Source organism: Shewanella alkalitolerans (genome assembly GCF_019457575.1).
Lineage (GTDB): Bacteria > Pseudomonadota > Gammaproteobacteria > Enterobacterales > Shewanellaceae > Shewanella > Shewanella loihica.
On the sequence record NZ_CP080422.1, the window covers coordinates 4,432,866 to 4,490,536 of the forward strand.

Consider the following 57,671-nt stretch of genomic DNA (forward strand, 5'->3'; position numbering starts at 1 on the left):
GCCTGGGCGAGCCTGTGGGCCAGTGCCTTGACCTGACGGGAGCGGCGCATTAAGTCGCGGCTCAGGTAGAGGGTGGCGATCACGGTCAGCAGCACCAAGACACTCTCCTGGGCGATATGCCAGGCGGGGATCTCCAGTTGCACGTCGGCGACAATATCCACCAGCTTAAACAACATGATAAGCACCAAGAGGGTGATGATAACCAGATCCTTTTTCATGGATATTCCTACTCCTAACACGGGCCTGTCCACACTCAATTACGCGCCAGACAGCCAAAATCCACAGGCAAATCTACAGCCAAATTCCGATAATACAAAAAAGCGAAGCAACACAAAATCAATAAGTTAACTTATGGTACATATGTACCATAGGCCGCTTTATGATACATCTCCCTCAAGACAGGCGCGGCACAATCACTAGACTGACGGCACACTTTAATACCACAGAAATCGCTTATGTCCGTCGTTAAGTCTTGTATCAAGATATGTCTGTTGACCGCATTAAGTAGCAGTAGTTTCTTTGGCTATGCGGCCTCGACACATCAACTCCACCACCTGCTGAAGATCAGTAAGTCGCGGCTTCCCAATGCCAGCGCCCAGGCTCCCGTCGTCGAGGATGAACGCGCCCAGCAACTAAGCAGCTCAAGCTGGTTGATGGGGCTCCCCAGCATCAGCCTGAGCCATCTGGGTAGCCTGGACAATGGTAACAGCTACGAGCAGGAGGTGTCGCTCAATTTGCCATTAAAGTCCCCCGGCGCCTACGACAGCGACAGCCAGATCAAGCAGTTGTCCCAAGCCATCAATAGCCAGCAGCAGGCGCTGCAGAATCTCTACCTCTCCGGGCTGATCCGCCAAAGCATCTGGGACTATCGTCTTGCCAGCGTCAAGCTGGCCCAGCTGGAGCGCAAACGTAAGCTGCTGGATAAGCTGCATCAACAGCAGAAGCGCCTCACCGACGTGGGCGAGCTGCCTGTGGCCAACCTGCTGCTACTCGAGCGCGAACAGGTTGATATCGACCTGCAGCAGATCCAGCTTAAACAGCAACAGGCCGAGGCGGTCTCGCTGTTTTACCGTCTCACGGGCCAGCAACTGCCACCCGAATCCATCGATGATGAGCCAAGCGCCGAGCTGCGGCAGGTGTCCGAGTTCGACAACCAACTGGCCCAGCACCCCCTGTGGCAGCTGCAGCGACTACAGCAGCAACAGGCGCGTCTGCTGATCGAGCGTCAGCAGGCGGGCACACAAGATCCCTGGACCCTCTCACTCACCGCCAAGCGCACCGCCGACGACCAGCTCGACGACAATCAGCTGGGGTTGGGGATCACTGTCCCCCTGGGGGTCAGCTCTGCCCTGTCCCAGAGTGACCTCGCCAGCTGGCAACAGACCAATCAGGAGCAGATGCTGCAAAGCGATCGCACCTATCTACAACTCAAGACTCAGGCGGAGAAGCTAGCCAAGCAACAAGAGACCCTCAGCCAGCAGCAAGCACTTTTGAAACAGGGGCTCTCCCTGAGCCGCACCATCACCGAAGAGCTGGCCAAGGTGAAAGACCAGAACCAGGTGAGCTATGAGATCTGGCTGCGCCGCTACATGGATGCGCTGGATACCGAATCACGCCTGGCGCTAAATCGGGTCAGCCAACAACAACTCCATTCTCAGCAACTACAAGCCTTAGGAATCTCATTATGACGGCCAAGTATGGTGCCAGCCTCCTCTGTTTATCCGCATTTCTCTCCGCCAGCCTTATGCATCCCGCTCAGGCCGAGCCATTAAGCTTAGAGACCCTAGGCAAGCTTGCCTTAAGCTATGTGCAGCCGCAGAAGGTGGCCAGCTACGAGGGCAGCGCCCTGCCCGCCCAGGTCGCCCGCCTACCCGGCAACGATTACTGGGTCAGCACGCCGGAAAATATTCAGCAGGTCACCTTCCTGGTGGGCCAAGGCCAGCCCGTCACCCAAGGCCAGGCCATCGCCAGGCTGACCGGCCCAGAGGTATTCCACTTCCTGGCCCAAGTCGAGGCCGCCAGCAGCCTGTATCAACTGGCGAAGCAGCGTTACGATCGTAACCGCCCGCTGCTGAAGAACGGCAGCATAAGCGCCGACAAGTGGCGCGAGATCAGCCAGGACTATTTTGCCAGCCACCTCGAATATGAGCATATGCAGCATTTCATGGCCATGGTGCTCGCCAAGGATGAGGCCAGCGAATCGCTGACCATAGGCGCGCCCGTGGCCGGTATCGTCAAACTCAATCAGCTCGACACCCCCTACCACGCCGGCACACAGCTCTTCTCTCTGGTGCCCAGCGATGCCATTCGCGTCAGGGTCAATGTGCCCATGAGCCAGTCGGCCTCGCTGTCGGCAATCAACATCAATGCCTGTCACCTCACCATAGATGCCCAGTCGGCCATCGCCGACGGCGCCTTTATCAACGCCTGGTCGGAGCCGGTTCCTCAAGGCTGTAACTTGTTGCTGGGACAGCAGATAACTGTGATACCCGAGTATCAAAAGGCCGTCTACCTGCTGCCCAAGCACAGCGTCTTCAGCTGGGAGCAGGAGAGTCAGGTATTTACCCAGCAGGCGAGCCAGCTCGAGGCGGTCACCATAGAAATTTTGGGATCGACGCCTGAGCAGTACATAGTCGCCAGCGACCTGGATCTGAGCCAGATGCAGGTATTGTCGCAGTCTGTGGCGGCGGTAAAAGGGATCATGCTCGGCCTAGGGGGCGAATAAGATGCTGACCTCGGTAATACGCTTCTCCCTCACCCAGCGCCTGTTTGTGCTGATCGTCGCCGCCATTTTGATGGCCGCCGGCGGCAAGGCCTGGCTGGCGATCCCCTTAGATGCCTTTCCCGATATCTCGCCCACCCAGGTGAAGATCATCCTCAAGGCGCCGGGCATGACGCCCGAAGAGATAGAGGCGCAGATCACTGTGCCCATAGAGACAGAGCTGCTTGGGATCCCCAATCAGGCGATTCTGCGCTCGACCACCAAGTACGCCATCAGTGACATCACCCTGGATTTCGCCGAAGGCACAGACATCTACTGGGCGAGACAGCAGGTGAGCGAACGCCTGGCCGCCGTGTGGGACAGCTTCCCTGAAGGGGTCTCCGGCGGTGTTGCCCCCATGAGTACTCCCTTGAGCGAGATCTTCATGTTCTCCCTGGAAAACCCCAACCTGTCGCTGATGGAGCGCAGGCAGCTACTGGAGTGGGAGGTGCGTCCCTTGCTGCGCACTGTGCCCGGGGTGGCCGACGTTAACATTCTCGGCGGCTATGCCAAGAGCTTCAGCATCAATCCCAACCCGGCGGCCATGGCGGCGGCCGGCATAGGCTTTGCGGATCTGCAGCAAGCGATCAAGGACAACAACCACAACGAGGGCGCAGGTAAGCTCACCATAGGCACAGACACCATTATCGTGCGCGCCGAGGGCCGCATCGACGACATCGATGAGCTGGGACAACTCGTGGTGAAGGCCGACGATGCCAAGGTCTATCGTCTTAAGGATCTGGCCGAGATCCAGATAGGCCACCTGGCGCGCTACGGCGCCGTCACCAAGGATGGCGAGGAGACCGCCGAGGCACTGATCATCGCCCTGAAAGACACTAACACGGCGCAAGTTGTCGACGGCATTAAGCAGAAACTAGCGCAGATCCAGACCAGCCTGCCAGAGGGCAGCGTGATCAACACCTTCTACGATCGCGCCAACCTGATCAACACCGCCATAGACACCATCTCCAGCGCCCTGTTCGAGGCGGTGCTCTTAGTGATCGTGCTGCTGGCACTGTTTCTGGGCAATGTGCGCGCCGCCCTGGTGGTGTCCCTGTCGCTGCCGCTGGCGGCCCTGATGACCTTCCTGCTGATGGATCTGTTCGACCTGTCGGCCAACCTGATGAGCCTGGGCGGCCTGGTGATCGCCATAGGCATGTTGGTGGACTCCTCTGTGGTGGTGGTCGAAAACATGGTGAATCAGATCGCCTCCAAGCAGCGACTGCCGCGCCTGCACCTTATCTTCCGCGCCACCAAGGATGTGGCCATCCCTGTGGTCTCGGGCACCATCATAGTCATCATAGTCTTCTCGCCCCTGCTGAGCCTCACCGGCCTGGAGGGCAAGCTGTTTACCCCGGTTGCGGTCACCATAGTGTTTGCCATGCTCTCCTCCCTGGTGCTGGCGCTCACCGTCATCCCTGTGATCGCCTCCTATCTGGTGAACGAGAAGGCGGCCCAGGAGCCCAGGGCGATAGAGAAGCTCAAGGCCGCCTACCTTGGCAGCCTGAAGCGCACCTTCGAGGCGAAGAAAGGCTTTATGCTGACCGCCTTCAGCCTGCTGATCGTCAGCCTGGGGCTGTTTAGCCTGGTGGGCAAGACCTTCATGCCCACCCTGGATGAGGGCGATATCATTCTGCAGCTGGAGAAGTCGCCCTCTATCTCGCTGGAGGCCTCCATCGCCATCGACAAACAGATACAGCAGACCCTGCTGAGCAAGGTGCCGGAGATCAAACAGATGGTCGCCCGCACCGGCGCCGACGAGATAGGCCTGGATCCCATGGGGCTGAACGAGACGGACGTGTTTCTCGAGCTGGCCCCGCGCAGCGAGTGGCGCTTCGATACCAAGGCCGAACTGATCGAGGCGATTCGCGGCGAGCTGCTGCAATACGCCGGGGTTAACTTTAACTTCACCCAGCCGATCCAGATGCGGGTCTCCGAGATGTTGACCGGCAGCATAGGCGATGTGGCCATCAAGGTGTTCGGCACAGATATCGACACCCTGGGCACACTGACCGGCGAGATCCAGCAACTGGTGAGCGCCACAGTCGGCAGCGTGGATGTGAAGATGTCGCTTATTGAGGGCAGCCCCTTCATCAACCTTACCCTGGATAACGAGCTGGCTAGAGGCTTCGGCATGAGCACCATGGAGTTTGCCCGCTACCTTAAGAGCCAACTCGAAGGGGTGGCGGTGACCGAGGTGCTGCAGGGCAAGAAGCGCACCCCAGTGCTGATCGCCAGCGGCGAGGGTAAGCTTGGTAGCATCAATGAGCTTAAGCAACAGCTGCTGGTGATGCCGGATCACTCCCTCAGGCGCCTGACCGATGTGGCCAAGCTCAGCTATAAGGAGGGCCCGATACTGATCGAGCGGGAACAGGGGGATCGCTTCTCGGTGATCACCACCAACGTCGAGGGACGGGATATCGTCGGCTTCGTCGAGGAGCTTAACGCCAAGATAGGCGAGCAGATCAAGCTGCCTGCCGGTTACAGCGTCAGCTTCGGCGGCGAGTTTGAGAATCAGCAGCGAGCCACCAACAACCTGCTGCTGGTGATCCCTATCGCCATGGCGCTGATCACCCTGATCCTCTTCACCACCTTCGGCTCCCTCTCCAAGGCGGGGCTGATCCTGGCCAACGTGCCCTTCGCCATGATGGGCGGCATCGTCAGCCTCTACCTGTCGGGAGAATACCTGTCGGTCCCCGCGTCGGTGGGCTTCATCGCCCTCCTGGGGGTAGCCGTGCTCAACGGCGTGGTAATGGTCAGCTACTATGAGCAGACCCGCCACCTGTTTAGCGACCTGCTAACCCGGGTGGAACAGGGCGCCATGCGCCGCCTACGCCCCATCCTGATGACGGCCACCACCGCCATGTTTGGCCTGATGCCGCTGGTGTTTGCCACCGGCCCTGGTGCCGAGATCCAGAAACCCCTGGCCATAGTGGTGATAGGCGGCCTGCTGACCTCCACCATCACCACCCTCTACCTGTTGCCTATCCTCTACTACTGGCTGGAGAAACGCCGATGAGCAGTGAACAACTACTGGTGCTGATCGCCCAGAACGATATTAAAGACGACATAGTCGACACCCTAATCGAGCTGGATTTTCTCTCCGGCTTCAGCCTGGGCAATATCTGCGGCTTCAGCCGCGAGCACAGCCACTTCAACATCAAGGAACAGGTGGAGGGCTATCGGGAGTTCTGCAAGTTCGAGATCATGCACCCCGGCAGCCAGCAGCAGGCCCTGCTCGCCGAACTCGCCAGGGTGTGCCAACACAACCCCTGTCGCTACTGGATCATACCGATCCAGCAGACAGGCACCCTCTGCTAGCTTTGGATAACGCCTTAGGCCTGTACTCTTTCGCCTATGACTTAAGAGCCAAGGGCCTAAGGCTTACCATTGCCCTGTTTGAGCAGTAGCTCGGCCTTGGCGCCGAGAAACACATAGATCCCCAGCCCCACCAGCAGGCCGACGACGGCGAACATCATGCCGATGGCGGGCTGCACATACTTCATCTCTCCCAGAGAGGCCTTGAACATGGTCAGCAGGGCCTCGATGGAGATGGCGATCAAGATAGTGGAGATAAAGCGGGTGATGGTGCGCCGGGTTGAGCTGTGGCGGAAGATATCCTTGTGCATCAACACCTCCTCTTCGAGGATCGTCTTACCCAGATCGAACACCGCCAGAGCCAGGGTGATGAAGATGATGATGCTAAAGGGCTTGATGGAGCCACTGGGCACCAACCCTTCGGCGAGCAAGGCGGCGATATCCACGGTCGCCATGCTGATGAGCACCAGCACCATGATAAACAGCCCGACCACCAGCGCGGTATAGACCCCCTTGAACAGGGGCGTCGCCCGCCGTCTGGCCCGATCGCCCATCATAAACTCTATCAATTGAGTGAGATTAATATCCACCACGATAAAACCCCGGCCCGAGTCGTCTTCGATACGATAGGAGGCCGACAGGCAGAGCTGGCCGCTGGCATTGGAGAGGTAGGGAGTGGTGATCTTGAGCAACTGCGTCTCCTGCGCCTTGGAGAAGTAGGGCCTGTGGCTTCTACTCAGGTTGCGCCCCACTGGGATCGCCTGCACCACACGATTGACTATGGCCACGTTGTCGCTGATCTGCACCCCATCGCCGTCGAGCACATAGAGCAACTCGATAAAGGGATAGCTGTTGGCGATCTCGGCCATGGCCCGCACCCGAAAGCCAGGGTCGGACAACATCAGGGGATCGCTTATCCCCACCAGAATCGACTCCAGCAGCTCCTTCACCAGCTGCTCATGTTCATGGTACCGCTCGATCACGCTCAAGTAACTCATTGCCGCCATAGACTGCTCCCCTTAGATAACGGCTCTAAGCTTTGCAACTATGGCGCCAATCCCTCTCGCGGGCACAGAAACCCGGCTAAGACAGAGGAAAACGCCGCGCCACGGGGCGAAAACCCAGGCAGGAGGAGGCTGATAAGGAGATGAATCGCCGGAGCCTGGGCGTGCAATTCGCTCTGACTGCGCCGAAACACACTGGCATCTGCACCAAAAGAGGGCAGATGCCAGCCTATTTCAACACAGGTAAACGGCGAAGAGCCTTATGTAGAATCAATTAGTGCCGCTGCGCCTCTAGCGCCGCCAGGCTCTCACTGTATTTACGGGTCCAGAAGGGATGGTCTGTCTTGGCCAGCGCCTGCTTCTGCTGGGCAATGGCTAAGTCATACATCTTCAGCTCGCCGTAGGCCCTTGCCAGGGCATCGTGGGCGGTGTGGGAGTCGGGATTGGCCTCCACCGCCGCCTGATAAACAGCCAGCCCCTTGTCGCTATCCTTGGCAAACTCGGCGTCCGCCAGGGCGATCAGCGAATCGGTGGACGGCACGGGGAAGCCATACTTCTGCTGCGACAGGTAACTATAGTGGTCGAGAATCGCCTTCACGCCGCCCTTGGCGATCGCTGAGTCTGGCGAGAGCACCCTGTGGTAGTCGTCGAACAGCCACTCTATGCCGTAGGCGGTCGCCAGGATCGGCTGGGTCATATAGTAGGTGCCGTCGAAACGCTTCACCTTATAGTGCAGCGCCGGATGATTGGTCGTCTCGAGCAGCTCCTCTAAAGCCGCGAAATCCGCCAGCTGACGCTGCTCGAAATCGCTGTCGCTGGTAGTCAGCATCAGGTAGCGTGGCTTGCCCTTGAAGCGCTCCAGTTTGTCTGCGGCCGACTTGATCACATAGGCAAAATCGTCACTTAATACCGGGCTCGCCGCCAGGTAGGCGTTGAACAGCTCGGGGCGATTAAGCAAGGTGTAGAGCACCAGGCCGGCATTGCCGGTAAAGCCGTTCATGATACGAAAGCCATTGGTGCGATACTTGGCGTCGATCGCGGGCAGCAGCGACTGCTCCATGAAATCCAGCAGGGCGACGCTGCCTTCCTGCTCTATCGCCTGACTCTTCAACTTGCCCAGCGCCTGGTCGCCGTCGGGCGCGGTGACGATTATGGTCTCCAGCCAAGGCCAGTCGCCGTTGTGGCTCATCCAGTCATGCATCCCCTCGAGATAGCCGCGGCTGCGGGGATGGAAGTCGAACAGTAGCACATAGCGCTTATCTAGGTTCTCGCCATAACTGGCGGGCAGGGTGACCTTGAAGGCCATGGGCTTGTCGACGCCCGGCGCCTTAACCATCAGCGTTTCAAGGTTGGTCGGCGCCGCCTGAACCAGGTTCAAGCCACTGCCGAGCAGTAAGATAACACCAGCAATCCATTTATTTATCACGTGTATTCCTTATTATTGTTAAGTGATTGGGCGACCTGAGCCGTTACCAGGTGGACATGAGAAAGTGCGGATAAGCAACTAATAAATGGGGTATTTAAGAGTCATTCGCCCTTCCTTGTTTCCCTTTCCATGTTTTACGACCCAAGCGAATGAGTATGATATTTAAGCAAAAGCAAGTCAAACCTCCACCCGAAAACGCCAGACCTGTTTCCCCTTGTGATCCGCTGCGCCTTCGCTCGTCTTTGGGCGATAATTCACTAGCCAAAGGGGCGTTTTCAGCTTAGGATCTGGCCTGTCATTTAAGCGAATCATTTCTATTAATGCATAGTGGAGTAAGCCAACGTTATGGGTATTCGAGCCATAGTTGTAGATACAGCAGGTACAACAACCGATCTGAACTTTATTCAGGACACCCTTTTTCCCTATTCGTCTAAGGCACTCGCTGATTTTTTAGAAGATAATCAAACTAATGTATTGGTCGACAACTGCATCAGCGACGTGAAAGATATCGCGCTGGAACCGGACGCCTCACTGGAGCGCGTGGTAGAGATACTGCAACAGTGGATTGCCGAAGATCGCAAGGCCACTCCGCTTAAGACGCTGCAAGGCCTGATCTGGAAACAGGGCTACGCCAAGGGCGAATTTAAGGGTCACATCTACCCTGACTTCATCGACAGCGTGAAAGAGATTAAGGCGCAGAACGTGCGTCTCTATAGCTTCTCTTCTGGCTCTGTGGATGCCCAGAAGCTGCTGTTCAGCCACAGCGACGGCGGCGACCTGACCGAATACTTCGATGGCCATTTCGACACCCGCACCGGCAACAAGCTGTTTAAACAGGCCTACCTTAACATCATCAACACCATCAGCCTGGCGCCTAAGCAGGTGCTGTTTGTCTCGGATGTGCTCGAGGAGCTCAAAGCTGCCGAGCAGGCGGGCATGCGTGTGATGCAGATGGTGCGCGAGACTACCCAGCGTACCGGCGACTACCCGCAGATCACCAACTTTAAAGAGTTGAGCTTCTAATCTGTCGGTTAAAAAATAAAGGCACCCCAGGGTGCCTTTTTTGTTGCCCGCTCGCCGAACAAATCGAAGAACGCGAGAAAGCCTCATCCTGATTCATTAGCCACTCGAACGCCCTCAGGGATTGGTATTGTGTCGAGATACTGATATCTTAACCCAAAACTAAACGCTTGTTTGAAAATTGAAGGTTAAGATATGGAGCAGTTCGCTAGCCAATTTCCCTTTCACACCCGTATCCCGGTCGCCTGGGGCGAGATGGACGCCCTGAAGCACGTCAACAATGCGGTCTATTTCCGTTACTTCGAGACGGCGCGGATAGACTTCTTTAACCAGCTGTTTCCGCTGGATAAGCTCTATCAATACGGCATGGGCCCAGTGATCAGCGACAACCATGCACGCTACAAGCGTCCGGTCACCTTCCCCGACACCCTATTGATCGGCGTCAGTATCAGCGACATCCACAAGGACCGCTTCACCATGCACTATCAGGTGTTCAGCGAGCAGCAACAGGCGATTACTACCAAGGGCTCCTCGGTCGCCGTCATGTTCGACTTCAATAAACAAGCCAAGGCAAATCTGCCCGACGAGTTACTGGCCGTGCTCAAGGATCACTGCATCGACTAATCTCGATTGTGTCGGGCTCACATCTCCTCGTTAAACAGCAACACTATGCCGCCGCCACTCAGGCCGCTGTTGATGTTGAGTGTGATGCCTATCCCTATGTTGCGCAGCCAGGCAGACAGCGAGGGGGTCTGCACAACCCAGCCGGCGCCGAACTCGTAGTAGTGGCGCGTCCCCATGGGGTCTATCACATCGCCGCTGAGATCGATCCGTTTGGCCAGCAGGCGCATCTCGTTCTGACGATCGAAGAAGTCGGTCAGCCCGTAGTGAAACACCAGGGCGTTGCTCAGTCGCCCGACCTGAGGCGTCACCGCCTGCATGCCATCGTCGGTCAGCAGGCTACGACCTATGCCGTATCTGAGGGTGCTGATAAATTCCCACTTGTTCCCCATGAGGTCACCGGTATAGGTCAGCTCGGCATTGGGGTCGAACATGATGGCGCCATAGCTGGTGTTCACCAGCTTGTCATCGAGAATGCCACTGACGCTGCGCAGCACGGGATCGTTATAGGTTAGGCGGTTTTCCAACCAGATAAACTGCGCCCCCAGGCCAAAGACCGCCCGCCACTGCTCATTTATCTGATACTTCCAGCGATACTCGCCCGCCAGCAGGTAGCTGGTATCCTTGATCGGACTGCTGATGGTCTCATCCTCCAGCCCCTGTATGCTGTCGCTGGCGTGCACGTAGGAGAGGCGCACCTGGATGCTTTGGGACCACTCGGGCGAGAGCGGCACTGTGTCGCTCTCCCAGGGCAAGGTGTAGGAGGTCAGCTGACTGCGACGCTTGAGCGACTCTTCGTCACCGGCGTTGATATCGCCTATCTCGCTCAGGTCCACTATGGTGTTGGGGTTGAAGTCGACTATGCCTAAGGTGATCAGGTTGGCGTCGGTCAGCACCATGGCACTGGTGATATCCCCCTTCACCTTGGACTCGACCGCCCCACGAATGTCGATCTCCTGGGCCAAGACAGTGGTGCCGCTCCCTAACAGGAGCGTGAGTCCCAATGCCGCAAGTCCCTGGGCCGCAACGTGCTTTAAACGACTGAAAGATAGGCTTATCAAGCCGCTCCCCCTAAGCTAAATGTTGACCGAATCATCTTGTGACTTATCTCCTCACCCTGTGCTAACGTTAAGAGTCATCCAACCAAACGAGAAGCAGACTATGACCCAGGAGACGATATTACACCAGGCCGACCAGCAGCGATTTGTGTTGTCGATTGCAGGCCATGATGCGGTATTAGAATATCAGCGGCAAGGTGATAAGGTGGATTTTGTACGGACCTTCGTGCCGGATCCCCTCAGGGGTCAGGGCGTGGCCGGGCGCCTGGTACGCCATGGGTTGGAGTGGGCCAAGTCCCAGCAACTCGCCATCAACGCCAGTTGCTGGTACGTGCAGAAGTTTTTGTAACCCGTTTATTCGCCGGTCAGGGTCAGCAGGGCCTGCTTCACCTCTTCCCCTATGGGTCGGCTCTTGTCGATACTGTAGTCGTAATGCACTAAGGTGGTCTTGGCCTCGGCGGTCATCTTGCCGCCCTGCCAACTCTGCTGCGCCACCTCGAAGCTGGCGTTACCCACGCGGCTGATCCAGGTCTTGATCTCCACCGGCTGACCATACTGGGTCGGCGAGGTGTAGGCTATGGTGAAGCCCGCCACAATCAGGTTCCACTCGGCCAGGTTGAGCGAGGGATTGAAGATGGCGAAGATAGGCTCGCGCGCCGCCTCGAACCAGACGGGCATCACGGTATTGTTGATATGGCCCAGGCCATCGGTTTCATTGAATCTGGGTTGAATGGTTAAACTGAAAGAGCGTAACGGCACAGGCACCCCTTATTATTATCATTTTAAAACATAGACTTAAGTGTGGTTAACTAGTTTTTAAATATTTTCTCGAACATGGGTACGAGTAATTTATTGCCATATTCACTAAGGTGATTGCTATCAAAATATAAAGGTCGCCCTTCCAGGCTCCCCATACATCGCCCATCGTGACACAAATAAGGTAAGGGATCTAATATCTTGGCGCCACATGCCCCCACAGCCTTATCCTGAGCCCGCCATACAGCATCGTGACGTCTGTGATAATCAGATTCATCAATATAGATATCTTGCGCCGCTTGAGAAAACATCTGTTTCCGATAAAGCATCTGGGGAACATCTACCCCCATCTCAGGTATAGGGCGCATCAAGTAAACAGGGCGATATTGGCTCAATAGACACACGGTTTGAAGCTGGTCTTCCTCATAGGCCTTAAGTACCTGCTCGGTAGTCTGTGTTGCATCCTCACCAAAATAGAGAGTGGGTAGACTCTTAGACTCATGGCGCTCATTGTACCCAAATATCGCCCCAGTAATTCTGGCCACAAGAATTACTGGCACGTCACTCTTATGGGAAAGATATTTAATAACCTGTTCATTAAACTGGTGACAAGTCGAACCTGGCGACTTGAGTCTAGCCCCCTGTAGCGTTGGACATGCGTTATAACTCATCTCCTCTATGCTGGCATCACTTCCCGCCGCTGCGACAACACTGGACACCACGGCATTCGCATGGCTATCACCCACCACAACAGCCTTCAGCTCGCCCTCACCGTGTTTGCAAGGCGATTGCGTTATATCTCGACCTGCACTGAGTAAACACTCTTTCAACCTGGGGTTACGATTAAACGTCTCACGACTGGCCAACTCAACCGCTTCTGGCAACCGACCATCAACTTGTAAATGCCGAATTCCTACGGCAGATAACTCAGTGAGTAAAAGCACGCCAAATAGAATCTGCGCCGCCCGCTTTGTTCCCAATAAATTGAGTCGACGACGTGTGCTTGTCTCGATAACTCGATAAGATAATTCACTCAATAATAGAGTTAATAGCAGACCCCCTATTATCCAGGTTACATTATTGTATTGGTCTGAATAACCTAGAAAAACAACAATAGGCCAATGCCAGAGATAGAGCGAATATGAAATCAACCCCACTCGGGTCGCTACGGGATTGACCGTCAAAATCGATTTCTGCCTACTTGCCGCCAGTACCAGCATCGTCCCCAACACCGGTACTAGAGCATTTTCTCCCGGCCAAGGCATATTTGCATTGAAGCCTAAAATGGCCAGCAAAATCAGAGATAAGCCTAGTATTTCGATGACAATAGCCGCCCTGGGTTGCAACTGGCGATGTCGCATCAACCACCAGACAAGCCCCCCAGCAAGCATTTCCCAGGCTCTATAGGGCAGTAAATAAAAGGCCGCGCTCAGATCAACCCGTACCATATATATGGACAAACCCAACGAGACGATTAACAAAGAACTCAAGCCAAGCATGACTCCTCGAGCCCCGCAAATTCTCCAAGCCAATGCCAGCATCAGCGGTAAGAGTAGATAAAACTGCCACTCCACCGATAATGACCAGGTATGAAGCAGCCATTTCTCGTGGGACGCCACGTCAAAATAACCTGCTTCACTATTAAATTTGTGATTCGAAATAAAGAGCGCCGTGCCAACGATATGGGTGCCTAGTTTTTGATAATCTATGGTCGATAACCAGAACCAACCAAATATCACCAGCGCAATGCAAAGCACAGCTAAGGCAGGAAAAATACGCTTCGCCCGAGACAGGATAAAGTGTCTATATGAAAAGGTATTAGTTTCCAGTCCAGTTACTATAATTTGTGTCATAAGCAAACCGGAAATGACAAAGAATATGTCAACGCCAACATAGCCGCCACCAAAGCCCGGAATGCCAAAATGGTACAAAATAACGGCAATAACAGCCCAGGCCCTCAGGCCATTAATATCGAAACGAAACTGTTTAGGGACGGCTTTGGACATAAGCTAACTCGTACTTAACGACTTTCAAAAGTGGAAGGCCCAGATAAAGTTGGCAATTGTATCACTGTGCTTAGGTATTACTGAAGGCATATTCGTTGAATATGCCAGTGCCCCAGAAGTTAGACGCTGGGGCGAAGTGTTTAGCTATTTATAGGTGATAGCTATATTATCCTCATGAATACATAGCATTAATTTCTGTGGCGTACTTATGGTAGATCATCTTGCGCCTTAGCTTCATGGTCGGCGTCAGCAGGCCGGCCTCCATGGAAAACGCCTCGGGCAGCAGGGTGAACTTCTTGATCTTCTCGAAACCTGCCAGCTCCTGCTGCAGATGCTTGAGGCGCTGCTCGAAGTGCTCGATCACATGGCTGTGGCGCAGTAGCTCCATGGGCGACTCGTAATGTAGTCCCTTCTCCTCGGCCCAAGCCTCTAACGACTCGAACGCCGGTACGATGAGCGCGGTCACATAGTTTTTCGCATCGGCGATCACCGCCACCTGCTCGATGAAGGGGCAGCAACCTACCTTACCCTCGACCCGCTGCGGCGCTATGTACTTGCCGTTGGAGGTCTTCATCAACTCTTTAATTCTGTCTGTGATAAACAGGTTGCCCTGCTCGTCTATCTGACCTGCGTCGCCCGTCTTCAACCAGCCATCTTCGAAGCTGTCGGCGGTCTCTTGAGGGCGGTTGTAGTAGCCGCGCATCACGGTATCGCCGCGCACCAGGATCTCGTTGTCTTTACCCAGCTTGATCTCGACTTCTGGCAGCGTCTTACCGTTAGAGCCGGCGACACGGTTATCTAGGGTATTACAGGTCACGGTCGCCGTGGTCTCCGTCATGCCGTAACCGCAGAGCACGGGAATATCTATGCCATGGAAGAAGCTGGCGACGTTCTGATCCAGCGCCGCGCCGCCGCAAGGCATAAACTTAAGCCTGCCACCCAGCACCTGCTGCAGCTTGCTGTACACCAGCTTATGGGCCAGTTTCCACTGGGTCTTGAGCCACCAGGAAGCCTTAGCGCGCCCTTGACTCACCTCGAACTGACGCTCACCCACAGACATGGCCCAGGCGAACAGCTTCTTGCGAGTGTCGGGCGCCTTATTCACCTTGTCCTGCACCGCGCTGTAGACCTTCTCCAGGAAACGCGGCACCACACATAGGGTGTGGGGACGAATATCGACGATCGCCTCTTTCACCGTCATAGGATCTTTGAGGTAGACGTTATGACCGCCGCGGCATAACACATAGAAGCTCCAGCCGCGCTCGAACACATGGCTCAGCGGCAGGAAGGCCAGCGACACATCGCCAGGCGTGAAGGGCAAAATGGTATCGTGCTGGCGGATCACTGAGGCGATATTGCGATAATCCAGCATCACCCCTTTAGGGTCGCCCGTGGTGCCCGAGGTGTAGATAAGGGTCAGCAGATCGTCCAGGGCCAGGTTAGCCAAACGGCGAGCCAGTTCGGCCTCGACCTCGGGCGAATGGGTTTGCGTCAGCAGGCTATCGAAATGAACAGCCGTATCCTCTTGCTTAAGTGCCACCTCGGCATCGAATACCACGATCTGGGTCAGGCTAGGGCAGAGTGCAAGCAGTTCGCGGGCCATGCGGTACTGCTCGGCATCGCCGACAAAGATCAGCTTAGCCTGGGCGTCATCTATGATGTAGCGCGCCTGCTCCAGGGTACTGGTGGGATAGATAGGCACCACCACAGCCTTGGCCTTGAGGGCACCGACATCGGCACAGGTCCACTGGGGGCAGTTCTGCGACAGGATCGCCACCTTGTCTTGAGCCGCAAAACCAGAAGCGATCAGCGCCTTAGCGATCTGGTCACCAATCTCGTCGAATCGTCGCCAACTGATCTGTTGCCAAGGCGCCGATAAGCCATAGCCTTCCAATGCGATGGCATCGCCACGTTGCTGGCTCTGGGCCTGCATCAGGCTGATGGGATGATACTGTTGGAGCGACATAATTTTCTGACCCTTTTAGCGTACACTTGTACCTGTTTTGGCGCATTTTACTGCAATGGCGGCCAAAAAATAAGAGTTTTTGCTCCAATAATGTTAATTGGAGCACAAAAGTCAGGCGCTATCAGGATTAGGCCAGGGCGTCGCGCCACAACTTTCGCTTGCCCCACCAAAGCGTTAGCAGAGAAAAGGCCACCAGGCCGATATCCAGGGTCACATAGGTGGTGAGGTCTCTGCCCTCGCGCAGTGCCACCAGTGCGGTGGACAACCAGATGGCGTGACAGATCACCACTAACATACTCAGTGAGATATGCATGGCGCTGCGGGCGGCGCAGCCCAGGCCCAGCAAGAAGGCGCAGACGCAAAAGGTGCTGAGCACCAGATGGCTCCAGATGAGCAGGGTAAAGTCGGGCTTGAGTATCAGGGTGCAGGTGGCCAGCAGCGCCATGGTGCCGGTGAAATACCCCAGCAGACGATACTGGGCGCTGGCGAAGGCCTCGATCAGCCCCTGTTTACCGTCGAAGCCCGGCAAGATATAGAGGGTCTCAGTCGCCCGCCATCTCTGCACGCGGCTCCAGTGCACTAAGGTACAGGCGACGGCGCTGAACTGACCCATGATGAAGAGCACGGGCAGCTCGATGCTGACAAAATAATTCACCAGCCCCAGCAGCAGCGCCAGCGCAGGCAGTAACACCAGCATCATGGAGAGCATGGGGCCGACAAAGAAGTTTACCGGATGCAGCCACCTGTCCAGACGGTTCATCAGGCTGTTTGAGCCCAGATTAGGCAACCAGAACCAGCCCATCTCCAGGCCATTGAGGTAGACAGATCTCGCCTCCAGGTGCCAGACCTCAGCCCTGAGATCAGCACGTATCAGATAGATGAGCCCCACGACAGCCAGCGGCACCAGATAGAAGCTGAGACTAGGCAGGAACGCCGTCATCTCAGGTGTAAAGGGCAGCAGCAGAAACAGGGCGAAAGAAAAGTAAAACCCCTTGATGTGTCGGCGACAGAAATAGATGAAGGCGACCCCAGCCAGGCTCGCCAGCAGCACCTGCTGAACCGCCGCCTCGAGGGGCAATAATATCGCCGCACTCAGCGAGATCAGGGTAGCGATAATGCCCACGATGAGCGCCTGCCATTGAATGCTCTCGGCGTAGCCGGGCACCAGGCTGGCCCACTCGGTGGCCGACAGGCGATTGAGTTGCCAGGCGATCGCCGCGCAGGTAGAGACCTGCATCATCCCCAGCATGATAGGCATGGCGTCGTATTTTCCCGAGAACGCCAGCACCAGCATCATCACCAGCGCCAGCAGTCCGGTGCCGAGAAAACTGGCACTGCCCACATCGAACAGCCAGAAGCGCAGCATGCCGCGCAGCGCTTTAGGCATCATCTGTGCAGCTCCATGAAGAGTTGTTCCAGGTTCATTGGCGTCACCGAGGTGAAGCTTGGTGCCATGGCGGCCTCATAGTGATCCACCAGCAGCTTATCCTGCTGACGATTGAGCACAACAAGCCCCTCGGGCAGAGACTCGCCCGGCTTGAGACTCACCAGCTGCACGCTCTCCCTGAGGGCATCTATCTCCTTGAAGAGTACCAGCTTGCCCTTGCGCATCAGGGCCACATGGCTGGCGACCCGCTCGAGATCTGAGGTGATGTGTGAAGAGAAGAGCACCGCCGAGCCGGCATCCAGCGCCAGGTCGAACAGATCCGACATAAACTCACGCCGGGCGATAGGATCCAGGCTGGCAACCGGCTCATCGAGGATCAACAGCTTAGGGCGATAGGCCATGGCCATGATCAGCGCCAGCGACTGGCGTTGCCCCACAGACAGTCGCTGTACCTGCTGCGCCCCATCAAGCTGGAAGCGGCTCAGCCACTCCTGCTCCAGCGACCTGTCCCAGTTAGGATAGAAGCTGCGATGCAGGGCCAGGGCGCGCTCGACGGTGAAGCCCTCATACCCAAAGGGTTGCTGAGGCACATAGCCTATCAGCTCCTTCTGCGCCGAGCTGATGTTGTCGCTGGTGCCGCCCAGTATCTCTATCTGCCCCTCGGTAACCTCGAGGATCCCCAAGGCGCAACGCATCAGGGTCGACTTGCCCGCACCATTTTGCCCCAGCAGGCCTACCACCATGCCGGGATAGAGGGTCATCGACAAGTCATCTATGGCTAGCTGGCCGTCAAAGGCCTTAGTGAGCCCATGAAAGGCTAATATGGCTTGATTGCTCTCTTGCATCTGCATCTGTTCCTTTATTGCGCCTGTTGCCATGCCTTGGCGATGATGGCATTGAGTTCCTCCAGACTAACGCCTAACTGTTTAGCCTGGTTGATAAGTGAATTGACTTGTGGCGCCATCAGGTCGGCACTCGAGGTGCCTTGGCTGTCGCCACGCTGTGCCACCCGGGTGGGTTGGCCGCGGCGACGCTCGAGCCAGCCCTGCTCCACCAACTGCTGAATGGCGCGGGAGACCGTCATGGGATTGACCGCCAGGTGCTCGGCGATCTGCCGCACCGAAGGCAGCACCTCCTGGGGTTGCAGCTGGCCGCCGACGATCAGACGCACTATCTGATCGCTAAGCTGGCGGTAGATGGGGTCGCCATTACTGGGGTTGACATTGAGTAAATCTAGCATTAGCCTTTATTCACTGTATTAATACATTGATACACCGATACAGTACTAAATTAACATAGATACGGTAAATTTCAACTAAGGAATCGGTATCATGCTTCAAGGAAAGGTTAAATTGATGGCCAATAGATTCACCCGGCAGCAGCGGCTAGCCGCGCTACTCCTGCCCGCCTGCTTGGCGCTACTGCTGTTGTCTCAGCCCACCTGGGCAGACGCTCAACCAGCAGATCAGCAAGACAGCAAATCTGAGTCTTGCTATGTGGACGACCTGTCTGATCGTCTGCGCTGCGGCGCCATCACGGTACCGGAAAATTACGCTAAGCCCCAGGGCAAACAGATACAGATCCACTATCTGGTTCTGCCCGCCATCAAACCCAGTTTCGAGAAAGAGGCTCTGCTCGCCATTGCCGGTGGCCCAGGCCAATCGGCCATAGATAATGCCGCCAGCTTCGATAAGATCTTTACCAAGGTGCGCCAGCAGCGGGACATACTGCTGATCGACCAGCGCGGCACAGGTCTCTCTAACCAACTCGTCTGTGAAGGCGCCGGCTTCGAAGGCGGCCTGGCCTTCAACGACGATGAGCTGGATATCGCCGCCGAGACCAAGGCCTGCCTCGCCAAGATAGATGCCGACGTCAGCCAGTATGGCAGCGAAACTGCCCTTAAAGATTTTGAGGCTGTAAGGCAAGCCCTGGGATACCAGAAGCTGCACCTATATGGCATCTCCTACGGTACCCGCATGGCCCAGCTCTATATGCGTCACTACCCAGAGGCCCTGGCTACCGTGACGCTGGACGGCGTGGTGCCCATGCAGCAGAGTGTGCTCAATATCGGCGATGCCATCACCCGCGCCATCGACCTGCTGCTCCAAGATTGCCAGGGCAACGCCCTATGTCATCAAGAGTTCCCTAATCTCAAAGCTGAGCTAGAACAGGTCGAGGCGCAGCTCAGCCAGGGGCCGCAGATCAGTCAGACCCGCGATCCCCTCACCAATGCGTCGACCCAGCTCACCATGACTCGCGCCAAATTTATGGGCGCCATCCGCATGGCGCTCTATATGCCCAATGTCAGGGCGCTGCTGCCCCACGCCATCCACCAGGCGGCCGAGGGGAATTTTCAGGCCATCATGGGGCTATACGCCCTCACGATGAACAGCACTGGCATAGCCGCCGGCATGCACTCGGCCGTGGTTTGTGGCGAAGACTGGCACCGCTTCAGCGAGGCCGAGCGTCAGCAGATAGGCCAGAGTTACTTCGGTCGGGAGATGCTTGAGGCCTTCGATCTGAGCTGCCCTATCTGGCATATTCCGGCGGTAGGTGAGGATTTCTCCTCCCCCATAGCCAGCGCCCTGCCGACACTCGTGCTATCGGGACAGATAGACCCGGCCACGCCACCTAGCTGGGGCGAGCTGGCCATGGCCAAGCTGACCAATGCCAAGCATTTCGTCGCCCCCTATGCGACTCACGGGGTGGCCTATCAGTCTTGCGCCAACACACTGATCGCCGAGCTTATCAGCAGTGGCAGCGTCGACGGCCTGTCTCAGGAGTGCCTGAGCAAAGATATCAGCCGTAACTTCTACCTCAACGCCAACACGGTAGAGGCCATCCCACAAGGCACACTTAGCCATTCCACTCTCGGTGGCGACCAGCAGCAAGGAGCACGCCATGATTAAGGTATCGAATTTATCTAAACGGATCGGCGAGGTGCAGGCGCTGAACGACCTCAGTTTCGAGGCGCTGGACGGCCAGATCACCGGCCTACTGGGCCCTAACGGCGCGGGCAAGACCACCTGTCTGCGCACCGTCTTCGGCCTGCTCAAGCCAGACCAGGGCATCGCCGAGATCGACGGCATAGATGTCGCCAAACAGCCTGTGGCCGCCAAGCAGCAGCTGGGCCTGTTCCCAGACCCTTTCGGCCTGTATGAGCGCCTGACGCCGAGAGAATATATCCGCTACTTCGCCGAGCTTAGCGGTCTCTCCCGCGAGCAGGCCAAGGCCGCCTCGGCCAAGGTGCTGAGCAAGCTGCACATGGACGATATTGCCGATCGCCGCTGCAAGGGATTCTCCCAAGGGCAGAGAATGAAGACGGCGCTGGCCCAGGCGATAGTGCATGAGCCCACCAATATCATACTCGACGAGCCCACCCGCGGCCTGGACGTGATGAGCACCCGGGTGCTGCGCGACCTGCTCAGGGATCTCAAACAGGCGGGACACTGCGTACTCTTCTCCAGCCATGTGATGCAGGAGGTCGCCGCCCTGTGCGATCGCGTCATCGTCATGGCCGAGGGGCGCGTGGTCGCCGTCGGCAGCCCACAGGAACTCTGCCAACAGACGGGCCAGGCCTCACTGGAAGACGCCTTCATTCAGCTAATCGGTACCGACGAGGGAATCGCAGCATGATCAGTTCAATCATTACCATGGTCAGAAAAGAGCTGACCGATGCCGCCAGGGACAAGCGCTCCGTGATGGCGGGCCTCTACTACGCCATCGGCGCGCCGCTGATGATGTGCGGCATGTTTATGATCCTCATCGGCCAGATCACCAGCCCTGAGGCGCTTAACATCACCATCACCCACGGCGAGCGCGCACCGGATCTGGTGAAATACCTCGCCAGCAACGAGATAAGCCAGGGTGATGAGGCCGATCGCAAGGAGATAGAGCTTGTCATCAGCCCTGACTACGCCTCCAACATGGCCAAGAGTCAGGCCGCCGAGATAGTGCTGATCGCCGACAACTCCAACGAGAAGCTACAGTCTTCTATCCGTCGGCTGGAGAAGGCGCTGCAAGAGTACAGCGCCGAGATGGGCAGCCTGCGACTGATCGCCCGCGGCATAGACCCTAAGGTGATGCAGCCAATCAAGGTCAAGGTGGAAGATCAGGCCACCTCAGACTCCAAGGGCGGCATGATCTTAGGCGTCGCCATCTTCATGATGGTCTATGCGGTGTTCATCTCCGGCATGAACCTGGCCATAGACACCAGCGCCGGCGAGCGCGAACGCAACTCGCTGGCCCTACTGCTCAGCCATCCGGTATCGACCCGGGATATCGTACTAGCCAAGGTGGCGGCGGTGACCATCTTCGCCATGCTGGGGCTAATCCTCACCCTAGTGATCTCTAAGGTCGCCTATGGCTTCGTGCCTTGGCAGGAGCTGGGCTTCTCGGTCAACATCAATGTCGACTTCATCCTCTTGATGCTGGCGATCGGCCTGCCCATCGCCCTGATGGCGGCGGCGCTGCAGCTGTTCGTCTCCTTCATGGCCAAGTCGTTCAAGGAGGCGCAGTCCTACCTGACCATAGTGCTGATCGTGCCCATGATGCTGTCGATGGCGGCGAGCTACAACATAGCGCCAGATACCCTGCAGTGGCTGCCGATATCGGGGCAGATGCAGGCGCTGATCGCCTTCATCAAGGGCAAGGAGATCCCCATGACGCAGCTGGCGCTCTCCAGTGCCATCACCTTCGTCATCGCCCTGGCACTGGCCCTGGGCATGGAGCGCTCACTCAAGAGCGAGAAAATCGTCTTCGGACTCTAACCCCGACTTTGTCATCGACAAGGGCCGCCATCGGGTGGCCCTACAAGGAGCATGCTATGGATAAGCAACAAGTGGTTATGATCGTCATGTTGGTCTTGGTGGTCGCCACCAGCCTCAGCGAACTCTATAAATACCGCCTCAGGCAAGAGAGACGCCGCCCTACAAGGGGCGACACGGATGAGATGAGCCGCCTGAGACAGGAAAATAAGCGACTGGCCGAGCGCGTCAGCGTGCTGGAGCGTATCGTCACCGATAGCGACTATCAGCTGAAACGGGAGTTTGCCGAGCTCAATCGCAGTGCTTAGGCTTGGGTCTTGGCTTAACTTAGCCTCGTTTAGACCCAGCACTAGGCAAGGCGCCCAGCAATACCACAAGTTCTTTAGGTTTTTTCACTTGTGCCGCAGGCGGCAAATGGTTTTATAATGGCGGACTATGGCAAATCGCTGTAAAAATCTTATATTCGAGACGATATGACCATAATATCCGCCATCAAACACACTTTCGTTGGCCTGTTTGCCCTGGCCAGCCTTTCGGGTTGTGCCAGCGCATTGTGCGACGCCCAGACCGACCACGCCACCAATCCGCTGCAGCGGGAGAATAACCGCCTGGAATGCCAGCGTCAGGTGATGAACGCCATGGACGAGCATGAACGCAAGAAGAGAAAAGAGAGTGACGCCCAGTTAAAGGCCTATCTGGACAAACACCTCAAAGACACCCACTAACTTAAGACGGGCGTCCTAAGCGCCCGCCTCTTGCTTCCGCTAACAGTCTTAATAAACAGCCATATACAAACGCCCGAAAGCGACTAATCTCAACAGCAGCTGTGGGTGTTAAATTTTTGCCGGTAGGCTCTTGGCGACAGGCTGGTCAACTGAATGAACAGCTTGCGAAAGGAGCTGACATCTTCATAGCCGACCCGCTCGACTATCTGCTCCAGCGCCAACTCTGTAGTCTCCAGCAGCCGCTTGGCCTCATCGACCCGCAGACGCTGCATGTAGCTGGCGGGCGTCTCGTTGAGGGCCTTCTTAAAGCGGCGGATCAGGGTGCGCTTACCCAGGGCAAACTTCTGCGCTATCTCATCGAGCAACCAGTTTTGATCTAGATTGGACTGCATCCACTGCTGAATCTTGCTCACCACCTCATCTTGATGCTGCTCAGGGGTGATCGCCATGGTCATAAAGGGCTGCTGGGAGATACGGTTAGGATCTATGAGCAGAATCTTGGCCATCTGCTGCGCCAGCGCCTCACCCACCAGCAAGCCCACCAGATGCAGGGCCAGACTCAGGTTAGAGGTGGTCGCCCCGGCGGTGTGAAACTGACCATCTGACACCACCAAAGAGTCCATACAGAGATTGACCCGGGCGAAGTTACGCTCAAACATCTGCGACAGCCACCAGACAGTGGTGGCCCGCCTGTTGTCCAGCAGCCCAGAGGCCGCCAGCATCAGGGTACCCGAGCAGTAGGCGGCGATGGGCTTGCCCGTCTCGGCATAAGCTTTTAACGGCCCAAGCAGGGGCGCAAAGTCCTGGGAGTATTCCTTAAACTCCGCCTTGTTAGTCACGAAGGCGGAGGCCAGCACCACGGCATCGGCCGCCTCTAGCTGCGCCGCATCGCTTAGCCCCATGGCCGCGAGCTGAAAGCCCTGGTTAGTGGTGATCGCCTTGCCGTCGCCAGAGACGATGTGGCAGTGAAACAGATCTTGGGTCGCCTCAGGGTGCAGCCTGCGATAGAGGGCATTGGTAAAGCTGAACACATCGATCAGCCCCACTATGCCGCCGGCCACCACATTGCCCGCCGCCAGTATCATGATTGTCTTCATCTCAGCCCCCTCATCAACACGCAACCTGTCACTTATCACCCTTATTTTGTCAATAATGACACTTTTTAGCCGTTTGTCGAGTTTTTATACTGACCCCATTGCAGATTTAACGACAAAGTGAAGGAGTAAGCAGATGAACACACGGACACTACACCTGATGCTGAGCCTAAGTTACCTGGGCGTGAGCTGGACCTTGCTGCTGTGGCTGCACTTTACCACCCAGCCCAATCTCTTCGCCCATTTCATCGCCATCCCCAGCCTGCTGCTGTTCAGCGCCTACAGCGCCCACCAGATCATCCGCAAGGGCGTCTGAAATTAAGGCCATGGACATAAAAAAGCCCGGCATAAGCCGGGCCTTTCCTTGAGTCGACGGGGCGAAACAGCTTATTTCGCCTTAGGTCTGAAGGGCTTGATCACCGCCTCGTCGCACTCGAGATAAGGCCCTTCCATCAAGTCGATGCAGTAAGGGATCGCCGGGAACACGGCATCCAAGCACTCGCGGATCGACTTAGGCTTACCCGGCAGGTTGACGATCAGGCTGTCGCCACGCAGGCCGGCGGTTTGACGAGACAGAATAGCGGTAGGCACAAACTTGAGCGACTCGGCGCGCATCAACTCACCGAAGCCCGGCATCATGCGATCGCACACCGCCTCGGTCGCCTCAGGGGTCACGTCACGCTTGGCCGGCCCTGTACCGCCCGTGGTGACGATGAGGCAACAATCTTGCTGATCGACCATCTTAATCAAGGTCTGCTCGATAATTGGCTGCTCATCGGGAATGACTTCGTAGACAGGTTCCCACTCCGAGGTGAGGTATTCGCCCAAGACCTCGATGATCGCCTTACCGGAAATATCTTCGTACACGCCGGCGCTGGCGCGATCACTGACTGTGACTATGCCTATCTTTGCTTTTGCCATTCCACTTTATCCTTTAGATGTTTGGGTCGAGCGCGGCGCCAAGCGCCCCGCCAGGGTTGCGCCCTAAAATAACATATTTTGCCGATCGCTAAAGTGGCCCCAAAGAGATAAAAGTGGGACAGAGGTCGAATATTAGCGACCTAAGGTGAGCCAAACGGGAAAACCGCGGCGCGGATCAGTGACAACAGGCCAGGGTATCCTCGAGCAGCTCGAGAAAGGCCTCACGACCGGCGAGCACCGCCTGCAGATCGCCGCGGCGGGCATCGGCCTCCAGCTGGCGGGCAAGCTCCACCAGCGCCGTCATGCTGAGATTACTGGCGGCGCCCTTGATGGCATGGACACTGGAGCGAATAGCAGTGCAATCGGCGGCCGCTATCCCCTCGATAAAGGCCTGTCTGTGATCCTGCATCTCCTCGACAAACACCTGCAACACCTCATCCAGTAGCGCCTCATCCCCAGACATGAGCGCCAGGGCGCTGTCGCGATCAAACAGCTGACTCTCGGCTTCGACCGGCGTGGGCAATGCTTCAACATCCGGGTCATGGCCCAGGGCCGCCTCATAATTTTGCTGACTCAGGGAGAACCAGCGATAGAGACACTCCTTCAGGACGCTAAGCACCAGCGGCTTAGTCAGGTAGTCGTCCATCCCCGCGCGCATGCAGTGCTCCCTGTCACCCTTCATGGCATTAGCCGTCAGGGCGATGATGGGCAGGGCACAGAACTGGCTGCCCCCCTGCCCCTCGCGAATCGCCGCCGTCGCCTGAAATCCATCCATCTCGGGCATCAGGCAATCCATCAGGATCAGCTGATAGGGATTCCCCTGCAGCGCCGACAGCAGCGCCAGCGCCTCACGGCCATTGCTGGCGACATCGGCCTGAACTCCCAGCTGGTGAAGCATGCCGAGGGCCACCATCTGGTTGACCTTGTTATCTTCCACCAGCAACACCTTGGGCTTGTCCGGCATGCTGGGTTCCACTATCGGCTCTATGACAGGCTCGATCATCTCCTCATCGGCCCGATCAGACAGGGCGCGGATCAGCTGGCGGATATTCAGGGGTCTGCCCAGGTGCGGCACCCTGGCATCCTGTTTCTCGAACTCTGTCTGCTGCCAATAGGAGAGCAGCGGCAGGACTCTGGTATTTGGGCGATCTGCCTGCTGCTCCACCAACTCGCGCCAGGCATTTAACTCCTCGACAAAGGCCTCCCGCCGAGGGGCGAAGCTGTAGATGATCACATCTGTCTCGGGGATGACATCTTCCTCTTCCAGGTAGTTCACCCTGGCGCCCCAGCTAGTGAGCAGCTCGCCCAGCATGCGCTCGAAGGCGCCCAACAGCCCCATGAGGGTCACCCGCTCGGGCGACAGACCAGCGCGCCAATCTATCATCTTGTCGCTGTCGGCCAGCTGCTGAGTCAGGGTAAAGCTGAAGATGCTGCCCACCTCCTGCTGACTCCTAACCTTGATCTCCCCCTGCATCAGCTCGCACAGGCGTTTGGCGATGGAGAGCCCCAGCCCGGTGCCGCCGAACATGCGAGTGGTAGAGCTGTCGACCTGAATGAAGGGGTTAAACAACATGGCCAGCTTCTCTTTTGCTATGCCTATGCCGGTATCTTCCACCTCGCAGGAGAGCAGCACCTCGCCCGACTCGCTCAGGCGGTTCGAGAGTCGCAGGGCGATCCAGCCCTCCTCGGTGAACTTGATGGCATTGCCCACCAGATTCACCAGGATCTGACGCAGGCGGCTGGGGTCGCCGACCACGTAGCGATACTGCAACTGGGTGATATCCACAAACAGCGGCAGGTGACGCTCCTCCAGCTTGAGGGACACGGACTGGACGAAGAGATCCAACAGCTCCACCAGGTCAAACTCAATCGCCTCTATCTCAAACTTGCCCGACTCTATCTTGGAGAAATCCAGAATATCGTTGAGCAGCGACAGCAGGGAATCGGCGCTGGCCGAGGCCACGTCTACATAGCGCTTCTGCATCGGTGACAGCTGGGTCTCCCCCAGCAGCCCCAGAATGCCTATGACACCGTTCATCGGGGTACGGATCTCATGGCTCATACAGGCGAGAAAATCCTCCTTGGTCTTAGCGGCAACCTCGGCCTTCTCCCGCGCCTCCGACAGCGCCCAGTTACTGAACTCCATCTCCTGGGCGTAGGTTTCTATCTTGCGCTCGTTGAGCTTCATCCGGGTCAGGTCTTCGACACAGATGAAATAGCCCTCCACCTGACCATCGTCATCCACGTCCGGCACATAGGTGATATGGAAGAATCTGGGGGCCTGATCCGCATCTATGGTCTCCGCCTCAAACACCTGCTTGTTGCCCGCCAGCACACCTTGCTGATAGGGCTTTATCAGCTGGTAGACATCCGCGGGCTGAACCGCCTCCACCGTCTGATCCAGCACCTCCTCTTCGGTCTTGCCGAGCCACTGCAGATAGTGTTGGTTGATGAAACGATAGCGACTCTGGGCATCCACATAGGCCAGCTGAATGGGGATCACATTGGTGATGTTGTCGATATAGCGCCGGGACTTTTGCAGCTCGAGCTGCTTCTGATTACGGGCGCTGACCGCCTCGTTGTAGCTGTTGACCAGCACACCGAACTCATCGTCGCTATCCAGGCGTATGGTCTTCTGGCCGCCGAAGGCCTCTATCTGACGCCGGATACGACGAATGGGGTCCAGCAGCACCCTGTGCTGCACATAGAGGTTAACCGTGAGCAGTATGGCAAAACCCAGCAGCAGGAAGCTCACATAGTGGATCAGCTCCTCGAGACTATAGGCCTCGATCTCCTTGGCATCGTATCTGACATAGAGCACATAGGCCCTAAGGCGCTGCAACTCGGGAGAGATCAGATACACCTGCTGCACCTGATGCACTATGCTGCCCTGGCGCCAGACTTCCTTGGAGCTCTGTTTATCGCTGACCAGCCTGACCATCTCCGCCAGTTCGGGGGCCAGGCTGGTCGACAGCGGATTGCCGAGATACTGCCCCAGGTTATCGGCCACTATCTGTTGCTCGCGGGGGTCGAACAGCACCAGACGCTTGATGCTCCCCTGAGCAGCCAGGCCGTTGACCACCCTGCGCATGTTGCTGAAGTCTGTGCTGGCCTCCAGGGCGAGTCGCAGCGACACAGAGACCTGGGCGATCTCATAATCGACCTGATACTGAGTGCGCTCGGTCATCTCTTCATAGTAATAGAGGGCGATAAAGCCTGAGATGATCAGGGCGCACACTAAGGTGGCCAGATTCAGCTTATAGACTATGCCCTGGGCAATCTTGTCCCGATAGTGACGCCACATAGGCTAAGGCGCCCGATAGAAAAGGTTGTCGACATGACGGCAATCGGACTCGATCGCCTCTATCTTGACCAGGGTCTCACAGACGCTGTAGCCCAGCTGAATCAGCTTGTCGTTCTGGGCAAACAGCTTGCGTTGATCCTCGCCACTCAGCAGCTTGAGATCCGCCAGCGCGCCCTTGAAGTCGGCTACCTGAAGCCCTTCACGCTTGGCCATGATGGCCATCGCCTCCTCGGGATCCTGCTGCATATAGTCCATTGCAAGCTGCCAGGCCTGGCGGATCTGCTCCACCAGTTGTGGATGCTCGGCCAGGACGCTGGAGGAGATAGACAGGGTATCTAACACCTCCTCGGGGATCTCCTTGGTGGAGAACAGCTGACGATAGGCGCCGCTGGATTGTATCTCCACCGAATAGGGCGGATAGGTCACCATGGCGGCAATCTTGCCTATGGCCAGGGCGCTCGCCGCCGCCCCCTGCTCCACATTGATCACCTTCACGTCGTCTATGTTCATCTTGTGCTGTCTGAGGGCCCGCTCCAGCACGAAGATCCCTAAGGAGCTGACCTCGCAGCCTATGGTCTCGCCCCTAAGCGCCTGCATATTCTCGAACGCGTCGGGCGCGATAATCACGTCGCCACCGTCTGAGTAATCCGCCAGCAAGACGATCTTAATCGGCTTGCCTCCCAGAGGCGCCACCTGAATCGCCTCTATCATGGTACTGGCAAAGCCATCCACATAGCCGGTTAAGTAGGCGCGCTGGGCATCGGAGAGGGTCGACACCTGCACCAGCTCGATATTGGCGCCCACCTGCTGAAAGAACCCCTTCTGCTTGGCCAGATAGAGGAGTTCGTAGCCGGGCCAGGGGTTCATGGCAATGGTAATAGGTTCTTCGACCTTCTTCGGCCCGCATCCGAGCAGAAATAGGGCGAGTAGCGACAGCAATAGCCCAGAAATGATTCCCTTAATCATTTGTTATTCTTCCTTAATCATGTTCTACCGTCAGATAGGCGCCATCCTGATAACAGACCACACAGTTACGCCCATCGGCCTTAGCCTTGTACACGGCCTCGTCGGCCAACACCAAGAGGTGAGAGAGCTCGGCGTTCTGGGGATTGGCAGTCACCACGCCGAAGCTGCCGGTCACCTCCAGGCCCATGGGGTTGAGGCGTGCCAGTTGCTGACGCACATCCTCTGTCTTCTCTCTGGCGATATCCAGACCACACTCCATCAGGATGACAAACTCCTCGCCCCCCATACGCGCCACCACATCTTCCTTGCGAAAGCAGTCCTGCAACAGCTTGGCCACCGCCTGCAGCACGAGATCGCCGATATGGTGGCCATTGAAGTCATTGATCTTCTTGAAGTGATCCAGATCCAGCATCACGATGGAGAGCTCCTGCTGGTGCCTCACCATGGCGGAGAGACTCTGGGCGGCGCGTTCGGCGAGAAAGTGACGGTTGTAGAGGCCGGTGAGCTGGTCGTGCAGCGCCATGAATTTAAGCTTGTCGCTATGTTGCTTGAGTTGGATATGAGTACTGACCCGGGCGCGCACAATCGCCGGGCGGATCGGCTTGGTGATATAGTCCACCGCACCTATCTCCAGCCCCTTTTGCTCGTCATCGTCCGAGTCTTTGGCGGTCACGAAGATGATGGGGATCTCGGCAGTCTCGGGGTCGGCCTTCAGCTGACGACACACCTGATAGCCGTCCATGCCGGGCATCAGCACATCCAGCAAGATGATGTCGGGTTTCTGCTTGGCGACCCTGAGGCACTCCTCGCCGCTATCGGCGGTCCAAACCTGAAACATCTCCTTCAGACACTGCCTCATGATCAGCACATTGGTCTTCACATCATCAACCACCAGCACTACAGATTGTTCTTCCATGCAATCCCCTAATCAGCCATGAGCAATTAGCCGCAATGTTTCAAATGGATAGAGATATTTTTAAGTGTAGCAGAAAGGATTTTTTCATCCGTAAATCCCATCACTAACATCACAGATGTCACGGCAGATGGCAAGCGATGGCTATTAGACGAATGCGAGGGACAACAGATGAAACAGGAGAAAAGAAAAAGGGCCAACAGGCCCCTTTTTTTAAAATCATGAATGCTTAGAAGCGGTAGGTTAAGCCGATAACCGACTTGGTTTCCCACTTAGTCGTGTCATTGGCATAAGGCACGGCCAGCTCGCCTGAATCTTCACGGCCCACCTTGACATAGGCAGCCAGGTTGTCGATGAACTCATAGCCGGCAACGGCGAACACGTTACGGGTATTTGAGTTAACACCTTCGAAACGATCACGTGTGTATGACGCCTCGACACCGGCGAATAAGCCGCTATCGAACTGGTAACCTGTACCCACCTCGGCGCGGTACTCTTTAACAGTCGAGTCAACTATTACTTCGGCACCATTACCTGTGATATCCATAGGCGTTGCACCATAGACCTTGATGCGGTCTTTACGCATCGCACGGCCTTCTGCATAGGCATAGAAGTTATCGAAATTAGTCTGTACACGCAGACCACCGCCGAATGAACCGTCGTTGAAACGCTTGTCTTCAAATTGGGTCTCAACTGACGCAAACGGGATCACAGACACGGCGCCGAAGTTGAAATCATAGCCAATTCTGGCTTCCAGGTTAGTCGACTTGTCTTGAGTGGTGTGCTCAGCCTCTACCTTACCGGTAAAGCCATTTAGCACGTCGGCGTTAGCCGCACCGGCAGATAACGCAAGTAATGTAGCAACAACAATAGCTGACTTTTTCATGTATATTCCCCATATCTATATTTTGATGAATGTCTCTCACGAGCATCAAACCTTAGCTCGTCAGATGGGGGCCATTTTCCTTGCGACTTTCGCAAATATTGAATTAGAAACTATTCGATATTCAAATACATGAAAGACAGTCTTACATGACGCCACACAAGCACCAACGGAAACTAACCAAATAATTTCAAGGTGTTATGCCAAACTGAAAATCTACGATGCAATTTTAAGCAGAGTTCAAAAACGGACGAACAACACTTTCTTAAGGAGGGATCTGTCAGCTTAGGTTCAGGAAACTCACGCCATTTCAGCTAAAACTTATCCTTCTGCGCCTCAAAAATCCCCGCCATCTCCCCCCATATTTCTATTAAACAGCGACTTAATGGCAGGCAAACTGCTCGTCATCTAACACTAAGCCGAACTTTTATGGCAGAAAATGAAGCGATTGGGGCGTTAAATTAATGAGCTTAATGAGAGAAATGAGAGAAATGAGCAAAGCCCTAACGACAGGCAGCCCTGGCTCCTAAAAAGCTTTCGGCAGATATAAACCAAGGCAGACATAAGCCAAGGTAAAACGGCTAAGGGGAGTGATTAGCAAAGATGGTCGGCGAAGAAGGTTAGCAGAGCCCAAGTTAATCTGAGACTAACTTAATCTGAGGCTAATTTAGTCTAAGCCAAAGTAAAAACATGATGAACGGAGATAGCGGCGCGACAAGCACGCAGAAACACAGGGAGGCAGAGGAAATGAATGCAGCAGGGTTAAGCACCTCAAAATGCGAGACGCTCACCCTGCCGCCAGGGGTTATCTTTCACACTCGTCGACGCGAGAATGGTAGGGATCGTCATCGGCAAGACAGAGTCTGTCGGCCTGAAGTTGACGCTGCTTCTGCTCCGCCTGCTCGGCCTTCTTCTGCGCCTCGAACTTAGCCAGGCGCTCGTCCAGCGCACGCTCGATAACATCGTGATTGAGCTCGATGCAGTCATAGTCGCCGGCGGCACATTCCCACTCGGCGCGCACGGGTTGGCTGGCAATAATCGACAGCATAAGCGCGACCATCAGGCTGCCCAGCACGCCCACCAGCTTTGAGCGACGCTGCTTGAGTAACGGCAACTCGGGCAATAGGAACTGCTCTACGCCGCCGACGGGTTCACACACTTTATTTAAATTGGCCATAGGAATTACCTCTTGTGCTAATCAAAAATGACTTACCAGGCCCCACCGACCTGTAAATACAGGGTCCATTCCTCTGGCCCCTTGGCGATATCCATCCCCGTGCGCAGCCCAAGCTGGCGCGCCATCAGGTAACGAAAGCCCACCCCCTGGGTCTTGAGCCAGGGGCTATCGGCAAAACGCTCGTCTGCCATCAACGCCTTACCGGCGCCGGCAAAGCCCAGCAGGGTCCAGCGATCGTCTAGGTCATAACTCACCTCGACCTCTCCCAGGGCGGTATCATCCCCCTGATAACGCATCGCCGGCATGCCGCGCATGTCCAGGTAAGGCAAGGCGTAGAAGGGGGCATCGCCCGAGAGCGACTTGGCATCCAGACTCATGTTGACGCCCCACTTGGCATTCAGCCTGTGATAGGCATGCAGGAAGGCGCTGTCGGTGCGATAGTCGAAGTCGCCGCCGAGTCGTTTGTCGTGCTGGATGCTCTTCAGCCGCGCCTTGATACCGCTGCGGGGCGAGAAATGGTTGTCCGTGCTGTCGTAGGTGAGCTTGACCCCCAGGGCGCCATCGCTATCGACCATGGCGCTCTCCTGGTTGAGCGGATGCTCGCCGCCCAGATCGAACTCGGCCTCGGAGCGGGTATAGCTGTATTCGCCGCCGAGGAAGAAGTTGCTCTCTCCCAGGCGTACATCGATATCCTGAAACAGGTGCCAGCCTTGCAGCGAGAAACCCATGGCCGGGGCGTCGATACCCGTGTAGGCCTTGAGCTTGAGATCGGCGGCGAAGATGCCGCCCAGATATCGCACCCTGTCTTCCAGCCAGTTACCCGAATGAAACAAGCCACCCAGCTTGGTACCGTTATTGGTGCCGGCGGCCACCACGCCCGTAACGCTCGGCGGGATCTCGGCCACGGCCAAGGGGTCTTCGAGCCGCTTCTGCCTTTGCGACTCGGACTCATGGAAGAACAGCAGGGCGGCGCCGCCGCCCACCCCTACCGCAGGCTCGGTGATCAGAATCGGCACAGGCATGAAGCCGTGGGCGTTATTGAGGATCCACTGACTGGCATCGACACGGCCATCGGTGGGATCCTTAAACTGATCGGTGAAGCCTGCCTGACTGGCACCGGCTAGAAGGCTCAGGCTGAGTACTAAAAGGCGGGGGTAGCTGGGGGTTGCCATAATCTTCTGCCTCGGAAGTTGGGATGACCTTAGCGAGAAACCCTTTCGTCGCTAAGGTCTATGCGGGAAGCGCATTCTGTTAATAACCGTTGATGATGGCGTCATCTATGATCGCATCTTCGATGTAAGCGTCTTCGATCTCTTGCTCTATGATGGCGTCTTCAATGTCTTCGAGGTCACGCTTGCAGCGCTCGCGTTTCACCTCGCCTTCCACCAGGCCGTCGATCGCACCTATGGCACCACCGATGGCCGCACCGCGCTTGGCACCTTCACCACCGTCGGCGATGGCACCCGCGGCGGTACCGATGAGGCCACCTTCGATGGCACCGGCCACCACATCGCCCAGGGTGTCGTCACAGTAATCGGCCATGGCGAAACCAGAAGCCGCACTCAGGGATAAAGCGAGTAACAAGGGTTTGAATTTCATCTTATGCTCCGAATCATGCTGTTAATGTCGAGGTCATGATAAGAGCAAAAAGCGAATAGCTTTAGTTAGCTATCATTCGATTTGGTAATAGGTTGGTGGGAATGCGCCAAGCGCGAGGCCTTAGCCCCGCGACGCGTAGAAAAATTTCTCGTAGAGGTAGGTGTAGCAGTAGTTGAAGACCAGATAGAAGACCACGAAGCCGATATCCAGCCAGAAGGCCTGCCATAGTGAGATGGACAGATAGGCCGCCATGATAGGCACAGAGATAAACAGCAGCCCCAACTCAAACAACAGGCTGTGCCAGACTCTGTCTGCCATGGATTTCACCATGGTCGACTTGAAGTAGAGCATGGCTCTGTCGAACAGCAGGTTATAGCCATAGTTCCAGGCCGCGGCAATCAGCGACATGCCAATGGCCAGGGCCAACAAGGCACGAGAATCGACCGAGGTCAGCCAGGCGCCCAGGGGCACGGCTAACACCATGGCCCCCAGCTCGAACCCTACTAGATACCTGATGCGATCGAATCTCGTCTTATGTTGCATGATAACCCCCTGCGCCAACTTGGCAGCAGAATAAAGTGTTCTCCAACCGGCAACGCCGTCAGCCAAAACATTGATACGCCGGCGGAGAACATAAACCTTAAACCGTCACTTCAGTCGCCTTGGGTGAGCGTCTGAGCTCACGCAGGCGTTGCAGTGCGATAAAACAGATAGGCACCAGGAGACAGCCGATCACTGTTGCAATCAACATGCCGCCGAAGCTGGCAATACCCAGGGCGTTACGGCTGGCTGAGCCCGCCCCCGAGGCGATAACCAGAGGCACTACCCCCAGGATGAAGGAGAAGGCCGTCATCAATACCGCTCGCAGACGCAGGGCAATCGCCTGCTTTGCCGCCTCCATGATAGAGAGCCCCTTCTCTTCACGCAGCACCTTGGCAAACTCGACAATCAGAATCGCGTTACGACTCGCCATACCGATAAGCAATACCAGGCCCACCTGGGTGTAGAGGTTGATACTGCCACCCGCCAGGGCGGTGAAGCCCAGGGCACCAAACAGCGCCGTCGGTACACAGAGGATAATCGCCAGTGGGATCATCCAGCTCTCGTACTGCGCCACCAGGAAGAGGTAGGTGAACAGCAGCGCCAGGGCGAACAGGATAGGCGCCGAATCGCCCGCCTGTAGCTCCTGATAGGTCATGCCGGTCCACTCGTAGGCGTAGCCCTGTGGCAGGCTGGTGTCGGCAATCTGCTCCATGGCGGCGATGGCCTCACCCGAGCTGTAACCGTCGGCCGGAATCGCAATCACCTGCGCCGTGTTGTACAGGTTGTAGCGGGCGGTGTTGTCCGAACCCACCAGCGGCTTGTAGGACGCAAAGCTCGACAGCTTCACCATCTCGCCAGACAGGGCGCGTACATAGATCTGCTCCAGGTCTTTCTCTTGCGAGCGATAAGATTGCTCCGCCTGTAGGTTCACCTGATAGTTCTTACCGAACTTAGTGAAATCATTGACATACATATTGCCCATCATGGCAGACAGCGTGCTGTTGACCTCGTTAAGATCGACCCCCAGCGCCATCGCCTTGGCTCTGTCCACATCCAGATAGAGCTGTGGCACGTTGGCACTATAGGTGGTGAAGGCCATGGCGATCTCGTCGGCATCGTTGAGCGCCGCCAGATAACCATCCAGCGCCGGCGCCATCTGCTCGACGCTGCGACCACTGAGATCTTCAACCTGCAGGGTCAGACCGCCGGCATTACCCAGGCCGGGAATGGCTGGCATAGAAAACGCCATGCCGGTGACATCTTTGTTCTGATCGATAATCGCCTGTACCTGGGCCACCAGCGCAAACTCTGAGGTTTCTGCCGTCTGACGCTCGCTCCAGTCGTCCAGCACCACGATCATCATGCCAGAGTTAGACGATGAGGCGCCCTTGAGCAGGCTATAACCCTTGGCGGCCACCACATGCTTGACCCCTTCGAGGGCACTTACCTCGCTGATCATCTCATCGACCATCTTGTCGGTTCTGTCCAGCGCCGAGGCTTCCGGTAGGTTCATGTCCACCATGAATGAGCCCTGATCTTCCGCCGGGATGAAGCCCTTAGGCATGTTGTCGCCCAGCAGCACAATGGCGCCCATCAGCAGGGCCAGCAGCGCCCCCGAAAGCATCAGACGCTTACCGAAGAAGCCTACCGACGAGACATAACCATTGGTCAGTCTGTTGATGAATTGGTTGAACCAGGCCAATGGGCCACGTGTCTTAGGCGCCTCGTGGCGCATCAGTGCGGCGCACAGGGCTGGTGTCAGGGTGAGGGCGACCACGGTCGAGATCACTGTCGATACCGAGATGGTCACACCAAACTGTTGATACATCTGGCCCACCAGGCCAGGGGCGAAGGAGACTGGACCGAATACCGCCAGCAGCACCAATGCCGAGGCGATAAGAGGGGCTGTCACCTCTTTCATCGCCTTGGAGGTCGCCGCCTTGCTGTCGAGATGCTCCTCGCTCATCAGGCGTTCGACGTTTTCAATCACCACGATGGCCGCATCCACCACCACACCGATAGCCAAGATCAGACCGAACATGGAGATGGTGTTGATATCTATCCCCATGGCCGCCATCACCACGAAGGTGCCGATGAGCGAGACGGGAATGGCGATCGAAGGGATTAGGGTCGCGCGCCAGCTCTGCAGGAAGAGGAAGGTCACGACAACTACCAGGCCGATGGCGATATAGAGGGTCTCGAACACCTCATCCATAGACACCTCGATAAAGGTGGTGGAGTCGTAGCTGATCACATGCTCCATATCGGCGGGGAAACGCTGACTGAGACGCTCCATCTCGGCGCGCACCCCTTCGGCAACCTCGAGGGCGTTGGCACCCGGCGCCTGATAGATGGCTAGGATGGGGCTCTCATTCTTGCCGTAGGTAGCCATGGCAGAGTATTGCTCCGCCGCCAGCTCGACACGAGCCACGTCTTTCAGTGTGATGAAACCGGCCTGGTTGTCGGCGCGCAGTATGATGTTTTCAAACTCCTCGACATCCACCAGGCGGCCCTTGGTCTGAATCGTGTATTGGAACACCTGATTACCGGATGAAGGACGTTCGCCCAGCTTACCGGCGGCAACCGTGGTGTTTTGTGCGCTGATGGCTGCGGCCACATCGTTGGCGGTGATCGCCTTGGCGGCCATCTTCTCTGGGTTGAGCCAGACGCGCATCGAGTAGTTCTGCTCACCGATCACCTGCACCTTGCCCACACCTTTCACCCTCAGCAGGGCATCTTTGATGTTGAGCGAGGCATAGTTAGACAGGTAGAGGTTGTCATGGCTGCCGTTGGGCGAATAGGTGTTGACCGTCATCAAGATGGAGTTAGCCACCTTCTCGACTGTCACCCCCTGACGCTTAACCTCTTCGGGTAACTTGGCCATCGCCTTGTTGACCCGGTTCTGCACCAGCACCTGGGCCTTGTCGGGATCTGTGCCAATGGCAAAGGTTACATAGGCCAGGTAGGTGTTATCGTTGTTCGACTTGGACTCGATATAGATCATGTCCTCGACGCCGTTGATCTCCTGTTCGATCACCGAGGCGACCGTGTTGCGTATGGTGTTATGGTCGGCACCTGGGAACACGGCAAACACCTCGATAGAGGGCGGCACTATGCTGGGAAATTGCGATACTGGCATTCTTGCCAGACTGAGTAAGCCGGCCAAGGTCAGCACAATCGAGAGTACGATGGCGAACTTGGGGCGATTAATGAAGAAATCGGCCATGAGTTGTTACCCCTTCTTAGCTAGGGCGACAGGCTGCTGCACGTCGACTTCGACGCCGGCACGCACCGACTGTAGACCGCTGAGTATCACGCGCTCACCGGCTTGCAGGCCATCCTGCACTATCCAGGTATTGGCCTGACGCAGACCCAGTTTGACGTAACGGGCCTCGACCACATTGTCCTGGTTGACGGTCAACACGTAGCGACCACCCTGATCTTCCTGCACCACGGCCTGAGGCACCACCAGCTGTTGCTGAGCCACCTGCTCGCGCGAGGACACGGAGACGAATTGGCCAGGCACCAGCAGGCCTTCTGGATTAGGGAAGGTCACGCGAAAACGGATAGAACCGCTGCGGCTGTCCACATGGTTGTCGATGAAGTCGACCTCACCCTTATGGTTGTACAGGGTGCCATTGGCCAGGGTCAGCGCCATCTCGGGAGACGCTATCTCCTCGCCTGCCTGCACACGCTTCTGCAGATCGTTGAGATACTGCTTCTCGTCCAGCTTGATGTCTACATGCATGGCGTCGCTGCTCACCAGAGTGGTGAGCGGCTCGGCATCTGGGCCAACCAGGGCGCCGACACTCACGCGGCTGTCGCTCATGATGCCGTTAAAAGGCGCGTAAATATGGGTGTTTTCCAGATCCAGCTGAGCATAGTTGAGCTCAGCCTTGGCGCTCTGCACCTCGGCCTTCATGCCGAGTAGCTCGGCCTCGATCTGCTCGACCTCCAGGCTGCTCAGAGCATCTTGCGTCAGCAGCGCCTGGGCCTTCTCATGTTTCTTCGCCTGTAGCATCATCTGCGCAGTCTTCTGCGCCAGGTTAGCCTCCAGGCGGGCGACCTCGGCCTGAAACGGCTTAGGGTCGATCTCGAACAGCAGATCCCCCTTCTTAACGTGGGCGCCATCGGTATAGACCTGGCTGATCAGGTAACCGGAGATCTTTGGCAAGATCTCCACCTGATCGACCGCCTGGGTCTTACCCATGAACTGTTCGGTGAGTTGGATCAGCTGAGGTTGCATAACCTGAACTGTGACCTTAGGTTGTTCGGTGAACTCCCCGTCGACTTCGGCTTGCTGCGAACAGGCAGCGAGTAGAATTGGAAGGGAAATCGCGATAATTTTGGCTGACGTACCCATAATGACCTCTTCTCAAGCATCGACACTCATGTGCCACAAACGATTAAATTGCGACCACTATACAGAGGAGTTTTTAATACTTTTAACTAGGTATTATTAGGTTATCGAATGGATATCAGACGGGTGTTTGGCGGAGATGAAAGCGCCAATCTATTCGAAATATAGATGGTTATTAATTAACCGCGGCAACATTGTTAATAGATAATGGCCTCACCAACAGCAACACGTTATATCGAGGTTATCATGTTTAGCAAAAATACCAGCCTGGGCAAGATGGATCAGTTCATGACAGTGATCACCGCCGGCGCCATCATCAGCTTATTTGTGGTTTACGAATCGTTATTCGGCCAGGACCTGGCCATTCAGCAAGTGGTGATCGAGCTGCTGAGACACTAATACCCTGTCTCAGCTGCCATGCCTCTGCCATTCGCGTGGATGATTAGCGCTTGAGTAGATCGATGAAGAAGCTCTTCGCCGGGCCCAGCTGCGCGGTCGACTTCCACAGCAGATCCACTGTGATCAGGCCGGTCTCCTTCTCGATGACAGGCTTAAAGGTTGAGAGCGTGCCTATGGCCGCCTTCTCTTCATACATGCTCAAGGGAATGATCCCCCAGCCGATACCCTGTTCCACCAGGCGTATCATGTCATCCAGATCTGACGCCTCCCAGGTTTCCTGAGACACGCGCCCAAGCTTGGCCAGATACTCGTTTTGCAACATGCTGGAGCAGACGATCTGCCGCTCGTTGATCAACATCTCGCTGTCTACCGCCTCCAGATCCGCAAACTTATAGTCTGGGCTACAGATACACACCCACTCGATACGTGCAATTCCGATAAAATCCAGATTCTCAGGCACCGCCTCGGACATGATGTTAAAGCCGACATCGACCTCATCGGCTTCGATCGCCCGATTGAGCTGGTTGCCTGTGAGCTTCACCAGTTTGACCCGGGTAAAGGGAAACTTCTCCGCCATCTTCTCCAGCGCCGAGTCGAACACTGACATGGGCACCAGAGGGTCGGCGCCGATAACCAGCTGATCTTCGACCGCCTCGATCACCCCCTTGGCATAACTCTCCATACGAGTCGCCTGGCGCATAAGCGCCTTGGCCTGATGATAGAGTCGTTCGCCCTGCTCGGTGAGCTGAGGATACTTGGTGCTGCGGTCAAACAGCTCGACCCCAAGATCCAGCTCGAGGTTATTCACCCCTATGCTGACTGAGCTCTGGCTCTTGCCTATGTGTCGGGCGGCGGCCGAAAAGGATCCTTTCTCTACGGCGGCAATAAATGCGTTGAGTTGTTCTAGATTTAACATTTGCGACCTATTCGATTACAAGATACTTACTAACTCTAGTGATTAAAGCTCATCGGAGATACTAACGCCAGTACATTTTACAACCAAGACTAGAGATCAAGACTATGAGCAAATTAATCGCAAAAACCTCAATCATAGCAGTCGCCACCAGTGCCCTGCTGTCACTAAACGCTATGGCCGCCGAGGCGCCAGCCGAAGAGAAGGTCAACTATGGTGACCCAACCGCCAGCTTCACCACTGTGGGCGTGTCCACCAGCAAAGATGTTGACCAGATCTCCGGCATGATGGGCGTTGGCAGCAACATCTATCAGTTAGATCTGAACCGCGACAAGAATACCGGCGACTTCAGCGGCCGTGGCCGTTACTTCCACGTCACCGACGGCCTGGGCTACTCTGTGGATGTGATTGGCGATGCCAACACCCAGACCATCTTGGGCGGCATGATCTACAAGTTCCAGCTTAACGACAACGTCTCTATCTTCCCAATGCTGAGTGTGGGTGGCACCCAGACCAAGCGTCCGCTGGAAAATGACAAGTATGACCGTAGCAGCCTGGTACAGGCGGGCGTCTACGCCATGTATGGTTTCGACGCGGGTCACTGGGTCTATGCCAACCCTAAGAGCACCTACCATGTGAAGAACGAATCCTTCATCAATCAGGTCGAAGTAGGTGGCGGCCTGATGGTAACCGACAACATCTCCATCGGCGCCAAGGTAGAGTACACGGCTCCCTTCGACACCCCACAGGGCCGCATGAAGGAAGACACAGTCACCTGGTTACAGGCCAACTACTACTTCTAAGTCGAAACGAAACAGCCACCTAATGAGGTGGCTGTTTCTTTAAGCGTTGGAAATCTTGCCAACTATTGCTGCTTGAGCCGACTGTTGTTGTAGATGGCGGGCATGATCAGCAGCAGGGTGATCAGTAGGAAGATCACCAGCTCGAACAGCACCCACTCCTTGAGCAGCACAGCCGGGGCCAGCGCGGCGCCGATAGACTGGGCCGCCACCGCCAGACGAATGGCATGCCCCTCGGGGTCCGCCTCAGAGATCACCCCCATGAAGAAGGGCAGCAGGAAGTTCCACATAAACATGAAACAGCTCACCGCCACGAAATAGACCAAGGGATCCCGGGTCGAGAACAAGAGCACGATAGCGATGCTTTGCCCCAGCACCCCGAAGGTGATCACCCGCTGACGATTGCCATATTTGGCCAACAGCGAGGCGCTCACGGCGCCGAGCAGGCTAAACAGGGTACCGGTCGCCAGTATCACCCCCTGATCGATCTCGCTGATACCGATACGGGTCGCCACCACACTCAGCATGGACCATGCCCCCACGTTGGCCAACATGATCATCAGGATGGCAAACAGCGCGGTATAGAGAAACACCTTACCCGTCTTCACTCCTTTGATAATCGGCATCTGCTGCGCCCGGGTATCCACTGGCAACAGCACCATCAGCAGACAGAAGCCCGCCACCAGCACCAGCAGGCCATCGAATCCCCCCTGTAGCCTTAGCTGAGGGTAGAGGAGGAACAGCAGACCACTGTAGAGCATCTGCATGGCGATCGCTCGGCCGAAGGCGGCATCGGGCAGCTTGTCGTGGGACAGGGTATCGAAGCAGCGCACGATCAAGATGCCGGCAAAGAAACCGGCGGCGAAACGCAAGACCACAAACCACTCCACCGCGCTGCAGAGCGCACTGCCAAGGTGTGCGAGTGCCAGGGCCAGAAAGACACCACGCTCCGAAATGAAGTTCATTCGCTGCCAGAAGAAGCAGCAGATAGAGGCCAGCGAGAAGCCAACCAGTTCTATGGTCACCACATAGGTGAGCGCCAGCACTGGCTCGGCGAACTGACGGGAAATCACATCGAAATAGATGGGCAATAACAGGAAGACGCTAGACGCCACCGACATCTTAACGCCGGCATACAGACTAAAGCCCCCTCTGGATGTAGACAATACCCGCTCTCCTCAGCCAAAACGACCATGACCTCTAGTTAAGTTTATTCATGATCTCGCGAAAAAACCTGTTAAACAGGTAAGTTACCGCCAGCGAGCGCAAAAGCCCAGCCATTATTCGCGTCAGAGGAGGAGAATGTGAGGACGCGCGCCGACTACACAGCCTGACCGACGGCGACACCCGATGCCCAGGCCCATTGGAAGTTGAAGCCGCCGAGCCAGCCGCTGACATCCATCACCTCACCGGCAAAATAGAGTCCGGGTACCTTCTTACTCTGCATATCCTTGGAAGAAAGTTCGTTGGTGTCCACACCACCTAAGGTCACCTCGGCGGTGCGATAGCCTTCGGTGCCATTCATCAGCAGCTGCCAGTTGTGGAGATTGTCCACTATCTGATCGCGCTGAGCATGCACCAGCTGATTGAGCGACATGTTGAGCAACGCCTCGTCGAATAACACCTCGACCAGACGTTTCGGCAGCCACTGCGACAGGGTATTGCGCAGGCTCTGCTTGGGATGCTGCTCCTGGGCCTCACTCAATGCCTGGGCGGCGTCGAGCTGGGGCAACAAGTTGATGGAAATACTCTCACCCGGCTGCCAGTAGTTGGAGATCTGCAGAATGGCTGGGCCAGACAGGCCTCTGTGGGTAAACAGGAGGGCCTCGCTAAACTGGGTGCCATCTTTAGCGGTAATGGTACTTGGCACAGCGATACCCGAAAGGGGCTCAAACTTCTGCTTCTGCTCACTGTGCCAGGTAAAGGGCACTAGGCCCGCGTGAGTCGGCAACACCTTGAGACCAAACTGCTCGGCGATCTGATAGCCGAAAGGCGAGGCCCCGAGCTTGGGCATGGAGAGCCCGCCGGTTGCCACCACCAGGGATTCACAGCTGTATTCGCCCTTGCTGGTCTCCAGCCTGAAAAGGCCGTCATCCTGCTTGCTGATAGTGAGAATATCGGTTCTCAGCTGCACCTGGGCACCCGCCCACTCGCATTCGGTCAGCAGCATGCTGACTATCTCTTTGGCCGAGTCGTTACAGAACAGCTGGCCATGATCTCGCTGGTGATACTCGATGCCGTGGCGCTCGACCAGCTCGATAAAATCTTGGGACGAATAGCGCGCCAGAGCCGACTTGACGAAGTGGGGATTGGCGCAGATAAAGTTAGCCGGCTCTACTTTTTGATTGGTGAAGTTACAGCGGCCACCGCCACTGATTAAGATCTTGCGCCCCGCCTGTTTGCCGTTATCTAACACCAGAACGTCTCGGCCACGATAGCCCGCCGTCGCCGCGCACATGAGGCCCGCCGCGCCCGCACCGATAATGATCACGTCATGATGTTTCACTTAAATACCGCCTCAAACAAATTAATAGCAACCAAACGCAGCCCCACAAAAAGGGGAAAAGCCAAAATATATGGAACAATTTTGGCCGTGTACAAATCCCCTTTTTGTCCTTCCTGGACACCGGGGATAAATACTCAAATTTACAAGTACAAATCCCCTCTTTCACCATCCATGGTGAGCGGGGATAAGTATGTCCATATACAAAAAAGGGCGCTATTTTAGCACCCTTTGTTATTTTTCGCATGAGTCGCCGATGGCCACTATTCGCTGTCAGTCGTCTCCGACTTTTTCTCTCTCGCCAACAAGGCCTTAGCCGCCTCGTGTGGCGTACCGCCCTGGTAGAGCACCTTATACACCTGCTCGGTGATCGGCATTTCGACACCCAGGCGCTTAGCCAGGGTATAGACCTCTTTGGTGTTACGGTAACCTTCGACCACCTGGCCAATCTCGGCCTGAGCGGTATCGACATCCTTACCCTGGCCCAGGGCCAAACCGAAACGACGGTTGCGGGACTGGTTATCGGTACAAGTCAACACCAGGTCGCCAAGACCCGCCATGCCCATAAAGGTAGAAGGTTGAGCGCCGATGGCCTCGCCAAGGCGAGACAGCTCCACCAAGCCACGGGTGATCAGTGCGGTGCGGGCGTTGGCACCAAAGCCTATGCCGTCAGACATGCCGGCGCTGATCGCGATAACGTTCTTCACCGCGCCACCAAGTTGCAGGCCGATAAAGTCGTCGTTGGCGTAGACACGCAGGCGTTTAGGGCTATGCAGCAACTCCACCAAGTCATTGGTGAAGGCTTCATCGGTACCGGCAACCGAGATGGCAGTGGGCAAGCCTGCCGCCAGCTCTTTGGCGAAGGTCGGACCCGACAATACCGCCAGCGGATACTCGTCACCTAAAATCTCGCGCGCCACTTCCTGTAACAGACGACCGGTTTCCGGCTCCAGCCCCTTGGTCGCCCAGACGATGCGGGCATCTTTGCGCAGCAGCGGTTTCGCCTGCTTTAGCACAAGACCAAATACATGGCTAGGCACCACGACCAACACATTGTTGGAGGCGGCTAATGCAGTTGCAAGGTCGGCTTCGGGGATTAAGAGATCCGGCAGCGGGATACCGGGCAGAAACGCCTCATTGGATCGATCCCTTTTCAGGTTCTCGATATGATCAGGCTCGTGGCCCCAAATCAGGGTTTTGTGTCCGTTACTGGCTAAAGAAATAGCAAGGGCGGTGCCATAAGAGCCCGCCCCCAGTACCGTTATATCGGCAGTGTTGTTCATGCGTAATTAAGCGTTCGCTTCTGCTGCTTCACCGGCAGCTTCTGCCTGCGCCTGACGCTGTTGCACGTATTGAGCGAACAGGGCGTCGAAGTTAACTGGCGCTAGGTTCAGTTGTGGGAAAGTACCACGGGCAACCAGGCTACCAACCGCTTCACGAGCGTATGGGAAAAGTACGTTCGGGCAGTATGCACCCAGTGAGTGAGCCAGCTGCTGATCAGTCAGACCAGAGATAGCGAAGATACCCGCTTGTTGAACTTCACATAGGAAAGCGGTTTCTTCACCGTTTTTAGCCGTAACAGTCAGTGACAGAACAACTTCATATACGTCGTCGGCCAGCTTAGCGCTGCGAGTGTCAAGGTCTAGCTTAACTTCTGGGTTCCACTCTTTCTGGAAAACAGCTGGGCTGTTTGGCGTTTCGAAAGAGATATCTTTAGTGTAAACACGTTGAATGTTGAACTGTGGACCCTGTTGTTCGTTATTTACTGCTTCAGCCATAATTTCCTACCTAATCAATTTTGTTCGATTCGTTCCGTATGGAGAATCATCTTCAGGGCCTTTGTTACTCGAGTCCTAATCTAGACCTCAGCCACCATCCCGATTTTAGTATTTCCTTAAATCCCACCAGATGGGCGATTTAAGCCATTTTTTATAAGAGATGACACTCTAATCAAAGATGCTTAATAAAAGCAAACTTTGTGTGGGTTATCTTTTGGTTTTGGCAACGGGTAAGTTATTTTGTTGCCATTCGCTCATCCCACCCTTGAGGTTATAGACAGTTTCGAAACCAGCTTTAACCATCAACTGAGCCGCTTGCGACGAGGTCATCCCTGCATTGCATACCATTATAATGGGACTGGCTTTAAACTTTTCAAGGGCAGATGTCTTATTATTTTTAATTTCTGCTAAAGGCATGTTAATCGCATCGACGATATGGCCTTTCTTAAACTCTTCCTTAGAGCGCACATCGACCACCTTGGCGTCTTGCTTGTTAATTAACAAGGTCGCCTGCTGATGATCTACAGTTTTCACTTTCGAGATACTAGACTTAAAAACGCTCACAATAAGCGCAGCAAACAAGCCCACCCAGGCGAGACTCAACATAGGGTTGGCTTTAAAAAATTCGATATATTCTTGCATAGTTTTCGGCCTACTTCTGTGGCTTGAGAGACTGTTCGGGCTGAGAGTATAACCGATTGTCCCGGCAGATTGCAGCATGTAGTTCACCTCTGGCAGAGCGCCGAGATTGAGAGATCCCTAAAATTGTGACGGGCTCGATGAGGGCTATCGGTGTAAATCACTTTTTGATCGCCCCTGTACGTAGTAATATTTATCCAATTTCAGAATTCTAGTTTTCTTTTTAACGTTAATAGGTACCACCATGACGACACGCAAACGCCCATTGGCACTGCTGATCCTCGATGGCTGGGGTTACCGTGAAAATACCCACATGAACGCGGTATATCACGCCAACACACCAGTACTCGATCGCCTCAACAAAGAATACCCCAACAGCCTGATCTCAGGCTCTGGTCTGGATGTCGGCCTGCCCGACGGCCAAATGGGTAACTCGGAAGTTGGCCACATCAACATCGGCTCTGGCCGCGTGGTCTACCAGGAGTTGACCCGCATCGGTAAGTCGATTGCAGACGGCGAGTTCGACACTAACCCAGCCTTTGTCGACGCGGTCGACAAGGCCATCGCTGCCGATGGTGCCGTACACATCATGGGTCTATTGTCACCCGGTGGCGTACACAGCCATGAAAGCCACATCCAGGCCATGTGTAAGATGGCAGTTGCGCGCGGCGCCAAGCAGGTCTATCTGCACGCCTTCCTCGATGGCCGAGACACGCCGCCGAGAAGCGCCAAGGGCAGCCTGCAGGCATTCAACGAGCTGTTCGCCGAGCTAGGCACAGGCCGCATCGCATCCCTCATTGGTCGCTACTACGCCATGGACAGAGACAACCGTTGGGATCGCGTCTCACAAGCCTATGAGCTGATCACCCAGGGCAAGGCACAGCACCAGTATCAAGACGCCGTTGAGGCGCTCGAAGCCGCCTATGGCCGCGATGAAAACGACGAGTTCGTTGCCAGCTCGGCCATCACAGACGCCGACGGTAAAGTTGCCACCCTCAACGATGACGACGCGCTGATCTTCATGAACTTCCGCGCCGACCGTGCCCGTCAGATCACCCGTAGCTTCGTCGATCCAGGGTTCGACGGCTTCGAGCGAGCGGTGACCCCTAAGATCAACTTCGTCATGCTGACCGAATACGCCGCCGACATTAAGGCGCCAGTCGCCTATCCATCGGTGGATCTGGTCAACACCCTAGGCGAAGTGCTGCAAAACAGCGGCAAGACGCAGCTGCGTATCTCGGAAACCGAGAAATACGCTCACGTCACCTTCTTCTTCAACGGCGGTAAAGAGGAGCCGTTCGAGGGCGAAGACAGGATCCTTATCCAGTCGCCTAAGGTCGCCACCTACGACCTGCAGCCAGAGATGAGCTCGACCGAGCTGACCGACAAACTGGTGGAAGCGATCGAGTCGACCCAATATGACGTGATCATCTGTAACTACCCTAACGGTGACATGGTGGGTCATACCGGCAACTTCGACGCCGCCGTCAAGGCCTGTGAGGCGGTCGATGCCTGTATCGGTCGAGTGGTTGAGGCGCTGGCCAAGGTAGACGGTGAGTGTTTGATCACCGCCGACCATGGTAACGCCGAGCAGATGACCGACGAGCAAACTGGCCAGGCGCATACCGCCCACACCAGCGAACTCGTGCCCCTCATCTATGTGGGACGCAAGGGTGAGATCTCACCGAACGGAAGATTAAGTGATTTAGCGCCAACCATGTTAACCTTGATGGGACAAACCGTGCCATCAGAGATGACAGGGCACTCAATCATTACCCTAAGCGAGTAACGACTCTTTGCTTAAATGTTCCGGTTTCTATAAAGCCAGCATACTTGCTGGCTTTATCATGCTCTCTTGTACTGCGCAGGCATCCGACCTGAAGCAGCGTCAATCCGAGCTTGAAGCCATTCAGAAACAGATAAGCAACCAGCAGTCGGCTCTCAAGGACACCAGTCGCCAACACGAGAAGCTGATTTCTCTGCTGAAAAAAGATGAACAGGCGATCGCCGCAGCGGCAAAAAAGGTGACCAATACCAGGGCGTCACTGGCACAAACCGACAAGAAACTGGCCGAGCTAGATGGCCGCAAGGCAGAGCTTGATACCCTCAAGCAGACGCAACAGAAGACACTGTCCAACCAGCTAGCCAGCGCCTATCTGGCGGGCAACCACGATTACACCAAGATGCTGCTCAATCAGCAGAGTCCGGCCACCATAGAGAGACTGCTCGCCTACTATCAGTTTCTCAACAAGGCGAGAATGGACGCCATCAAGCAGCTGCAACAGACGATGACCGAACTGACGGCCGTCGAGTCTGAGCAGAAGGCCCAACAGACTAAGCTCAACGAGCTGATCCTCAACCAGGAGCAACAGGCCAAGGCACTCACCCAAGAACAACATCAACGTCAACAGACCCTGAAACAGATAGAGCGCACCCTCAATTCACACGGCGCCAAGCTGGAACAACTACAGATAGAGGAAGCCAGCTTGAAGCGGGTGGTCGAACAGGCGCTAAGGGCCATGAAAGACAACCCCAGCATGGAAGGCCTCTCCAGCCGCCAGAAGCTTAGCTGGCCGACCAAGGGCCGTATCCGCGCTGGGTTTGGCAGCCTACGTTCGGGCGAAGTGAAATGGAAGGGTGTGATGATGGCCGCCCCAGAGGGGCAATCGATCAACGCCATCGCCTCGGGCAAGGTGATCTATGCCGACTGGCTCAGGGGCTTCGGTATGGTGATGGTGGTCGATCACGGCAAGGGCTACATGAGCCTCTATGGCCACGCCCAGACCCTACTTAAGGATGCCGGCGACAGCGTTAAGAAGGGAGAGACCATAGCCCTGGTCGGACGCTCGGGTGGACAGACAGAACCTGGCCTATACTTTGAGGTAAGGCATAAGGGGCAAGCGGTCGATCCTGCGAGATACTGTAGACGATAACGCGACAACGACCCCGAGTAATGGGGAGGTCGTCCATGTCTCAAATGATCCGCTATTTCACCTGTGTCGCCCTAGGGCTGACCCTAGGTCTCTCTATCACCTTGTTCGGCCATGAGAATGCCAAAGAGTATCAGCCCAAGGTCAATTACCCTCTCCTCATCGACATCATCAGCACGGTAGAGACCTACTACGTAGACAAGATCTCTCAGGAAGATCTGATCCAGGCCGCCATTGAGGGGGTATTCAGCAAGCTAGACCCCTATTCAAACTTCCTCGACAGCCAGGCTTTCTCCGACATCAAGGACGCCAACAAGGGCGAATACTTCGGTTTCGGCATAGAGATAGCCACTGAGCAGAACCAGGTCACCATCATCAGCCCCTTTCCCCATTCGCCTGCCGCCAACGCAGGCATTCAGCCCGGAGACCGCATCGTCAAAGTCAATAATGAGGCGGTAACCGCCAAGCAGCTTGAGAATGTGCTGGAGGAAATCAAGTTCCACAGCCAGCATAATCTGGCCATCAACCTGTCGTTAAGCCGCGCCAATTCGGAGGCCCTGTTCGATGTGACACTCACCCCTAGTCTTATCGACGTCAACTCGGTAGAGGGCGAGCTGCTCGACAATGGCATAGGCTACATCAAACTCTCCAGCTTTCAGGACGACTCTACCGAAGATCTCATTAAGCTGCTGACCCAATGGCAAAATGAGCCCATGACAGGCCTGATCCTGGATCTGCGTAACAACCCTGGCGGCTTGCTGGATCAGGCGATCAAGATTGCCGACATCTTCCTCGCCAAGGGGCGTATCGTATCTACCCGGGGCCGCTTCTTTGACGCTAACTCCGACTACTTCGCCTCACCACAGACCATGTTCTCCAAGCTGCCACTTACCGTGCTAATCAACAAGGGGTCGGCCTCGGCCTCAGAGGTGCTGGCGGCGGCGCTTCAGGAAAACAAGCGCGCCACACTGATCGGCGAAAAGAGCTTCGGTAAGGGCACGGTGCAGAGCCTGATCCCCACTCTTATCGAGGGCAATGCCATCAAGCTGACCATAGCCCACTACACCACACCCAAAGGCAGGGACATACACGCCATCGGCATAGAGCCAGATATAAATATCCCGGGCGAGACTATGACTGCCGGACAAAGTATGCCTATAATCGATGAGCAAACACCCCATGAGGGAGCCGCCCACGATAAGGTTATCGAATCGGCGATCTCATGGATAAAAACAAATAGTTAGTGAATAACCAAAACAGTGCGCTTATTACTCTTATTAGCTGTCTTATTTACCACACCACACTGCTTCGCCGCCCAGGTCTCCATCATCATTGACGACATAGGTTATCGTCAGACTGACGAGGCGGTGTTGGCATTGCCAAGCGACATCACCCTCTCAGTATTGCCCCATACCCCTCTGGGCGAAAGGCTTGCCGCCATCGCCCACGACAAGGGCCACGAGATCATGTTGCACCTGCCCATGCAGGCATTGAATGGCAAGGAGATGGGCCCTGGCGGACTGACCAATCAGATGAGCGAACAGGCTCTCAAGCGGGCGGTCGATGACGCCTTTAAGAGTGTCCCCTACGCCAAAGGTGTCAACAACCATATGGGGAGTCTGCTCACACAACTAGACGCGCCCATGACCTGGCTAATGGAGAGCCTGAAGCAGCAAGACAACTACTTTGTCGACAGCATGACCACCAGATACAGCAAGGCCAGCGACGCAGCCAACAGGCTGGGGATTCCGCTATTGAGAAGACAACTCTTTCTGGATAACGATGTATCGCCACAGGGGCTTGAGAGACAATTTAACCAGCTGATCCAGCTGGCGAACAAGGAGGGGCAACTCATAGTGATCGCACACCCCTATCCCGAGACCATCAGCTTCTTAAAGGCGAATCTGTCCAGACTCTCGGACGAAGGAATCGCATTAGTGAATACATCCAGGCTCTTGCCCTATCGCCTCGCACAGAAGGAACCCGCGACCAGCGACAAGGCGCATTTAAGATAGGCGAACTTAAGAAAGGCTAAGTTAAAGCTCTAAGACTGGGATGGTAAGATCCGGTAGCAAGGCTCTTAACTCGTCACGGTTACTGACGACATCGGCCAATGAGTATTTGTCTAGCACGGCAAGATAAGCGTCGACCGCCTCGGCGAGCACGCCCTTGAGCTGACAGGCTGGCGAGAAACGGCAATAGGGCTTGCTGCAATCGATAGGCGACAGCGAGTTTTCCAGCGTGCGCACCAGGACACCGATATTGATCTGATCCGCCGGCTTACCTAGCTTAAAACCACCTGCCTTACCACGAACCGTCTGCAGATAACCTTCTTTACCAAGATGATGCACTATCTTAGACACATGGTTAGCCGACAGATCGAACACCTCGGTGATCTCGGCGATTCTAAACAGGGTTTCTCTCTCTGGCGATAAGGCCAGGTACATTAACGTACGAATACCAAAATCTGTATAACGAGTTAACTGCATAACCTACCTTCTAAGACTGGGTCGCCGTTTCTAAAGATGTAATCAACCAAAGTGCCTCTTCTGCCGTCGAACCACAGACTTCAGGTTCGGCGATGAAACGATCACACAGCGCAGGGCGCTCTGGGTGACCGAATATCTTGCAAAGATTCCGCTCATCTAACTGGATGCAACGCACCCCGGCAGGCTTACCATTGGGCATGCCAGGGATAGGGCTGGTGATAGACGGCGCTATACAACAAGCACCACATCCTAGACGACAATTCATACGGCATTATACCTATATTTGCGTAGCTTGTTAGTCATTAAGATCACAGCATTATTCTGAGATTTCATAAAGCTTAGCTCTACCTAATAGTAAAAGAGATAAAAACACTAAGGTTCTATAGAGAACGCCATACAGATAATGACGTTATCCCTAGAAATAAGACAACAACTCAGTTGCTTCTATCTAGCGAACTTAAGTGTTTTAACTCATTCACCTTATGCCACAGCCTTGCTTTAAGGATTAGCTAAACGCTGCAGTTTATCTGCCCTCACCTGGGTGCTTTGTAGCGCGAAGCAGCTAGGCTACGAGTCGGGTACTCAGCTATACATAGAAAAAAGCGCCAGTCATGGCCAGCTCCAACCCAGACATCAACACTAACTCCCTCAATCTCACATGCGGGCGTAAGACATCCGCTTATCAAGCGCAGCTTGATGGATGACTGGAGCGCGAAGCAGCTAGGCTGCGAGCTGAGGGCCTGACCGCCATGGATGGCGGAAATGCAGTTAATGATTGGAGCACTTTAACTGCCACCCACGAAGTGGCTGTGGGCAGCGGGTGAAGTAGCACTTTCGCGCGACCTACATGGATGTAGGAAGTGCCATAAATTGCTGGGAGCTATTTAGGCGCCTGTCATGGCCAGCTCCGCTAAAGCTTCGCGCTCATAAGCACATCGCTATCGCGATATTCGCCCTACTTCACATGGAAACGTACCTCACTGCGTTCGGGCTCTTTATATTTCCCATGTTCGAGTAGATATTTCAAAGGCTGTTAAACGAAAAAATCCCCAACACTAGGTGCTGGGGATTTATCGTTTATTAGGCGCCTGGAAATGACCTACTCTCACATGGGGAGACCCCACACTACCATCGGCGCGATTGCGTTTCACTTCTGAGTTCGGGATGGGATCAGGTGGGACCACAATGCTATGGTTTCCAGACAAATTTGGAAATTCGGAAAGCTGTACTCTTATTTAAGAGTCAATTTGAGTTCGCACTTCAATCAAGTACTTTTGTATTCTTTTGATTACGTAAAACCATCTTACGAAACCCTTTTGGGTTGTATGGTTAAGCCTCACGAGTCATTAGTACAGGTTAGCTCAACGCCTCACAACGCTTACACACCCTGCCTATCAACGTCCTAGTCTCGGACGGCTCTTTAGAGACCTTAAAGGTCTAGGGATGACTCATCTTAGGGCTCGCTTCCCGCTTAGATGCTTTCAGCGGTTATCGATTCCGAACGTAGCTACCGGGCAATGCCATTGGCATGACAACCCGAACACCAGCGGTTCGTCCACTCCGGTCCTCTCGTACTAGGAGCAGCTCCCTTCAATCATCCAACGCCCACGGCAGATAGGGACCGAACTGTCTCACGACGTTCTGAACCCAGCTCGCGTACCACTTTAAATGGCGAACAGCCATACCCTTGGGACCGACTTCAGCCCCAGGATGTGATGAGCCGACATCGAGGTGCCAAACACCGCCGTCGATATGAACTCTTGGGCGGTATCAGCCTGTTATCCCCGGAGTACCTTTTATCCGTTGAGCGATGGCCCTTCCATTCAGAACCACCGGATCACTATGACCTGCTTTCGCACCTGCTCGACGTGTATGTCTCGCAGTTAAGCTGGCTTATGCCATTGCACTAACCGTACGATGTCCGACCGTACTTAGCCAACCTTCGTGCTCCTCCGTTACTCTTTGGGAGGAGACCGCCCCAGTCAAACTACCCACCAGGCACTGTCCTCAACCCCGATTCAGGGGCCAGAGTTAGAACATCAACACTACAAGGGTGGTATTTCAAGGATGACTCCACGAGAACTGGCGTTCCCGCTTCAAAGTCTCCCACCTATCCTACACATGTAGGGTCAATGTTCAGTGCCAAGCTATAGTAAAGGTTCACGGGGTCTTTCCGTCTAGCCGCGGGTATACGGCATCTTCACCGCAATTTCAACTTCACTGAGTCTCGGCTGGAGACAGCGTGGCCATCATTACGCCATTCGTGCAGGTCGGAACTTACCCGACAAGGAATTTCGCTACCTTAGGACCGTTATAGTTACGGCCGCCGTTTACCGGGGCTTCGATCATGAGCTTCTCCGAAGATAACCCAATCAATTAACCTTCCGGCACCGGGCAGGCGTCACACCGTATACGTCATCTTGCGATTTTGCACAGTGCTGTGTTTTTGATAAACAGTTGCAGCCACCTGGTATCTGCGACTCCCGTCAGCTTAGAGAGCAAGTCTCATCACCAACAGGAGCGTACCTTCTCCCGAAGTTACGGTACCATTTTGCCTAGTTCCTTCAGCCGAGTTCTCTCAAGCGCCTTGGTATTCTCTACCCGACCACCTGTGTCGGTTTGGGGTACGATTCCTGCTAACCTGAAGCTTAGAAGATTTTCCTGGAAGCATGGCATCAACTACTTCATCACCGTAGTGACTCGTCATCAACTCTCAGTATTAGGTGCCCGGATTTGCCTAAGCACCCTACCTACAGCCTTAAACGCGGACAACCAACGCCGCGCTAGCCTAGCCTTCTCCGTCTCTCCATCGCAGTTAGCAGAAGTACGGGAATATTAACCCGTTTCCCATCGACTACGCCTTTCGGCCTCGCCTTAGGGGTCGACTCACCCTGCCCCGATTAACGTTGGACAGGAACCCTTGGTCTTTCGGCGAGGAGGTTTTTCACCCCCTTTATCGTTACTCATGTCAGCATTCGCACTTCTGATACCTCCAGCGTGGGTTACCCCTTCACCTTCAACGGCTTACAGAACGCTCCTCTACCGCACCAGCGCAAGCGCTAGTACCCATAGCTTCGGTGTATTGCTTAGCCCCGTTATATCTTCCGCGCAGGCCGACTCGACTAGTGAGCTATTACGCTTTCTTTAAATGATGGCTGCTTCTAAGCCAACATCCTAGCTGTCTAAGCCTTCCCACATCGTTTCCCACTTAGCAATAACTTTGGGACCTTAGCTGATGGTCTGGGTTGTTTCCCTTTTCACGACGGACGTTAGCACCCGCCGTGTGTCTCCCGAGTAGTACTCATTGGTATTCGGAGTTTGCAAAGGGTTGGTAAGTCGGGATGACCCCCTAGCCTTAACAGTGCTCTACCCCCAATGGTATTCGCTCGAGGCGCTACCTAAATAGCTTTCGAGGAGAACCAGATATCTCCCGGTTTGATTGGCCTTTCACCCCCAGCCACAAGTCATCACCGCATTTTTCAACATACGTGTGTTCGGTCCTCCAGTTGATGTTACTCAACCTTCAACCTGCCCATGGCTAGATCACCGGGTTTCGGGTCTACACCTTGCAACTAAACGCGCAGTTAACACTCGGTTTCCCTACGGCTCCGCTATTCGCTTAACCTCGCTACAAAATGTAAGTCGCTGACCCATTATACAAAAGGTACGCAGTCACGGTCTCAAGAACCGCTCCCACTGCTTGTACGTATACGGTTTCAGGTTCTATTTCACTCCCCTCACAGGGGTTCTTTTCGCCTTTCCCTCACGGTACTGGTTCACTATCGGTCAGTCAGGAGTATTTAGCCTTGGAGGATGGTCCCCCCATATTCGAACAAGATATCACGTGTCCCGTCCTACTCGTTTTCACCTAAAGTTAGTTTTCATGTACGGGGCTATCACCCTGTATCGCTGTGCTTTCCAACACATTCCACTAACACCCTCTAGGCTTAAGGGCTAATCCCCGTTCGCTCGCCGCTACTAGGGGAATCTCGGTTGATTTCTTTTCCTAAGGGTACTTAGATGTTTCAGTTCCCCTCGTTCGCCTCACTAAGCTATGTATTCACTTAGTGATGACACCTTATGGTGCCGGGTTTCCCCATTCGGACATCGTTAGCTCAAATGCTTGTTACTAGCTCGCCAACGCTTTTCGCAAGTTACTACGTCCTTCATCGCCTCTGACTGCCAAGGCATCCACCGTATACGCTTAGTCACTTAACCATACAACCCAAATGAGTTTCATCTGAGTCGCATCGCAACTAACGGTTTCTACTTTCGCCAAAAGAATACTCAAGTCACTTGATTAAAGTGTGTTTTGAGAACTCAATTATTTTTCGCAATAACCTTTCGGTTATTACTATCAGCTTTCCAAATTTTTAAAGAACAAGCATCGTCGCTCGGACGTGCCACTCGCTCTAACAAGAACAAGTTATCTGTGTGAACACTCAACAAATATCAGTCAATCGTATAGGTAAGGAGGTGATCCAGCCCCAGGTTCCCCTAGGGCTACCTTGTTACGACTTCACCCCAGTCATGAACCACACCGTGGTAAACGCCCTCCCGAAGGTTAAGCTATCTACTTCTGGTGCAGCCCACTCCCATGGTGTGACGGGCGGTGTGTACAAGGCCCGGGAACGTATTCACCGTGGCATTCTGATCCACGATTACTAGCGATTCCGACTTCATGGAGTCGAGTTGCAGACTCCAATCCGGACTACGACCGGCTTTGTGAGATTAGCTCCACCTCGCGGCTTCGCAACCCTCTGTACCGACCATTGTAGCACGTGTGTAGCCCTACTCGTAAGGGCCATGATGACTTGACGTCGTCCCCACCTTCCTCCGGTTTATCACCGGCAGTCTCCCTAAAGTTCCCGGCATTACCCGCTGGCAAGTAAGGATAAGGGTTGCGCTCGTTGCGGGACTTAACCCAACATTTCACAACACGAGCTGACGACAGCCATGCAGCACCTGTCTCAGAGTTCCCGAAGGCACCAATCCATCTCTGGAAAGTTCTCTGGATGTCAAGAGTAGGTAAGGTTCTTCGCGTTGCATCGAATTAAACCACATGCTCCACCGCTTGTGCGGGCCCCCGTCAATTCATTTGAGTTTTAACCTTGCGGCCGTACTCCCCAGGCGGTCTACTTAATGCGTTAGCTTGAGAACCCAGTGTTCAAGACACCAAATTCCGAGTAGACATCGTTTACGGCGTGGACTACCAGGGTATCTAATCCTGTTTGCTCCCCACGCTTTCGTACCTGAGCGTCAGTCTTTGTCCAGGGGGCCGCCTTCGCCACCGGTATTCCTTCAGATCTCTACGCATTTCACCGCTACACCTGAAATTCTACCCCCCTCTACAAGACTCTAGTTGACCAGTTCGAAATGCAGTTCCCAGGTTAAGCCCGGGGCTTTCACATCTCGCTTAATCAACCGCCTGCGTACGCTTTACGCCCAGTAATTCCGATTAACGCTTGCACCCCTCGTATTACCGCGGCTGCTGGCACGAAGTTAGCCGGTGCTTCTTCTGCGAGTAACGTCACAGCTAACGGGTATTAACCGTTAACCTTTCCTCCTCGCTGAAAGTGCTTTACAACCCGAAGGCCTTCTTCACACACGCGGCATGGCTGCATCAGGCTTGCGCCCATTGTGCAATATTCCCCACTGCTGCCTCCCGTAGGAGTCTGGGCCGTGTCTCAGTCCCAGTGTGGCTGATCATCCTCTCAGAACAGCTAGGGATCGTCGCCTAGGTGAGCCATTACCTCACCTACTAGCTAATCCCACCTAGGTACATCCAATCGCAGAAGGTCCGAAGATCCCCTCTTTTCCCCCGTAGGGCGTATGCGGTATTAGCAGTCGTTTCCAACTGTTATCCCCCTCGACTGGGCAGTTCCCTAGGCATTACTCACCCGTCCGCCGCTCGTCAGCAAAGTAGCAAGCTACTTTCTGTTACCGCTCGACTTGCATGTGTTAGGCCTGCCGCCAGCGTTCAATCTGAGCCATGATCAAACTCTTCAATTAAAAGTTTTTGTGGACCTAAGTCCGACTCAATGAATTCTGATTCACATAAATGACTCGGAAGAATCACCTACATGTTTGTACATATTGCTATGAACACTCACTATCTCTAGTGAAACTAGATTTAGTAAATCATGCATTGAGATTTAAATCGTTTTCGATTAACTCAATACCTGTGAGTGCCCACACAGATTTCTTGTTTTATCTTGTTAAAGAGCATTGCATCGTATTTGATGCCGCCGCTGGCGCCGGGCCGTTGGCTTAGGGATGCGTATTCTACACTTCCCGATGTTGGCGTCAAGGGTTAATTTTAAGAAGTTTTTCAAGCGTCGATTCTTTAACCAGAAGGCGACATTTGAAAGCCTTAAACCACTTTCTGCCCGACTCAACTCATTGCGTTTAACCGCTACTGAAATCGAGTCCCTGACCAGGCTGAATCCCTTTGTTTTTCTGGCTTTCACCAGTTGAAGAAGTTGCTGCGCCGTGTCAGTGGATGCGCATTATAGGGAGACGATTCTTTTACGCAAGGGCTTTTTGAAAGAAAATGACACTTTGATGACTAAGCGGGCAATAATCAGGCATTACGTACAAAAAAGGGGCTAAAATGCCCCTTTTCCTATCTTTCGCTACTTTTTAC

At 55.2% G+C, this 57,671-nt stretch carries 49 protein-coding genes and 3 rRNA genes (1 of these 52 only partly in view); 19 read left to right on the forward strand and 33 right to left on the reverse strand.

Going from position 1 to position 57,671, the window contains the following annotated elements:
* Window positions 1–218, reverse strand: partial view of a helix-turn-helix transcriptional regulator gene (locus K0J45_RS19280; protein ID WP_220043735.1) — the beginning only. It extends 313 nt beyond the left edge of the window; 218 of the gene's 531 nt are visible here — the first part of the coding sequence; the start codon lies at window positions 216–218; its stop codon lies off the left edge, out of view.
* A 237-nt stretch (window positions 219–455) separates the two neighbouring features.
* Here K0J45_RS19280 and K0J45_RS19285 point away from each other — a divergent pair, with 237 nt between their 5' ends.
* Genes K0J45_RS19285 through K0J45_RS19300 form a run of 4 tightly spaced genes read left to right on the forward strand, consistent with a single transcriptional unit; the run spans window position 456 to window position 6,082 of the window.
* Window positions 456–1,688 (forward strand): TolC family protein, encoded by a 1,233-nt coding sequence (locus K0J45_RS19285; RefSeq protein ID WP_220043736.1) that lies wholly within the window; start codon window positions 456–458, stop codon window positions 1,686–1,688.
* Window positions 1,685–2,725 (forward strand): efflux RND transporter periplasmic adaptor subunit, encoded by a 1,041-nt coding sequence (locus K0J45_RS19290; protein WP_220043737.1) that lies wholly within the window; start codon window positions 1,685–1,687, stop codon window positions 2,723–2,725. The genes K0J45_RS19285 and K0J45_RS19290 overlap by 4 nt, the downstream gene beginning before the upstream one ends.
* 1 nt (window position 2,726) lies before the next feature.
* Window positions 2,727–5,780: an efflux RND transporter permease subunit gene (locus K0J45_RS19295; RefSeq protein WP_220043738.1), complete on the forward strand. Its 3,054-nt coding sequence runs from the start codon at window positions 2,727–2,729 to the stop codon at window positions 5,778–5,780.
* Window positions 5,777–6,082: a DUF3240 family protein gene (locus K0J45_RS19300; RefSeq protein ID WP_220043739.1), complete on the forward strand. Its 306-nt coding sequence runs from the start codon at window positions 5,777–5,779 to the stop codon at window positions 6,080–6,082. Before K0J45_RS19295 ends, K0J45_RS19300 begins: the two co-directional genes overlap by 4 nt.
* A 56-nt stretch (window positions 6,083–6,138) precedes the next feature.
* On the opposite strand, the gene K0J45_RS19305 is transcribed toward K0J45_RS19300, so the two are convergent.
* Both K0J45_RS19305 and K0J45_RS19310 read right to left on the reverse strand, forming a co-directional pair.
* Window positions 6,139–7,086 (reverse strand): PDC sensor domain-containing protein, encoded by a 948-nt coding sequence (locus tag K0J45_RS19305; protein ID WP_220043740.1) that lies wholly within the window; start codon window positions 7,084–7,086, stop codon window positions 6,139–6,141.
* Between the two features lie 271 nt (window positions 7,087–7,357).
* The gene (locus K0J45_RS19310; protein WP_220043741.1) at window positions 7,358–8,509 is read right to left on the reverse strand and encodes an alpha/beta hydrolase-fold protein; all 1,152 of its coding nucleotides are present in this window, start codon (window positions 8,507–8,509) and stop codon (window positions 7,358–7,360) included.
* A 345-nt stretch (window positions 8,510–8,854) separates the two neighbouring features.
* Here K0J45_RS19310 and mtnC point away from each other — a divergent pair, with 345 nt between their 5' ends.
* A complete protein-coding gene (mtnC, locus tag K0J45_RS19315; protein WP_220043742.1) occupies window positions 8,855–9,532 on the forward strand; it encodes an acireductone synthase in 678 nt (225 codons plus the stop codon).
* A gap of 192 nt (window positions 9,533–9,724) precedes the next feature.
* Window positions 9,725–10,153 carry an acyl-CoA thioesterase gene (locus K0J45_RS19320; protein WP_220043743.1) on the forward strand — a complete coding sequence of 143 codons (429 nt, stop codon included), beginning with the start codon at window positions 9,725–9,727 and terminating at the stop codon, window positions 10,151–10,153.
* Window positions 10,154–10,170: 17 nt separating this feature from the next.
* Here the strand turns inward: K0J45_RS19320 and K0J45_RS19325 are convergent, their stop codons facing one another.
* Window positions 10,171–11,211: a Solitary outer membrane autotransporter beta-barrel domain gene (locus K0J45_RS19325; RefSeq protein ID WP_220043744.1), complete on the reverse strand. Its 1,041-nt coding sequence runs from the start codon at window positions 11,209–11,211 to the stop codon at window positions 10,171–10,173.
* 100 nt (window positions 11,212–11,311) lie between these two features.
* Between K0J45_RS19325 and K0J45_RS19330 the strand changes: the two genes are divergently transcribed.
* Window positions 11,312–11,557 (forward strand): GNAT family N-acetyltransferase, encoded by a 246-nt coding sequence (locus K0J45_RS19330; RefSeq protein ID WP_220043745.1) that lies wholly within the window; start codon window positions 11,312–11,314, stop codon window positions 11,555–11,557.
* Window positions 11,558–11,562: 5 nt separating this feature from the next.
* On the opposite strand, the gene K0J45_RS19335 is transcribed toward K0J45_RS19330, so the two are convergent.
* From K0J45_RS19335 to K0J45_RS19360, 6 genes are all read right to left on the reverse strand, one after another.
* The gene (locus tag K0J45_RS19335; RefSeq protein WP_011867569.1) at window positions 11,563–11,967 is read right to left on the reverse strand and encodes an acyl-CoA thioesterase; all 405 of its coding nucleotides are present in this window, start codon (window positions 11,965–11,967) and stop codon (window positions 11,563–11,565) included.
* 50 nt (window positions 11,968–12,017) lie between these two features.
* Window positions 12,018–13,970 carry an acyltransferase family protein gene (locus tag K0J45_RS19340; RefSeq protein WP_220043746.1) on the reverse strand — a complete coding sequence of 651 codons (1,953 nt, stop codon included), beginning with the start codon at window positions 13,968–13,970 and terminating at the stop codon, window positions 12,018–12,020.
* 172 nt (window positions 13,971–14,142) lie between these two features.
* On the reverse strand, window positions 14,143–15,936 hold the full coding sequence (locus K0J45_RS19345; protein ID WP_220043747.1) for an AMP-dependent synthetase/ligase: 1,794 nt from the start codon (window positions 15,934–15,936) through the stop codon (window positions 14,143–14,145).
* A gap of 127 nt (window positions 15,937–16,063) precedes the next feature.
* Window positions 16,064–17,326 (reverse strand): hypothetical protein, encoded by a 1,263-nt coding sequence (locus K0J45_RS19350; RefSeq protein WP_220043748.1) that lies wholly within the window; start codon window positions 17,324–17,326, stop codon window positions 16,064–16,066.
* Window positions 17,323–18,168, reverse strand: a complete 846-nt coding sequence (locus tag K0J45_RS19355) for an ABC transporter ATP-binding protein (protein WP_258406733.1) — start codon at window positions 18,166–18,168, stop codon at window positions 17,323–17,325. The genes K0J45_RS19350 and K0J45_RS19355 overlap by 4 nt, the downstream gene beginning before the upstream one ends.
* Before the next feature lie 14 nt (window positions 18,169–18,182).
* A complete protein-coding gene (locus K0J45_RS19360; RefSeq protein ID WP_011867573.1) occupies window positions 18,183–18,563 on the reverse strand; it encodes a GntR family transcriptional regulator in 381 nt (126 codons plus the stop codon).
* 91 nt (window positions 18,564–18,654) lie between these two features.
* Here K0J45_RS19360 and K0J45_RS19365 point away from each other — a divergent pair, with 91 nt between their 5' ends.
* The 5 genes from K0J45_RS19365 to K0J45_RS19385 all read left to right on the forward strand — a co-directional run bounded on the left by K0J45_RS19365 (window position 18,655) and on the right by K0J45_RS19385 (window position 22,814).
* Complete coding sequence (locus tag K0J45_RS19365; RefSeq protein ID WP_258406734.1) at window positions 18,655–20,232, forward strand: alpha/beta hydrolase; 1,578 nt, start codon at window positions 18,655–18,657, stop codon at window positions 20,230–20,232.
* Window positions 20,225–20,959, forward strand: coding sequence for an ABC transporter ATP-binding protein (locus K0J45_RS19370; protein ID WP_220043750.1), 735 nt, complete (start codon window positions 20,225–20,227; stop codon window positions 20,957–20,959). The genes K0J45_RS19365 and K0J45_RS19370 overlap by 8 nt, the downstream gene beginning before the upstream one ends.
* Window positions 20,959–22,092 carry an ABC transporter permease gene (locus K0J45_RS19375; protein ID WP_220045365.1) on the forward strand — a complete coding sequence of 378 codons (1,134 nt, stop codon included), beginning with the start codon at window positions 20,959–20,961 and terminating at the stop codon, window positions 22,090–22,092. Before K0J45_RS19370 ends, K0J45_RS19375 begins: the two co-directional genes overlap by 1 nt.
* Window positions 22,093–22,148: 56 nt before the next feature.
* Window positions 22,149–22,397 carry a hypothetical protein gene (locus tag K0J45_RS19380; protein ID WP_220043751.1) on the forward strand — a complete coding sequence of 83 codons (249 nt, stop codon included), beginning with the start codon at window positions 22,149–22,151 and terminating at the stop codon, window positions 22,395–22,397.
* A 165-nt stretch (window positions 22,398–22,562) separates the two neighbouring features.
* The gene (locus K0J45_RS19385) at window positions 22,563–22,814 is read left to right on the forward strand and encodes a hypothetical protein (RefSeq protein ID WP_011867578.1); all 252 of its coding nucleotides are present in this window, start codon (window positions 22,563–22,565) and stop codon (window positions 22,812–22,814) included.
* Between the two features lie 89 nt (window positions 22,815–22,903).
* Here K0J45_RS19385 and K0J45_RS19390 read toward each other — a convergent pair whose 3' ends face one another.
* The gene (locus K0J45_RS19390) at window positions 22,904–23,911 is read right to left on the reverse strand and encodes a GlxA family transcriptional regulator (RefSeq protein ID WP_220043752.1); all 1,008 of its coding nucleotides are present in this window, start codon (window positions 23,909–23,911) and stop codon (window positions 22,904–22,906) included.
* A 133-nt stretch (window positions 23,912–24,044) separates the two neighbouring features.
* Here K0J45_RS19390 and K0J45_RS19395 point away from each other — a divergent pair, with 133 nt between their 5' ends.
* On the forward strand, window positions 24,045–24,224 hold the full coding sequence (locus K0J45_RS19395) for a hypothetical protein (protein ID WP_011867580.1): 180 nt from the start codon (window positions 24,045–24,047) through the stop codon (window positions 24,222–24,224).
* Between the two features lie 71 nt (window positions 24,225–24,295).
* On the opposite strand, the gene mog is transcribed toward K0J45_RS19395, so the two are convergent.
* From mog to K0J45_RS19450, 11 genes are all read right to left on the reverse strand, one after another.
* On the reverse strand, window positions 24,296–24,829 hold the full coding sequence (gene mog / locus K0J45_RS19400; RefSeq protein WP_220043753.1) for a molybdopterin adenylyltransferase: 534 nt from the start codon (window positions 24,827–24,829) through the stop codon (window positions 24,296–24,298).
* Between the two features lie 175 nt (window positions 24,830–25,004).
* Entirely contained in the window at window positions 25,005–28,133 is a 3,129-nt protein-coding gene (locus K0J45_RS19405) for a hybrid sensor histidine kinase/response regulator (protein ID WP_220043754.1), read from the reverse strand.
* A gap of 3 nt (window positions 28,134–28,136) precedes the next feature.
* On the reverse strand, window positions 28,137–29,099 hold the full coding sequence (locus K0J45_RS19410) for an ABC transporter substrate-binding protein (RefSeq protein ID WP_220043755.1): 963 nt from the start codon (window positions 29,097–29,099) through the stop codon (window positions 28,137–28,139).
* Between the two features lie 13 nt (window positions 29,100–29,112).
* Window positions 29,113–30,015, reverse strand: coding sequence for a diguanylate cyclase (locus K0J45_RS19415; RefSeq protein WP_011867584.1), 903 nt, complete (start codon window positions 30,013–30,015; stop codon window positions 29,113–29,115).
* A gap of 226 nt (window positions 30,016–30,241) precedes the next feature.
* Window positions 30,242–30,898, reverse strand: a complete 657-nt coding sequence (locus K0J45_RS19420) for a porin family protein (RefSeq protein WP_220043756.1) — start codon at window positions 30,896–30,898, stop codon at window positions 30,242–30,244.
* Window positions 30,899–31,700: 802 nt separating this feature from the next.
* Window positions 31,701–32,072 (reverse strand): hypothetical protein, encoded by a 372-nt coding sequence (locus K0J45_RS19425; RefSeq protein ID WP_220043757.1) that lies wholly within the window; start codon window positions 32,070–32,072, stop codon window positions 31,701–31,703.
* A 32-nt stretch (window positions 32,073–32,104) separates the two neighbouring features.
* The gene (locus K0J45_RS19430) at window positions 32,105–33,244 is read right to left on the reverse strand and encodes a BamA/TamA family outer membrane protein (RefSeq protein WP_220043758.1); all 1,140 of its coding nucleotides are present in this window, start codon (window positions 33,242–33,244) and stop codon (window positions 32,105–32,107) included.
* A 79-nt stretch (window positions 33,245–33,323) separates the two neighbouring features.
* Window positions 33,324–33,671 (reverse strand): hypothetical protein, encoded by a 348-nt coding sequence (locus tag K0J45_RS19435; protein WP_220043759.1) that lies wholly within the window; start codon window positions 33,669–33,671, stop codon window positions 33,324–33,326.
* A 120-nt stretch (window positions 33,672–33,791) separates the two neighbouring features.
* Window positions 33,792–34,214 carry a PACE efflux transporter gene (locus K0J45_RS19440; protein WP_011867589.1) on the reverse strand — a complete coding sequence of 141 codons (423 nt, stop codon included), beginning with the start codon at window positions 34,212–34,214 and terminating at the stop codon, window positions 33,792–33,794.
* 97 nt (window positions 34,215–34,311) lie between these two features.
* The gene (locus tag K0J45_RS19445) at window positions 34,312–37,440 is read right to left on the reverse strand and encodes an efflux RND transporter permease subunit (RefSeq protein WP_220043760.1); all 3,129 of its coding nucleotides are present in this window, start codon (window positions 37,438–37,440) and stop codon (window positions 34,312–34,314) included.
* 6 nt (window positions 37,441–37,446) lie between these two features.
* The gene (locus K0J45_RS19450; RefSeq protein WP_011867591.1) at window positions 37,447–38,577 is read right to left on the reverse strand and encodes an efflux RND transporter periplasmic adaptor subunit; all 1,131 of its coding nucleotides are present in this window, start codon (window positions 38,575–38,577) and stop codon (window positions 37,447–37,449) included.
* Between the two features lie 243 nt (window positions 38,578–38,820).
* Here K0J45_RS19450 and K0J45_RS19455 point away from each other — a divergent pair, with 243 nt between their 5' ends.
* Complete coding sequence (locus K0J45_RS19455) at window positions 38,821–38,973, forward strand: hypothetical protein (protein ID WP_190272401.1); 153 nt, start codon at window positions 38,821–38,823, stop codon at window positions 38,971–38,973.
* A 43-nt stretch (window positions 38,974–39,016) separates the two neighbouring features.
* On the opposite strand, the gene K0J45_RS19460 is transcribed toward K0J45_RS19455, so the two are convergent.
* Window positions 39,017–39,889, reverse strand: coding sequence for a LysR family transcriptional regulator (locus K0J45_RS19460; RefSeq protein WP_220043762.1), 873 nt, complete (start codon window positions 39,887–39,889; stop codon window positions 39,017–39,019).
* A 104-nt stretch (window positions 39,890–39,993) separates the two neighbouring features.
* Between K0J45_RS19460 and K0J45_RS19465 the strand changes: the two genes are divergently transcribed.
* Window positions 39,994–40,689: a hypothetical protein gene (locus tag K0J45_RS19465; protein WP_220043763.1), complete on the forward strand. Its 696-nt coding sequence runs from the start codon at window positions 39,994–39,996 to the stop codon at window positions 40,687–40,689.
* A gap of 62 nt (window positions 40,690–40,751) precedes the next feature.
* Here K0J45_RS19465 and K0J45_RS19470 read toward each other — a convergent pair whose 3' ends face one another.
* The 5 genes from K0J45_RS19470 to K0J45_RS19490 all read right to left on the reverse strand — a co-directional run bounded on the left by K0J45_RS19470 (window position 40,752) and on the right by K0J45_RS19490 (window position 45,609).
* Window positions 40,752–41,852, reverse strand: coding sequence for an MFS transporter (locus K0J45_RS19470; RefSeq protein ID WP_220043764.1), 1,101 nt, complete (start codon window positions 41,850–41,852; stop codon window positions 40,752–40,754).
* 155 nt (window positions 41,853–42,007) lie between these two features.
* The gene (locus K0J45_RS19475) at window positions 42,008–43,192 is read right to left on the reverse strand and encodes a BaiN/RdsA family NAD(P)/FAD-dependent oxidoreductase (protein ID WP_220043765.1); all 1,185 of its coding nucleotides are present in this window, start codon (window positions 43,190–43,192) and stop codon (window positions 42,008–42,010) included.
* 260 nt (window positions 43,193–43,452) lie between these two features.
* A complete protein-coding gene (gene gpsA / locus K0J45_RS19480; RefSeq protein ID WP_220043766.1) occupies window positions 43,453–44,472 on the reverse strand; it encodes an NAD(P)H-dependent glycerol-3-phosphate dehydrogenase in 1,020 nt (339 codons plus the stop codon).
* Between the two features lie 6 nt (window positions 44,473–44,478).
* Window positions 44,479–44,967: a protein-export chaperone SecB gene (gene secB / locus K0J45_RS19485; RefSeq protein ID WP_011867598.1), complete on the reverse strand. Its 489-nt coding sequence runs from the start codon at window positions 44,965–44,967 to the stop codon at window positions 44,479–44,481.
* Between the two features lie 207 nt (window positions 44,968–45,174).
* The gene (locus K0J45_RS19490; protein WP_041406823.1) at window positions 45,175–45,609 is read right to left on the reverse strand and encodes a rhodanese-like domain-containing protein; all 435 of its coding nucleotides are present in this window, start codon (window positions 45,607–45,609) and stop codon (window positions 45,175–45,177) included.
* 241 nt (window positions 45,610–45,850) lie between these two features.
* Here K0J45_RS19490 and gpmM point away from each other — a divergent pair, with 241 nt between their 5' ends.
* From gpmM to K0J45_RS19510, 4 genes are read left to right on the forward strand one after another with little or no spacing between them, the layout of a single operon-like run.
* Window positions 45,851–47,395 (forward strand): 2,3-bisphosphoglycerate-independent phosphoglycerate mutase, encoded by a 1,545-nt coding sequence (gene gpmM / locus K0J45_RS19495; protein ID WP_220043767.1) that lies wholly within the window; start codon window positions 45,851–45,853, stop codon window positions 47,393–47,395.
* A 58-nt stretch (window positions 47,396–47,453) separates the two neighbouring features.
* The gene (locus K0J45_RS19500) at window positions 47,454–48,539 is read left to right on the forward strand and encodes a murein hydrolase activator EnvC family protein (protein WP_011867601.1); all 1,086 of its coding nucleotides are present in this window, start codon (window positions 47,454–47,456) and stop codon (window positions 48,537–48,539) included.
* A 35-nt stretch (window positions 48,540–48,574) separates the two neighbouring features.
* A complete protein-coding gene (locus K0J45_RS19505; RefSeq protein ID WP_220043768.1) occupies window positions 48,575–49,780 on the forward strand; it encodes a S41 family peptidase in 1,206 nt (401 codons plus the stop codon).
* Between the two features lie 15 nt (window positions 49,781–49,795).
* Window positions 49,796–50,551 (forward strand): divergent polysaccharide deacetylase family protein, encoded by a 756-nt coding sequence (locus K0J45_RS19510; RefSeq protein WP_220043769.1) that lies wholly within the window; start codon window positions 49,796–49,798, stop codon window positions 50,549–50,551.
* Between the two features lie 21 nt (window positions 50,552–50,572).
* Here the strand turns inward: K0J45_RS19510 and K0J45_RS19515 are convergent, their stop codons facing one another.
* The 5 genes from K0J45_RS19515 to K0J45_RS19535 all read right to left on the reverse strand — a co-directional run bounded on the left by K0J45_RS19515 (window position 50,573) and on the right by K0J45_RS19535 (window position 57,037).
* Window positions 50,573–51,025: an Rrf2 family transcriptional regulator gene (locus K0J45_RS19515; protein ID WP_011867604.1), complete on the reverse strand. Its 453-nt coding sequence runs from the start codon at window positions 51,023–51,025 to the stop codon at window positions 50,573–50,575.
* 10 nt (window positions 51,026–51,035) lie between these two features.
* On the reverse strand, window positions 51,036–51,290 hold the full coding sequence (locus tag K0J45_RS19520) for a YkgJ family cysteine cluster protein (protein ID WP_220043770.1): 255 nt from the start codon (window positions 51,288–51,290) through the stop codon (window positions 51,036–51,038).
* An 821-nt stretch (window positions 51,291–52,111) separates the two neighbouring features.
* Window positions 52,112–52,227: ribosomal RNA gene (rrf, locus tag K0J45_RS19525) — 5S ribosomal RNA — on the reverse strand.
* A gap of 123 nt (window positions 52,228–52,350) precedes the next feature.
* A 23S ribosomal RNA gene (locus tag K0J45_RS19530) occupies window positions 52,351–55,243 on the reverse strand.
* Between the two features lie 251 nt (window positions 55,244–55,494).
* Window positions 55,495–57,037: ribosomal RNA gene (locus tag K0J45_RS19535) — 16S ribosomal RNA — on the reverse strand.
* Together the 16S, 23S and 5S rRNA genes form the textbook arrangement of a ribosomal RNA operon.
* Window positions 57,038–57,671 lie beyond the last annotated feature (634 nt).

Excerpts from the sequence above, each read along its gene's own strand:
- K0J45_RS19285 (WP_220043736.1), top strand. The coding sequence starts at position 456 with ATGTCCGTCGTTAAGTCTTGTATCAAGATATGTCTGTTGACCGCATTA.
- K0J45_RS19290 (WP_220043737.1), top strand. The coding sequence starts at position 1,685 with ATGACGGCCAAGTATGGTGCCAGCCTCCTCTGTTTATCCGCATTTCTC.
- K0J45_RS19295 (WP_220043738.1), top strand. The coding sequence starts at position 2,727 with ATGCTGACCTCGGTAATACGCTTCTCCCTCACCCAGCGCCTGTTTGTG.
- K0J45_RS19300 (WP_220043739.1), top strand. The coding sequence starts at position 5,777 with ATGAGCAGTGAACAACTACTGGTGCTGATCGCCCAGAACGATATTAAA.
- K0J45_RS19305 (WP_220043740.1), bottom strand. The coding sequence starts at position 7,086 with ATGGCGGCAATGAGTTACTTGAGCGTGATCGAGCGGTACCATGAACAT.
- mtnC (WP_220043742.1), top strand. The coding sequence starts at position 8,855 with ATGGGTATTCGAGCCATAGTTGTAGATACAGCAGGTACAACAACCGAT.
- K0J45_RS19320 (WP_220043743.1), top strand. The coding sequence starts at position 9,725 with ATGGAGCAGTTCGCTAGCCAATTTCCCTTTCACACCCGTATCCCGGTC.
- K0J45_RS19330 (WP_220043745.1), top strand. The coding sequence starts at position 11,312 with ATGACCCAGGAGACGATATTACACCAGGCCGACCAGCAGCGATTTGTG.
- K0J45_RS19340 (WP_220043746.1), bottom strand. The coding sequence starts at position 13,970 with ATGTCCAAAGCCGTCCCTAAACAGTTTCGTTTCGATATTAATGGCCTG.
- K0J45_RS19345 (WP_220043747.1), bottom strand. The coding sequence starts at position 15,936 with ATGTCGCTCCAACAGTATCATCCCATCAGCCTGATGCAGGCCCAGAGC.
- K0J45_RS19350 (WP_220043748.1), bottom strand. The coding sequence starts at position 17,326 with ATGATGCCTAAAGCGCTGCGCGGCATGCTGCGCTTCTGGCTGTTCGAT.
- K0J45_RS19355 (WP_258406733.1), bottom strand. The coding sequence starts at position 18,168 with ATGCAAGAGAGCAATCAAGCCATATTAGCCTTTCATGGGCTCACTAAG.
- K0J45_RS19360 (WP_011867573.1), bottom strand. The coding sequence starts at position 18,563 with ATGCTAGATTTACTCAATGTCAACCCCAGTAATGGCGACCCCATCTAC.
- K0J45_RS19365 (WP_258406734.1), top strand. The coding sequence starts at position 18,655 with ATGCTTCAAGGAAAGGTTAAATTGATGGCCAATAGATTCACCCGGCAG.
- K0J45_RS19370 (WP_220043750.1), top strand. The coding sequence starts at position 20,225 with ATGATTAAGGTATCGAATTTATCTAAACGGATCGGCGAGGTGCAGGCG.
- K0J45_RS19380 (WP_220043751.1), top strand. The coding sequence starts at position 22,149 with ATGGATAAGCAACAAGTGGTTATGATCGTCATGTTGGTCTTGGTGGTC.
- K0J45_RS19385 (WP_011867578.1), top strand. The coding sequence starts at position 22,563 with ATGACCATAATATCCGCCATCAAACACACTTTCGTTGGCCTGTTTGCC.
- K0J45_RS19390 (WP_220043752.1), bottom strand. The coding sequence starts at position 23,911 with ATGAAGACAATCATGATACTGGCGGCGGGCAATGTGGTGGCCGGCGGC.
- K0J45_RS19395 (WP_011867580.1), top strand. The coding sequence starts at position 24,045 with ATGAACACACGGACACTACACCTGATGCTGAGCCTAAGTTACCTGGGC.
- mog (WP_220043753.1), bottom strand. The coding sequence starts at position 24,829 with ATGGCAAAAGCAAAGATAGGCATAGTCACAGTCAGTGATCGCGCCAGC.
- K0J45_RS19405 (WP_220043754.1), bottom strand. The coding sequence starts at position 28,133 with ATGTGGCGTCACTATCGGGACAAGATTGCCCAGGGCATAGTCTATAAG.
- K0J45_RS19410 (WP_220043755.1), bottom strand. The coding sequence starts at position 29,099 with ATGATTAAGGGAATCATTTCTGGGCTATTGCTGTCGCTACTCGCCCTA.
- K0J45_RS19415 (WP_011867584.1), bottom strand. The coding sequence starts at position 30,015 with ATGGAAGAACAATCTGTAGTGCTGGTGGTTGATGATGTGAAGACCAAT.
- K0J45_RS19420 (WP_220043756.1), bottom strand. The coding sequence starts at position 30,898 with ATGAAAAAGTCAGCTATTGTTGTTGCTACATTACTTGCGTTATCTGCC.
- K0J45_RS19425 (WP_220043757.1), bottom strand. The coding sequence starts at position 32,072 with ATGGCCAATTTAAATAAAGTGTGTGAACCCGTCGGCGGCGTAGAGCAG.
- K0J45_RS19430 (WP_220043758.1), bottom strand. The coding sequence starts at position 33,244 with ATGGCAACCCCCAGCTACCCCCGCCTTTTAGTACTCAGCCTGAGCCTT.
- K0J45_RS19435 (WP_220043759.1), bottom strand. The coding sequence starts at position 33,671 with ATGAAATTCAAACCCTTGTTACTCGCTTTATCCCTGAGTGCGGCTTCT.
- K0J45_RS19440 (WP_011867589.1), bottom strand. The coding sequence starts at position 34,214 with ATGCAACATAAGACGAGATTCGATCGCATCAGGTATCTAGTAGGGTTC.
- K0J45_RS19445 (WP_220043760.1), bottom strand. The coding sequence starts at position 37,440 with ATGGCCGATTTCTTCATTAATCGCCCCAAGTTCGCCATCGTACTCTCG.
- K0J45_RS19450 (WP_011867591.1), bottom strand. The coding sequence starts at position 38,577 with ATGGGTACGTCAGCCAAAATTATCGCGATTTCCCTTCCAATTCTACTC.
- K0J45_RS19455 (WP_190272401.1), top strand. The coding sequence starts at position 38,821 with ATGTTTAGCAAAAATACCAGCCTGGGCAAGATGGATCAGTTCATGACA.
- K0J45_RS19460 (WP_220043762.1), bottom strand. The coding sequence starts at position 39,889 with ATGTTAAATCTAGAACAACTCAACGCATTTATTGCCGCCGTAGAGAAA.
- K0J45_RS19465 (WP_220043763.1), top strand. The coding sequence starts at position 39,994 with ATGAGCAAATTAATCGCAAAAACCTCAATCATAGCAGTCGCCACCAGT.
- gpsA (WP_220043766.1), bottom strand. The coding sequence starts at position 44,472 with ATGAACAACACTGCCGATATAACGGTACTGGGGGCGGGCTCTTATGGC.
- secB (WP_011867598.1), bottom strand. The coding sequence starts at position 44,967 with ATGGCTGAAGCAGTAAATAACGAACAACAGGGTCCACAGTTCAACATT.
- K0J45_RS19490 (WP_041406823.1), bottom strand. The coding sequence starts at position 45,609 with ATGCAAGAATATATCGAATTTTTTAAAGCCAACCCTATGTTGAGTCTC.
- gpmM (WP_220043767.1), top strand. The coding sequence starts at position 45,851 with ATGACGACACGCAAACGCCCATTGGCACTGCTGATCCTCGATGGCTGG.
- K0J45_RS19500 (WP_011867601.1), top strand. The coding sequence starts at position 47,454 with ATGCTCTCTTGTACTGCGCAGGCATCCGACCTGAAGCAGCGTCAATCC.
- K0J45_RS19505 (WP_220043768.1), top strand. The coding sequence starts at position 48,575 with ATGTCTCAAATGATCCGCTATTTCACCTGTGTCGCCCTAGGGCTGACC.
- K0J45_RS19515 (WP_011867604.1), bottom strand. The coding sequence starts at position 51,025 with ATGCAGTTAACTCGTTATACAGATTTTGGTATTCGTACGTTAATGTAC.
- K0J45_RS19520 (WP_220043770.1), bottom strand. The coding sequence starts at position 51,290 with ATGAATTGTCGTCTAGGATGTGGTGCTTGTTGTATAGCGCCGTCTATC.